The sequence below is a fragment of the Salipaludibacillus aurantiacus genome (genome assembly GCF_900111295.1).
In the GTDB taxonomy this organism is placed as follows: Bacteria; Bacillota; Bacilli; order Bacillales; family Salisediminibacteriaceae; genus Salipaludibacillus; species Salipaludibacillus aurantiacus.
Genome location: NZ_FOGT01000013.1, coordinates 1 through 57,671 on the forward strand (window position 1 = coordinate 1; position 57,671 = coordinate 57,671).

The 57,671-nt window shown below is 41.4% G+C and carries 53 protein-coding genes and 1 tRNA gene (1 of these 54 running past the window's edge); 17 read left to right on the plus strand and 37 right to left on the minus strand.

The genetic code is table 11. The features are described from left to right. Positions 1 to 129: 129 nt before the first annotated feature. Positions 130 to 2,028 carry a selenocysteine-specific translation elongation factor gene (selB, locus tag BMW59_RS14800; RefSeq protein ID WP_093053889.1) on the minus strand — a complete coding sequence of 633 codons (1,899 nt, stop codon included), beginning with the start codon at positions 2,026 to 2,028 and terminating at the stop codon, positions 130 to 132. A gap of 239 nt (positions 2,029 to 2,267) precedes the next feature. On the opposite strand from selB, the gene BMW59_RS21815 reads away from it, so the two are divergent. Further along, positions 2,268 to 2,364: transfer RNA gene (locus tag BMW59_RS21815), tRNA-Sec, on the plus strand. Positions 2,365 to 2,670: 306 nt separating this feature from the next. After that, positions 2,671 to 3,126, plus strand: coding sequence for a DUF305 domain-containing protein (locus BMW59_RS14805; protein ID WP_093053892.1), 456 nt, complete (start codon positions 2,671 to 2,673; stop codon positions 3,124 to 3,126). 503 nt (positions 3,127 to 3,629) lie between these two features. Here the strand turns inward: BMW59_RS14805 and BMW59_RS14810 are convergent. Next, the gene (locus tag BMW59_RS14810) at positions 3,630 to 4,109 is read right to left on the minus strand and encodes a hypothetical protein (RefSeq protein WP_093053895.1); all 480 of its coding nucleotides are present in this window, start codon (positions 4,107 to 4,109) and stop codon (positions 3,630 to 3,632) included. 480 nt (positions 4,110 to 4,589) lie between these two features. Here BMW59_RS14810 and BMW59_RS14815 point away from each other — a divergent pair, with 480 nt between their 5' ends. Next, complete coding sequence (locus BMW59_RS14815) at positions 4,590 to 5,552, plus strand: hypothetical protein (protein ID WP_093053898.1); 963 nt, start codon at positions 4,590 to 4,592, stop codon at positions 5,550 to 5,552. 48 nt (positions 5,553 to 5,600) lie between these two features. On the opposite strand, the gene BMW59_RS14820 is transcribed toward BMW59_RS14815, so the two are convergent. The 4 genes from BMW59_RS14820 to BMW59_RS14835 all read right to left on the minus strand — a co-directional run bounded on the left by BMW59_RS14820 (position 5,601) and on the right by BMW59_RS14835 (position 9,223). Further along, positions 5,601 to 5,873 (minus strand): AbrB/MazE/SpoVT family DNA-binding domain-containing protein, encoded by a 273-nt coding sequence (locus BMW59_RS14820; protein WP_177174362.1) that lies wholly within the window; start codon positions 5,871 to 5,873, stop codon positions 5,601 to 5,603. A gap of 79 nt (positions 5,874 to 5,952) precedes the next feature. Beyond that, positions 5,953 to 6,846 (minus strand): collagenase, encoded by an 894-nt coding sequence (locus tag BMW59_RS14825; RefSeq protein ID WP_093053903.1) that lies wholly within the window; start codon positions 6,844 to 6,846, stop codon positions 5,953 to 5,955. A 146-nt stretch (positions 6,847 to 6,992) separates the two neighbouring features. Next, positions 6,993 to 7,583, minus strand: coding sequence for a DUF6143 family protein (locus BMW59_RS14830; RefSeq protein ID WP_245733130.1), 591 nt, complete (start codon positions 7,581 to 7,583; stop codon positions 6,993 to 6,995). 167 nt (positions 7,584 to 7,750) lie between these two features. Continuing rightward, positions 7,751 to 9,223 (minus strand): alkaline phosphatase, encoded by a 1,473-nt coding sequence (locus BMW59_RS14835; RefSeq protein WP_245733131.1) that lies wholly within the window; start codon positions 9,221 to 9,223, stop codon positions 7,751 to 7,753. A gap of 410 nt (positions 9,224 to 9,633) precedes the next feature. Between BMW59_RS14835 and BMW59_RS14840 the strand changes: the two genes are divergently transcribed. Beyond that, positions 9,634 to 11,295, plus strand: coding sequence for an SLC13 family permease (locus BMW59_RS14840; protein WP_093053906.1), 1,662 nt, complete (start codon positions 9,634 to 9,636; stop codon positions 11,293 to 11,295). Between the two features lie 88 nt (positions 11,296 to 11,383). On the opposite strand, the gene BMW59_RS14845 is transcribed toward BMW59_RS14840, so the two are convergent. The 6 genes from BMW59_RS14845 to BMW59_RS14870 form a co-directional block, all read right to left on the minus strand. After that, a complete protein-coding gene (locus BMW59_RS14845; protein WP_093053908.1) occupies positions 11,384 to 11,998 on the minus strand; it encodes a guanylate kinase in 615 nt (204 codons plus the stop codon). A 363-nt stretch (positions 11,999 to 12,361) separates the two neighbouring features. Next, positions 12,362 to 13,594 carry an ROK family transcriptional regulator gene (locus BMW59_RS14850; RefSeq protein ID WP_245733132.1) on the minus strand — a complete coding sequence of 411 codons (1,233 nt, stop codon included), beginning with the start codon at positions 13,592 to 13,594 and terminating at the stop codon, positions 12,362 to 12,364. A gap of 88 nt (positions 13,595 to 13,682) precedes the next feature. Continuing rightward, positions 13,683 to 14,345, minus strand: a complete 663-nt coding sequence (locus BMW59_RS14855) for a DUF624 domain-containing protein (protein WP_093053914.1) — start codon at positions 14,343 to 14,345, stop codon at positions 13,683 to 13,685. 9 nt (positions 14,346 to 14,354) lie between these two features. Next, positions 14,355 to 15,188 carry a carbohydrate ABC transporter permease gene (locus tag BMW59_RS14860; protein WP_093053917.1) on the minus strand — a complete coding sequence of 278 codons (834 nt, stop codon included), beginning with the start codon at positions 15,186 to 15,188 and terminating at the stop codon, positions 14,355 to 14,357. A gap of 12 nt (positions 15,189 to 15,200) precedes the next feature. Beyond that, a complete protein-coding gene (locus BMW59_RS14865) occupies positions 15,201 to 16,127 on the minus strand; it encodes a carbohydrate ABC transporter permease (protein WP_093053920.1) in 927 nt (308 codons plus the stop codon). A 117-nt stretch (positions 16,128 to 16,244) separates the two neighbouring features. Further along, positions 16,245 to 17,582, minus strand: coding sequence for an ABC transporter substrate-binding protein (locus BMW59_RS14870; protein ID WP_093053923.1), 1,338 nt, complete (start codon positions 17,580 to 17,582; stop codon positions 16,245 to 16,247). A 317-nt stretch (positions 17,583 to 17,899) separates the two neighbouring features. On the opposite strand from BMW59_RS14870, the gene BMW59_RS14875 reads away from it, so the two are divergent. Genes BMW59_RS14875 through BMW59_RS14885 form a run of 3 tightly spaced genes read left to right on the plus strand, consistent with a single transcriptional unit; the run spans position 17,900 to position 22,097 of the window. Then, positions 17,900 to 18,952, plus strand: coding sequence for a family 43 glycosylhydrolase (locus BMW59_RS14875; RefSeq protein ID WP_093053926.1), 1,053 nt, complete (start codon positions 17,900 to 17,902; stop codon positions 18,950 to 18,952). Positions 18,953 to 18,969: 17 nt separating this feature from the next. Next, the gene (locus tag BMW59_RS14880) at positions 18,970 to 20,745 is read left to right on the plus strand and encodes a glycoside hydrolase family 2 protein (RefSeq protein WP_093053928.1); all 1,776 of its coding nucleotides are present in this window, start codon (positions 18,970 to 18,972) and stop codon (positions 20,743 to 20,745) included. Beyond that, complete coding sequence (locus tag BMW59_RS14885) at positions 20,742 to 22,097, plus strand: glycoside hydrolase family 43 protein (protein WP_093053930.1); 1,356 nt, start codon at positions 20,742 to 20,744, stop codon at positions 22,095 to 22,097. Before BMW59_RS14880 ends, BMW59_RS14885 begins: the two co-directional genes overlap by 4 nt. 139 nt (positions 22,098 to 22,236) lie before the next feature. On the opposite strand, the gene BMW59_RS14890 is transcribed toward BMW59_RS14885, so the two are convergent. The 6 genes from BMW59_RS14890 to BMW59_RS21820 all read right to left on the minus strand — a co-directional run bounded on the left by BMW59_RS14890 (position 22,237) and on the right by BMW59_RS21820 (position 27,950). Further along, positions 22,237 to 24,054 carry a glycerophosphoryl diester phosphodiesterase membrane domain-containing protein gene (locus tag BMW59_RS14890; protein ID WP_342740281.1) on the minus strand — a complete coding sequence of 606 codons (1,818 nt, stop codon included), beginning with the start codon at positions 24,052 to 24,054 and terminating at the stop codon, positions 22,237 to 22,239. Positions 24,055 to 24,300: 246 nt separating this feature from the next. Continuing rightward, on the minus strand, positions 24,301 to 25,866 hold the full coding sequence (locus BMW59_RS14895) for a PcsB-like coiled-coil domain-containing protein (RefSeq protein WP_093053934.1): 1,566 nt from the start codon (positions 25,864 to 25,866) through the stop codon (positions 24,301 to 24,303). Positions 25,867 to 26,304: 438 nt separating this feature from the next. Further along, positions 26,305 to 26,463 (minus strand): Fur-regulated basic protein FbpA, encoded by a 159-nt coding sequence (locus tag BMW59_RS14900; protein ID WP_093053936.1) that lies wholly within the window; start codon positions 26,461 to 26,463, stop codon positions 26,305 to 26,307. 60 nt (positions 26,464 to 26,523) lie between these two features. Then, positions 26,524 to 26,937: a hypothetical protein gene (locus BMW59_RS14905; RefSeq protein ID WP_093053938.1), complete on the minus strand. Its 414-nt coding sequence runs from the start codon at positions 26,935 to 26,937 to the stop codon at positions 26,524 to 26,526. Positions 26,938 to 26,997: 60 nt separating this feature from the next. Continuing rightward, positions 26,998 to 27,279: a DUF2325 domain-containing protein gene (locus BMW59_RS14910; RefSeq protein WP_093053940.1), complete on the minus strand. Its 282-nt coding sequence runs from the start codon at positions 27,277 to 27,279 to the stop codon at positions 26,998 to 27,000. 506 nt (positions 27,280 to 27,785) lie between these two features. After that, positions 27,786 to 27,950: a hypothetical protein gene (locus BMW59_RS21820; protein WP_177174363.1), complete on the minus strand. Its 165-nt coding sequence runs from the start codon at positions 27,948 to 27,950 to the stop codon at positions 27,786 to 27,788. 209 nt (positions 27,951 to 28,159) lie between these two features. Here BMW59_RS21820 and pdxK point away from each other — a divergent pair, with 209 nt between their 5' ends. Next, the gene (gene pdxK / locus BMW59_RS14915; protein ID WP_093053942.1) at positions 28,160 to 28,972 is read left to right on the plus strand and encodes a pyridoxine/pyridoxal/pyridoxamine kinase; all 813 of its coding nucleotides are present in this window, start codon (positions 28,160 to 28,162) and stop codon (positions 28,970 to 28,972) included. A 341-nt stretch (positions 28,973 to 29,313) separates the two neighbouring features. Here the strand turns inward: pdxK and BMW59_RS14920 are convergent, their stop codons facing one another. The 7 genes from BMW59_RS14920 to BMW59_RS14950 form a co-directional block, all read right to left on the minus strand. Continuing rightward, positions 29,314 to 30,141: a carbohydrate ABC transporter permease gene (locus tag BMW59_RS14920; protein WP_093053944.1), complete on the minus strand. Its 828-nt coding sequence runs from the start codon at positions 30,139 to 30,141 to the stop codon at positions 29,314 to 29,316. A 21-nt stretch (positions 30,142 to 30,162) separates the two neighbouring features. Next, positions 30,163 to 31,062, minus strand: a complete 900-nt coding sequence (locus BMW59_RS14925; RefSeq protein WP_093053946.1) for a carbohydrate ABC transporter permease — start codon at positions 31,060 to 31,062, stop codon at positions 30,163 to 30,165. 85 nt (positions 31,063 to 31,147) lie between these two features. Further along, positions 31,148 to 32,422 carry an ABC transporter substrate-binding protein gene (locus BMW59_RS14930; RefSeq protein ID WP_093053948.1) on the minus strand — a complete coding sequence of 425 codons (1,275 nt, stop codon included), beginning with the start codon at positions 32,420 to 32,422 and terminating at the stop codon, positions 31,148 to 31,150. Between the two features lie 57 nt (positions 32,423 to 32,479). Beyond that, positions 32,480 to 34,570 carry an amylo-alpha-1,6-glucosidase gene (locus BMW59_RS14935; RefSeq protein ID WP_093053950.1) on the minus strand — a complete coding sequence of 697 codons (2,091 nt, stop codon included), beginning with the start codon at positions 34,568 to 34,570 and terminating at the stop codon, positions 32,480 to 32,482. Between the two features lie 117 nt (positions 34,571 to 34,687). Beyond that, the gene (locus tag BMW59_RS14940) at positions 34,688 to 35,704 is read right to left on the minus strand and encodes a LacI family DNA-binding transcriptional regulator (RefSeq protein ID WP_093053952.1); all 1,017 of its coding nucleotides are present in this window, start codon (positions 35,702 to 35,704) and stop codon (positions 34,688 to 34,690) included. A gap of 135 nt (positions 35,705 to 35,839) precedes the next feature. Beyond that, positions 35,840 to 36,313, minus strand: a complete 474-nt coding sequence (locus tag BMW59_RS14945; RefSeq protein ID WP_093053954.1) for a hypothetical protein — start codon at positions 36,311 to 36,313, stop codon at positions 35,840 to 35,842. A 262-nt stretch (positions 36,314 to 36,575) separates the two neighbouring features. Then, a complete protein-coding gene (locus BMW59_RS14950) occupies positions 36,576 to 37,286 on the minus strand; it encodes a phosphatase PAP2 family protein (RefSeq protein ID WP_093053956.1) in 711 nt (236 codons plus the stop codon). Positions 37,287 to 37,729: 443 nt separating this feature from the next. Between BMW59_RS14950 and BMW59_RS14955 the strand changes: the two genes are divergently transcribed. Next, positions 37,730 to 38,440: a DUF421 domain-containing protein gene (locus BMW59_RS14955; RefSeq protein WP_093053958.1), complete on the plus strand. Its 711-nt coding sequence runs from the start codon at positions 37,730 to 37,732 to the stop codon at positions 38,438 to 38,440. 204 nt (positions 38,441 to 38,644) lie between these two features. After that, positions 38,645 to 39,007 carry a cyclic-phosphate processing receiver domain-containing protein gene (locus BMW59_RS14960; protein ID WP_093053960.1) on the plus strand — a complete coding sequence of 121 codons (363 nt, stop codon included), beginning with the start codon at positions 38,645 to 38,647 and terminating at the stop codon, positions 39,005 to 39,007. Between the two features lie 290 nt (positions 39,008 to 39,297). Here BMW59_RS14960 and BMW59_RS21825 read toward each other — a convergent pair whose 3' ends face one another. Continuing rightward, complete coding sequence (locus tag BMW59_RS21825; protein WP_177174364.1) at positions 39,298 to 39,462, minus strand: hypothetical protein; 165 nt, start codon at positions 39,460 to 39,462, stop codon at positions 39,298 to 39,300. Between the two features lie 328 nt (positions 39,463 to 39,790). Next, positions 39,791 to 40,264: a DUF302 domain-containing protein gene (locus BMW59_RS14965; RefSeq protein ID WP_093053962.1), complete on the minus strand. Its 474-nt coding sequence runs from the start codon at positions 40,262 to 40,264 to the stop codon at positions 39,791 to 39,793. 200 nt (positions 40,265 to 40,464) lie between these two features. Between BMW59_RS14965 and BMW59_RS14970 the strand changes: the two genes are divergently transcribed. Continuing rightward, positions 40,465 to 40,695: an SHOCT domain-containing protein gene (locus BMW59_RS14970; RefSeq protein ID WP_093053964.1), complete on the plus strand. Its 231-nt coding sequence runs from the start codon at positions 40,465 to 40,467 to the stop codon at positions 40,693 to 40,695. A 130-nt stretch (positions 40,696 to 40,825) separates the two neighbouring features. On the opposite strand, the gene BMW59_RS14975 is transcribed toward BMW59_RS14970, so the two are convergent. From BMW59_RS14975 to BMW59_RS15000, 6 genes are all read right to left on the minus strand, one after another. Next, on the minus strand, positions 40,826 to 41,995 hold the full coding sequence (locus BMW59_RS14975) for a TraB/GumN family protein (RefSeq protein ID WP_093053966.1): 1,170 nt from the start codon (positions 41,993 to 41,995) through the stop codon (positions 40,826 to 40,828). A 524-nt stretch (positions 41,996 to 42,519) separates the two neighbouring features. Then, complete coding sequence (locus BMW59_RS14980; protein ID WP_245733134.1) at positions 42,520 to 43,767, minus strand: MFS transporter; 1,248 nt, start codon at positions 43,765 to 43,767, stop codon at positions 42,520 to 42,522. A gap of 213 nt (positions 43,768 to 43,980) precedes the next feature. Further along, complete coding sequence (locus BMW59_RS14985) at positions 43,981 to 44,349, minus strand: VOC family protein (RefSeq protein ID WP_093054081.1); 369 nt, start codon at positions 44,347 to 44,349, stop codon at positions 43,981 to 43,983. Between the two features lie 256 nt (positions 44,350 to 44,605). Beyond that, positions 44,606 to 44,980, minus strand: a complete 375-nt coding sequence (locus tag BMW59_RS14990) for a DUF1667 domain-containing protein (protein WP_093053968.1) — start codon at positions 44,978 to 44,980, stop codon at positions 44,606 to 44,608. After that, entirely contained in the window at positions 44,977 to 46,248 is a 1,272-nt protein-coding gene (locus tag BMW59_RS14995; protein ID WP_093053970.1) for an NAD(P)/FAD-dependent oxidoreductase, read from the minus strand. Before BMW59_RS14995 ends, BMW59_RS14990 begins: the two co-directional genes overlap by 4 nt. Before the next feature lie 23 nt (positions 46,249 to 46,271). Further along, positions 46,272 to 47,774 (minus strand): NAD(P)/FAD-dependent oxidoreductase, encoded by a 1,503-nt coding sequence (locus tag BMW59_RS15000; protein WP_245733136.1) that lies wholly within the window; start codon positions 47,772 to 47,774, stop codon positions 46,272 to 46,274. Positions 47,775 to 48,431: 657 nt separating this feature from the next. Here BMW59_RS15000 and BMW59_RS15005 point away from each other — a divergent pair. The 6 genes from BMW59_RS15005 (at position 48,432) to BMW59_RS15030 (ending at position 54,245) form a co-directional block, all read left to right on the plus strand. Continuing rightward, positions 48,432 to 49,160: a GntR family transcriptional regulator gene (locus BMW59_RS15005; protein ID WP_177174365.1), complete on the plus strand. Its 729-nt coding sequence runs from the start codon at positions 48,432 to 48,434 to the stop codon at positions 49,158 to 49,160. Between the two features lie 14 nt (positions 49,161 to 49,174). Then, positions 49,175 to 49,660 carry a TRAP transporter small permease gene (locus BMW59_RS15010; RefSeq protein WP_177174366.1) on the plus strand — a complete coding sequence of 162 codons (486 nt, stop codon included), beginning with the start codon at positions 49,175 to 49,177 and terminating at the stop codon, positions 49,658 to 49,660. A gap of 16 nt (positions 49,661 to 49,676) precedes the next feature. Then, the gene (locus BMW59_RS15015) at positions 49,677 to 50,951 is read left to right on the plus strand and encodes a TRAP transporter large permease (RefSeq protein WP_245733137.1); all 1,275 of its coding nucleotides are present in this window, start codon (positions 49,677 to 49,679) and stop codon (positions 50,949 to 50,951) included. Positions 50,952 to 50,972: 21 nt separating this feature from the next. Further along, on the plus strand, positions 50,973 to 51,764 hold the full coding sequence (locus BMW59_RS15020; protein WP_093053978.1) for a creatininase family protein: 792 nt from the start codon (positions 50,973 to 50,975) through the stop codon (positions 51,762 to 51,764). Between the two features lie 83 nt (positions 51,765 to 51,847). Further along, positions 51,848 to 52,945, plus strand: a complete 1,098-nt coding sequence (locus BMW59_RS15025) for a TRAP transporter substrate-binding protein (protein ID WP_093053980.1) — start codon at positions 51,848 to 51,850, stop codon at positions 52,943 to 52,945. 121 nt (positions 52,946 to 53,066) lie between these two features. Beyond that, positions 53,067 to 54,245, plus strand: a complete 1,179-nt coding sequence (locus BMW59_RS15030; protein ID WP_093053982.1) for a M20 metallopeptidase family protein — start codon at positions 53,067 to 53,069, stop codon at positions 54,243 to 54,245. Between the two features lie 86 nt (positions 54,246 to 54,331). Here BMW59_RS15030 and BMW59_RS15035 read toward each other — a convergent pair whose 3' ends face one another. The 4 genes from BMW59_RS15035 to BMW59_RS15050 all read right to left on the minus strand — a co-directional run. Beyond that, the gene (locus BMW59_RS15035; protein WP_093053984.1) at positions 54,332 to 54,901 is read right to left on the minus strand and encodes a helix-turn-helix domain-containing protein; all 570 of its coding nucleotides are present in this window, start codon (positions 54,899 to 54,901) and stop codon (positions 54,332 to 54,334) included. Between the two features lie 220 nt (positions 54,902 to 55,121). Continuing rightward, on the minus strand, positions 55,122 to 55,250 hold the full coding sequence (gene sda, locus BMW59_RS15040) for a sporulation histidine kinase inhibitor Sda (RefSeq protein ID WP_218141994.1): 129 nt from the start codon (positions 55,248 to 55,250) through the stop codon (positions 55,122 to 55,124). A 354-nt stretch (positions 55,251 to 55,604) separates the two neighbouring features. Beyond that, a complete protein-coding gene (locus tag BMW59_RS15045) occupies positions 55,605 to 57,395 on the minus strand; it encodes an SLC13 family permease (RefSeq protein ID WP_093053988.1) in 1,791 nt (596 codons plus the stop codon). Between the two features lie 227 nt (positions 57,396 to 57,622). Continuing rightward, a protein-coding gene (locus BMW59_RS15050; RefSeq protein ID WP_093053990.1) for a D-2-hydroxyacid dehydrogenase crosses the window boundary here: on the minus strand, positions 57,623 to 57,671 show its end. Its footprint extends 893 nt past the window's final position; the window shows 49 of its 942 coding nt (coding positions 894-942); the start codon falls outside the window, past its right edge — the gene reads right to left on this strand; it ends in the stop codon at positions 57,623 to 57,625.

The following is a 57,671-nucleotide window of genomic DNA, read 5'->3' on the forward strand; positions in this document are numbered from 1 at the left end:
TCGCCCCGGACACCCTTGCCATTCGCTAACGGTTCCCATTGCCAAGCCCGTAGTGGACTTCCACCACCTAGCTGTCAGACATGCCGGGCACACTAGGAAGAAAAAGACGGTAAAAACCGTCCTTTTCTTTTATTCAGCAGGCTTTTTTACCCACACACGCTCTGAATCTTCCCGTTTAGTAAAGCCGCTCTCATCTATGCGCTCCATTAACGGAACAAGATATTTTCTAGTAAGTCCAAAAATATGTTTGGCTTCCTGTAGAGTAAACCTTTCTCCAGTGTTGTGATAAAGGCTTATAAGTCCTTTATTGAAGGCATCAGAGGAAAGGAGATGTTTATCGTCCAGAGACATAACATTTCCTGTTCTAAGAAGAAAATGTGTCTGTTCCCGTGCCCAATCTTCCGGAAGCCCCGCTTTTTCAAAAAGAACAGCTGAAGGTTCCACTTCTAGACCCTGACTCATCAAGCTGTCTTCAACTTGCTGCATCCTCTTGGCCCACTGTTTTGGATAACCCGGCTTAAAATCAGCCGAAGCCAGTAAGGCGCCTGTTTTTACAAATACGCCTTGAGAAATAGCCTCGTCAATTATTTTTCCAGCCGCTTCGTTTCCATATGAGGAAAAGTCCTGTTTAATCTGCGCTAATTCTTTACCGTCCCTGAGGGGGTAGTCGGTGTGGTAAGCTTTAAGTTCCTCTTCGATCATATCGATCAGTTCCTGTGCAGTCGCTTCGAGAACAAGCGTCCTGCCAAACACTTTAAGGCTCCCTTCTTTGGCTAAAGCTGCTGTGACTTCATCCAATTCTTCTTTATCCATAGACAGGTCGTTTAGTGCCTCTTTTTCTGCCAGGCTTTTTTTCTCTTTCAAAAGGTCAATCAGCCTTTCTTCAGGTGTCCCTTTGCTTTTCCTGCTCAGCATCTCAATTGTCTCTTCGCCAAATTTATACTTCTCTGCCTGTGGGTCGATGACCGTTCCGCCGCCAATCGTTTCAACCGGGGACGGCCGCCTTAAAATAAACCTGTCGCCCCTGCGTGTAACTACAGGCTGATCAAGCCTGAGCTGGCAAAGGACGCCTTTACCTTCTGTCAACTCGTTCCGATCAAAAAACACAATTTTCCCGTAGACTTCTGCCGTGCCGAGATGGCATTTTATGTAGCCTCGCTGCTTCAGAGGGAATTTAAGGTTATCTACCGTATTCAAAGAAATATCAATTGTCCGGGTGGTGCTGTAATACTGGGTTGACACCAGCACATCCCCGCGGCTGACTTCCTGCTTCGAGACACCGCCCAGGTTAACCGCAACCCGCTGGCCGGCCCGTCCAGTTTTTTTAGGCTGGTGATGTACCTGGAGCTGTCTCGCCCGGACTTTTCGCTGCTGAGGCAGCAGTTCCAGCGTATCTCCTTCGCTCACTTCCCCTTCATAAACTGTCCCCCGTACGACGGTTCCCTGGCCGTGTACTGTAAATACCTGGTCAATCGGCAGCCTGAAAGCACCGCGTGCATCGCGCACAGGTATACCGGCAAGACGCTCCTTAATTTTTTCACGCAGCTCAGGAATTCCTTTCTTCGATACGCTGTCCACAAATAAAAGTTCGGATCCTTCAAAAAAAGTGCCTTCCACTTGGCCGCCAATATCTTCTTCAATCAGTTCAATCATATCTTCTTCGATCTGATCCATTTTGGTCACAACGATCAGTCCGTGGTGTATGCCTAAAAGATTGAGAATATCCAAATGTTCAACAGTCTGAGGCATGACTCCTTCATCCGCCGCTACGACTAGAATAACAAGGTCGATCCCTGCCACTCCGGCAATCATCTGGCGGATAAATTTTTCGTGCCCGGGTACGTCAATAACGGACACATGATAATCATCGCCAAGAGAAAGAGGGGCATACCCCAGTTCTATGGAGATTGCCCTTTCCTTCTCTTCTTTTAAACGGTCCGTATCTATGTTTGTTAAGGCTTTAGTTAATGTCGTTTTACCGTGATCAATATGCCCGGCCATCCCTATTGTGTAAAAACGTTCTGACATGTCGTCTCCTCCAGTCTTCCAGCTCAAAATATATCTTGGTTTATTTTAACACATGAGCTGTATCCTTTCCCCTTTTAGCCTTGAAAGAGGAGGAAAGTAAATAGGGATTGCATACGGGTAAGGATATTCATGGAGCAGTTTGGAAAGGTACCCGGAAACTTTCAATAGTTTTGTATAGCAAGTGCTTCATTCTCATGCTATAATGTTATTTGTCGTCAAAATAAAAGACATTTTATTACGGGGCCGGATGTGTAGCTGGTGCTTGCCGAGGTCTTCAAAACCTTCAGGGAGGCGCGTGACGTCTCCGGTGGGTTCGATTCCCACACGGTCCCGCCAATTAGTGTAATTTTACAAATAATACCTCAACGTTTTTTAATTGTAATAACTATAAACCTTGTAAAGCTATTCAAGCAGACCGCTGGGGTATTTTAGTACATATCTGCCTTCTACAATCCCTATGTAGAAGGTTTTTTAAAGTGTTTTAATTATCTGCTAACCGGATAAACCTGAAGCTGCACGCTATATGCTATTTAGTTTACTTTACATATTCACCTTCCTGAAGCCTACAATCGTTGTTAAGATGATTACTAAAAAAATAAACGGGGTATGGTTTTTTAAAACTACTTTTAGGAGGAATATTTGATGAAAATGTACGGAAGGTTTGCAGGGATGATTGTGACATCAACCTTAGTTATGTATTTATTCATGTATTTAAATACTTATGAGTTTGGCCATGTAGCTTTTAGTGAAACGAGGCTCTATATGGCATTGTTAATGGGGGCTACAATGGCTGTTATAATGCTGGGATTTATGACACACATGTTAACTAATCGAAAGTTGAACATTGGAATAATTGCAGGAAGTTTAGTTATATTTATCTTTGCACTCTTTCTGGTCCGCAGCCAAACCACCGTTGATCAGACATCTTATATGAAAGCCATGATTCCCCATCATTCTATCGCTATTTTAACCAGTGAACGTGCTAATATATCTGATCCTCGAGTTCAAGAACTTGCAGATGAGATAATAAAAGCACAACGGGAAGAAATCGATGAAATGAAGGAATTAATAGAAGAACTTGAAAATGAAGAAGAATAACCCGCATAGCCCACAGCAAAACAATATTATTGAAATTGGGTCTGACCTTTTAAAACTCCCTCTGGTCAGGCCCTTTTATAGGCTTTCTTGCCATAATTATTTGAATCTCCCTACAAAAAAGTCATACACTTATAGGTATGACTTTTTTCAACAATTTACAATTATTAAAATTCACTTTATTAGTTACTGCTTTGTTTAGTGTTAGCAGAATGAACGGATTACATCTTCCTTCTGAGTAATTAAGATAACTTCCTTTGTGACCGTTTATATTTATACATGTTTATAAGAACGAGTTGAGAACGAACAGCCGCAATTTCTAAAGTTTTTTCGAAGTCACCTGATTTACGGACTAAACCCCAGAGCTGACATACTGCGATTAACAATATATAAAACACGATTTAAGAAACCGACTTGACCGTCTGCAGTCCCTTCTGCTTCTGAACAGAGTTCGTTAAAAGGGACCGTAGGCGACGAGCCGTGACTGAATCAGGAATAAACTGATCTCAACTTTTCCCAGTAGTGTTATTTAAAAACTCCAGCCTTTTATTTGCTGCATTGATGAGGATGGAATTGTTCATTTTTTCTCCTGCAGACACAATGTTATGGAGCAGTTTTTCCAGCCCGCTCATCCCTGCTTTTTTAACAGCCAGCATGTCACATTTGATTTCGGAGAGTATATCCAGCTCATTTCCTTTACCTGCAGGATAAGTTAAATGCCCTATTTCATGCCATATGATTGCTTCTTTAATTTTTTCATCTGATAAAAACGATTTAAAATCATACACAAGAATACAACCGGCATAATTTCTGTCATTTGATTCTGTAAAAAGAGTCAGGATCCTTGTATCCAGGTTGTTTATCGCAAAGAAAAAATCAATTCCTTTTCCATGGTAGTTTGTCAGCTGTTGTTTATCTTCCAATACCAGTAGAGGTTTTTCCAATTCATATTTATCAGATGAAAGGATACTTCCCACACACTCCATGGTTCTCCCCCTTTTACTTTTTATTAACAAGTATGTAGGAGAAGCCTTCTTTTATACCGGTTTCACATAATTTGTATAAATGAAATAGGGACCCGGCGTTAGCCAGGTCCTATATTTGTTTTTTAATAAAAAATATATGCTTCCTCACAAATTTTCTCGCTTAGAAAGACAATAAATTTCTTCGTTATCTATATTTTGTATGGAATAACCATATGTTAATTAATCTGATTAATAATGATTAGAGGAAGAACTTTTTCCATGTAAGGCACAAAAAAGTTATAACAATTAGAGCTTGATAGAATATACCTATTTGGCTTTTTTTGTAGTCTTTTAACTCGGTCAATTGTTACAAAACCGTGACTATTACCTATTTAAAATAGGAAAATAATTGAAATATATCTTTACAAAGTAATAACTATGTTATAACTTAATAGTTGTGTTATCTATTTCCAAAATTTAATAAAAGGGAGAGAATTTTACATGGGACTAATTAGTGGGAAAGTAGCAGCAGCAGGTTTAGCCGGAGCATTATTAACTGGAGTTGTGTTCACAGGAGGACCAACAATCGACAAAACGAAAGATCTTCTTGATGATTTAAGAGATAAAGTAGTTCAATTCAATGCTAATGAAACAACTTTGAAACAAGAACTTCAAAACTTGCATACAGATTCAAACAACAGAATTGCAAAGGCTAACGAAATTATTGCTGATAAGCAAAATGAAATTAATTCACTTAAAGCAAATAAACAATACTTAGAAAGCGTTGTTAAATATCTTGAGCAACGTGTAGACGATCTTGTGATTGAAGTTAAAGAACTTAAGGACGAGCTTGGAGAAGCAAACGACACCATTGAAGCTAAAGAAGCTGAAATTGTAAAACTCACTGAAGAACTTGAAACAACTCAAGACCAGCTTACAGAAACTGAAGCAGACCTTGAAAAGCTTGAAAAAGAGTACGCTGAGTTAGAAGCAGAGAATAACGACAATAAGGACGAAGTACAGCGTGCCAACGATGAAGTTCAAAAAGCAAATGAAAAAGTAGAAGAGTTAGCTGATAAAGCAGCTGAAGTAGAGGAAGCGACTGAAGGCAAAGATCCTATGACTGATGGAGAAATCGAAGAGATTAACACGTCTTTAGATGAAGTTAATGAAGGTCAGTACACAGTTGAAAACTTGAACTTGACTTATATTCAGCTTACAGAGGAGTTTATTGCAGAACATCCTGAACTGGATATCCAGGAAGGTGAGCGTGTGTGGCGAATTACAAACAACAACGACTTTGACGTTGCTGTAACGTATTCATTCGCTGGTTCTTCTGACAGTGAAACAGTACTTGCCGGCACTGGACAAACTTTCTTTAAGACTGACAAAGGCGGCACATTAACAATCTCTTGGGAAAATGAAAAGGGAGACATTAAGAACAATACTAAAGCAGGCGCATAAACTAAAATAGAGCTGGTAAGGTACCTTCCTACCCCCCGGCTCCATATACTAAATGCCACGTTCCTTTAGTTTTCTATCTACAGCATTCTCGATCACTTGCTCAAGGTGGCTGAACGAGGGTGCTGTATTTTTATTTCTGATTGTGATGACATTTAAATTTTTATCAAATTCCACTTCCACCCTGTCACTGCTTTCAACACCCAGTTCTTTTAAATAAGGAGAAGGAATGATAATACCTTGTGAGTTGCCTATTTTAGTAATTTTTCTTTCTATGTTAATCACCGCCTCATCAATGATGCTTTTTTCGACAAACTCATCCAATAATAGACAAATAAATTATACCATTATTTTCATTATTTATCCTACGGCAAGGATTAAAAATATAAAGAAGGCCTAGAAACTATTCAACTGATTGAATGTTCTCTGATAAAAACTCTTCTATATCCTCCGATTTCAGACCTGACGCAGTATAGAGACCTGTCTCAAAGTCTTCTGCTTCTTTTGTTTCTTTTAATATGTGCAGAAAGACATCTTCCTGGTTCGTTTCAGCAATATACTTTACCGCAAGATAGCTTTGGCCGTATACATCCGTATTTTCTTTGCTTTCTGCTTCTTCCCAGCCTGCTTTATCAGTTAAGTAACTGAAAGGAACAATGGTCATATCTGATTCTACAAACTTATCATTTCCTGCATAGTCGCTCAGTCCTTCTTCAAACCAAACAGGTATCTCTTTCTGATCTATTCCCATATCTTCTATCTTCTGCCTGAACGCATAATGAGTATATTCATGTATGATAGTTGATTGAAATTCAAACAGATAATTTTTCTCTCCGTCAAGAACCGCCTTCTTATTTTTCGGCAAAATGGCCAGCAGCTTCTCACTGTCTATATAATAACCATCAGTATTGGCTTCACCAGTCAGATTGTAGAATTCTTCCTCGTTTTCGAAAAGAACAGTCTCTACAGGCCTCTCCTTATACTCTCCTAAAAGGTCGTTGTTTTTTTCTATCGCACGTTTAATCGTTTTTTTAATTAACGGCATTAATTCTTCAGATTTTTCCGGAAAATAAAAAGTAATATGGTTAAAAGTTGCTTTCTTTCTACCCTGTTTCAGTTTTTTTTCCTGCTCACTGTCTTGATCTTCTTCTGAAGAAATCAACGTTTCCACATAATTTCTTTCGCCTTTTATGCCTTCATCCAGTAAAGGCTGCAAAGTATAAAACCCGGCTGTTGAAAAAACAACCAGGGAAAAAAATATAATAGTAATGGCTTTTATCTGAAATACTTGTTTCATAGGCACTCCTTAATTACCCTCAAATTTTGCAGTTAATATTGAGAAGGAATCTTTTTATAAATTATTACCCTTTTTTTTTAATCAATAACTTTCTTTACCAGATTGGCCGCCATCCTAAAATTCATATTAATCTATTTTTTTAAAGCTTAACTATATTTTGTCCGTTTTACTGGTTCTTCCCACCAGCCGAATGCCACTCTGCCGGAAGCAGCAATGTTTGGCGCTTCAGGAGCTGAAACATTCACAAGGAAAGATCCGCCTTCCTTAAAAATAAATTTGCCATTTTCAACATCTACCAGGGTGGCCTCAGGCTGAGCCCTCCTGACAAATGCTTTAATTCCTCCAATAGGTTCGCCTTCCACATCGGTAGCGAACTGGAGTTTTATTTTAGGTTTAGGGAGCGGACGGAAAGCGGTATTAGCCGGGGTCACCAAGTCGGATTGGATTGGTTTACCCCGAGGCTTTGAATTAAACCAAAATTGGGCACGGAAAGGGACTTCAGCTACATCTGTCACAGTCCAAACATTGACATGTAAATTGACCCTGGAATTAGGAGGATTATATAATCTTGCCCAAGTACTTTTCCCAAGCCCAAAAGTCAGCTCGTCAGCATAACCGACAAAATAACGTCCTCTTTCTGACTGATACAATTCTATAGGGATATTAACCGCTTCAATACGCTGATCTGGCTTTTGTCTTTTTTTCCTTGCAGATACCGGCTTTTTAATATCTTTCAAATGAACACCTTCTTTTTAAATTTTTTTAAGCTCCTTTATTAATTACGGTTGAGCTAAACTTGGAAAACATATAGGCGTTTTTTATGTTATTCACGGAATATAGAATGGTGAACGCGGGTAAAGAAAAAGACCCCCTCTTTTTAGAGGCGGTCCTTGTTTTAAAAGTATTAGTCATTTGTCTGATCAGGAATTTCACCAGGCTTGAAATCCAGTTCGCTTACTTCAGCCAGGATTTGAGTGATATCCGTGTTATCAAGTGTCCCATTAAATCTTTCAGCTCCGAGACCTTCTGCGAAAACCGGCACCATATTTCCTGTGTGTCCGCCTGTGCTGCTTGCGGCACGAATTTCTCTGCTCATGACACCCGCACCATACTGGTCAGCAATGAATGAACCGATTTCCCAGCCTTGCTCATGAGGAAATCTTAATTCTCCTTCTTCATCATAAATATACTCATTAAACGCATCGATGTTTTCATCCGACATTTCAAAGTTGGCATATTTCTGAACCACGCTTCTGACTGACTCAGGAGTATAAATGCCCTTATCTTCGTCAAATTCAAATTGTGAAACCATATATTCCGGAGAGGCTGACACATTTCGAAGGGCTTCTTTGTCCATCACTTCTGAAGCAGCCATTCCCATTGTTTCATGGTCGGCCAGCACAACGACAAGCGTATCATCACGCTCTCCTGCCCATTCCATCACGTCTCCTACAGTTTCATCAAACTCTATGGTTTCCTGCCAAACACTTGTGAAATCAGCAGCATGAGCAGCGTGGTCAATCCGGGCCCCTTCAATCATTAAGAAGAAACCGTCATCATCCTGCGAAAGCATGTCTAACGCCACCTCAGACATTTCATTCAGAGAAGGCTCATTAGAGTCATATAAATCGTAATCCACTTTATAGTTCATAAATGAATCATGAAATAAACCTAATAGTTTTTCAGAGTTTTCTACATCAAGTAATTCATCGCGGTCAGTCACAATATCATAGCCTAACTCCTCAAATTCCTCAATCAGGTTATTCCCATCCTGACGCTCCGGCAGGAAGTAATCCGTTCCGCCGCCGAGCATTAAATCATACTCGTTTTCAAGCATCTGGCGTGCAATCTCTTCCTGACCTGATCGGCTCTCCACGTTCGCTGTAAAAGCTGCCGGCGTGGCGTCTGTTACAGTATTGTTTGAAATGACTCCGACCTTTCTGTCATGAGCCTGAAATAATTTAAGTATGCTATCGAGTTCATTACCATCCGGGTCAACACCTAACATGCCATTATCTGTTTTTACTGAAGTTGCTATTCCTGTACCCGCTGCTGCAGAATCTGTTACCCAATTATTACTGGAATAAGTCCTCATAAATGCGGCATGTTCAAGTTTCTCCATATGTAAAATACCTTCTTTTCCGTGCTCAAGCAAACGTGCGATCTCAATCTGACCTACTCCCATACCGTCTCCAATCATCATAATAACGTTTTTTGGAGCTGTTTGTGTTCCTTCGCTATTTTCTGACTGGTCAGTGTTTCCGCCATTATTATCCGGGCTGGCATCCACCTCATCGCTCTCGTTATTGCATGCCATTAAAACCGAGGCTGTTATAGCAAGAACTCCAGCAGACCTCATTAATTTAGAAAATTTCATTTAATCCCTCCTAAGGTAATTGTAAGACATCTGACGTCATATGTTAACGCTTTCAATTTACCATAGATCAGCTTTTTTAACAACAGAAATAAGCTTAAAAACCCCTTCAATTTCCTAGTACTATTAAAGCCATTTTTAGAGGGAAATAGACCTAGTGATTGACTGGCAAAACTATTAATACCTCTGCTCTCCCCTTCTAATTTCACCGGAGAAACCTTGCCCTTCCTGCCTTTAGCATCAGTTTCAGACAATTAATAAAAATAAGAATCCGACAGCATTCCGCAGGATGAGCCTGCTGGAACTTCTCATATGCCCCCTATCGTTTCTGGGAGCGGTTTCACAAACGGAAATCTGGTGGTACAATCTGGTCGAAAAGACAACTTTATACTTGAGGAAGGGGCTAGTTTTAAATGAGTACTATGAAACGTCTATGGAACAAATCGTGGGAAAGCCACTACCGCGTCAAAGATCTGCTGAGATTTGTAAGCGGCAGGTCAGGAGGTGAACCTCCTTCTGAATACAAAGGCCGCATGGAAAAAGCCTCCGGAAAAATGACAGGTACTTACCGTGAACCTTCGCCGGATGGAAGAGATTTTTCACTGAAACAAATTGTCGGCTTGTTTCTAGGTCCTCTTTTGTTTTTCATCATTCTATTATTCTTTCAGCCTGAAGGACTTCCGCTTGAGGCACGCGGCGTTCTTGCTGCCACGACCTGGATTGCCACATGGTGGATTACAGAGGCTATTCCAATTCCGGTTACGTCACTTTTACCTATTATTTTATTTCCACTGGTCACTAATCTTGGGGTAGGGGAAGTTACTCCAAACTACGGTGACAACATCGTCTTTCTTTTCCTTGGAGGATTTATTATTGCTCTGGCGCTCGAGAGATGGAACTTACATAAGCGGATCGCTTTGACAATCATTAATGCGGTCGGCACCAGCACAAAGCGACTCATGCTAGGGTTCATGCTTGCAACCGCCTTCCTTTCTATGTGGATTTCTAACACAGCAACTGCAATGATGATGGTGCCTATTGGAACAGCTATCATTTATCAGTTCTCCCACCTGATCGATGACAGGAAAGTGAAAAATGCGAAACAACAAGAAGACCAGTTTGCAAAAGGCCTTATGATTGCGATTGCCTTCTCTGCATCCATCGGCGGACTTGGCACAATTATAGGCACACCGCCAAACACGATCCTCGCCGGACAGCTTAGGGAAATCTTTGACGTTGACTTGTCGTTTGCCAATTGGATGCTGTTTGGTGTTCCTTTAGCCGCCGTTCTTTTAATCATTGCCTGGCTTTATCTAATTACCTTTGCTTTTCCTATAAAAATGAAGGAAATTCCCGGCGGACATAAGGTCGTACAAAATGAACGTAAGGCGTTAGGACCTATGAGCCCCGATGAAAAAGTAGTTTTGACAGTTTTTACATTAACTGCGCTTGCGTGGATCAGCCGCTCATTCGTCCTTCAGGAGTATGTCCATCCGAACATCGATGATACGCTCATAGCGATTACAGGTGCACTTGTTCTCTTTTTAATCCCTTCTTTTAAATACCAGGGGGTTAAGCTGATGAACTGGCATACCGCTAAAGACGTGCCATGGGGGATCCTCATCTTATTCGGCGGAGGGCTCGCCATAGCCGGGGCTTTTGGTGAGACCGGCCTTGATGTGTGGATCGGTGAACAGCTCACCGTTCTGATCGGAGTCCAGTTTATTGTTATTGTCCTCGCCGTATCCATTTTTGTGGTCTTTCTCACAGAAATCACCTCAAATACGGCATCAGCGACAATGCTAATGCCGATTATGGCCTCGCTCGCTTATGCGATAGACGTCCATCCATTCGCCATGATGGTGCCAGCTGCTGTGGCAGCATCGTGCGCATTTATGCTCCCTGTTGCTACCCCGCCAAATGCCGTTGTGTTTGGTTCAGGGTATTTGAAAATGGGGGACATGATTAAAGCCGGTTTCTGGATGAATATTATTGCAGTAGCCGCACTTGTAACCTTTGTAACGCTTCTTCTGCCGATTGTTTTCGGCATTGATTTGACTACATTTCCAGGTTAAATGATACAGCCTGCCCCAAATAAAAGGGGCAGGCTGTTTATTGGTTGTTTTTTAAAATGTAATCTAGTTAAACTGCAACCACTATCAATTAAATTTTTTCCGGCTCAGACGATGCTTTCTTTTCTGCAAGTTTCTTTTCAAAATAATTCTCTATTGTCTGGGTGACTTCGAATGCCGTATGGTCAAGTTTATAGTTTTCAAAAACATGTTCGCAGTGAACTCTGTAGGCCATATCCTCGTCATAATGAGCTAAATGCCGCTCAATGATTGCCGGAGTATCGCCTCTCTCCTTTTGTCTGTTTATGACAGTATTACGGTCAGCATAGACGAAAAAGCGAATAACTTTATCGCCGTAAAGCTTTTTCAGGATATCTGCCCCCTCCGGATTCACAACGAGGTAGATACAGCCTTTTTTCTCGAATGTCTCTCTGATATCTTTTTCTTTAATACCGTAAAAATGTCCGTCAACTTCTACACTTTCGAGAAACTCACCGTTATTTATTGAGGCTTGAAATTCTCCCGGTGAAATGTAATGATAGTCTTCCCCGCCCGTTTCGTACGGTCTGCGGTTTCTCGTCGTATAGGAAATGACCCCTTTCATCTGCAAGGTATTTTCTCCTACAAGTTTTGAAACAGTTTTCCGTCCAGACCCGTCAGGTCCTGTAAAAACAAAAATAAGCTCTTTTTCTTTCAGATTATACATTTTATCTCCTCCCCAAATTAAAATACGCCACTTGTTTAAATAGTTCTAGCTGAATCAGCGGCTAAGTACAGCTTATTCAGTCGACCAGGCTTCACGTAATATCTTCTAATAACCTGAAGATCCTCCCCCTCATTTAAAGCCGGTTCCTCTTACTATTCAATAAATATAACCTGCATTCCTTCTTTTTAAGTTTTACACCTTCTGCCAGCCAGCATAAAGAAATCGCTTTCAAAAGATCAATTACCACTCCATTATAGAAGAATACGATAAGATAATAGAGTTTATGAATAAATATTTAAATAAAAAGAAAGGACCAGCTCAAAGATATTGAGCTAGCCCAAGTGTCATTTATTGAATAGTCGCTTATCCATTTATTTTTAAAAACTTTCCTGTATCAAATAGTTGATTAATAACAAGCGTAAAAGCTCCTGTAACCATTCCTTTTTTTCCTAAGGACGAAACAGCAAGTTCAGTCGTGTCCTGCACCGACCTTACGCTGCATTTTCTCATCATTTCTTCAAGCGGGCTGAGGAGAGGCTCTCCTGTCCTGAACAATTTCCCTTCAAGAACGACTTTAGAAGGGGTCAGCATGTTTACGACATTACCAATCGCTATTCCTAAATACCTGCCAGCGTCTTCAATCACTTCCAGGGTAAGAGGGTCTTTTCGTTTAGAGGCCTCATAAATCATATCCATAGTAAGATCTCCATTTTCCTCCACCCACTCTTGTAAAACAGAACGCTTCCCGAGCCTTAATCTTTTTTGTACTTGTTCCATTATGGCAAATTCGGAAGCATAAGCTTCAAGACAGCCATAATTGCCGCAATGGCAGCGCGGCCCGTTTACATCTACTATCGTATGCCCGATTTCTCCTGCACTATGAGCCGGGCCATGATATAACTTGTTATCTATAACAATCCCTGACCCGATTCCAAGTCCTATACTGACACAAAGAAAATGCGAGACCCCTTTACCCTTGCCAAACCAGCTTTCAGCCAGTGTTAGTGTGCGAACATCGTTCTCAACAAGAACAGGGACAGAAAATTCATCTTCTAAGTAACGTTTCAGCGGAATATTTTCTAAATTTAAGTGAGGTGAAAATATAGCAATTCCTTTTTCTGAATCGACAAGTCCATGCATCCCTACTCCTATTCCAATCACAGAGTCTAAAGGAGTGCTGTTTACTTTCAAAACCTCATATACTGAAGAAGCAAGCGATTCCAAAAACATGTCCATTGGAGGAGGAGATTTCATCCGTATTTCTTTTTCTGCAATAATGGTGCCATCAAGAGTAGCCATAACTGTCCGGATCACTTCTGCAGCTGCATATATACCAACCGCATAAAAAGCTGTCGAGTTAACCGAGAGCATCAGCGGTTTCCGGCCGCCTTGAATTTTCCCGACGCCCCGTTCTTCAACTATGAGTTTCTCTTCCAATAATTCCTGGACGAGCGTTCCGACAGTAGGAGGCGTCAGTTTTGTCCGTTTAGCTATTTCAGCCCGGGAAATTGAACCTTCCAAACGGATAATATTTAAGATAGTTGATCTGTTCATTGATTTCATGCCTTCAAAACTGCCGGTTTTTGGCACATACATCATTGGAAAAAACCTCAATTCTTTTTATAGAAGTAGTTAGTCAAAATATAACATAATTTCTTATTAAATACCTTTGATTTAACAGGCTTTATGTTTTCCATGGACGTAATGTCCCGCTCCAGGACACCTCACTGGAGAATGAATATTTCTCAGGTTCATACTGGTGAAGCAAATGGAGTACTGAATTTTGAATCATAACAGTAAGAATGCCTGCCCAGATGGTAAGAGCAATTGTAAAGAGTGAACACACTAATGTTACTGCGACTATATATAAGCTCATATTAATCGTAAACCCAAAGTTTTCACTCACGAGTTTAAAGGATCTCAGCAAAACGATTTTTAACGAACTTTGCCCCTGCTCAATATATACCGGAAATGCATACAAATAAATTAAATGCCACATGAACAGAAGGTAGATTAATACCATCCCCGCTAGCATAGGTAGAAACAATTCACTCCTAATCAGAGTGATCGAGTAGATAACCCCCGGGAAGGTAATAAGTATATAAACGAGTTGCAATTTAATGCCTGTTCGCCAGTTATCTTTGAAAGCCTGCCAGAAATCCGCTGGACGAACCATTTTATTTTCACGTTTTTGTTTGAAGACAGTAAACATAGCTGCTGTTGCAGGTCCTGCTGTTATTATTGGCAGCAGGCACATCCACCAACAGATGGTTGTCCACACCAAAAAACCTAAATGATGGTAACTGTCGAATAGGCTGCGATGAAACACCTTCATGGCCTCTCTCATGGAAATCACCTACCCTTTAATCCCTGTTAAGGCTATACCTTTTACAATAAACTTCTGAGCAAAAACAAATAAAATTATTACCGGAATAGCAGATAACACAGTGGCTGCCATAAGCTTTGCAAACTGTATATTAAACTGCCCCTGCATGATCGCAAGCCCGACAGGCAATGTTCTCATATCCGCACTAGTCGTAACAATGAGCGGCCATAAATAGTCGTTCCAGTTAGCCATAAACGTGAATAGGGCTAAAACGATAAGGGATGGTTTCGCGAGAGGTAATATAATTTTCCAATAAATATAGAAAGCAGACGCCCCGTCAATGCGGGCTGCCTCTTCCAATTCAGCCGGTATGCCGATGAAAAACTGGCGAAGCAGGAAAATACCAAACACACTTGCAAGTCCCGGAAAAATAAGGGCAGCATAATTATTTACCCAACCTAACGTACTGATTAGTCCGTAAAGCGGCACCAGGTTCATAACTGGCGGAATCATCATGGTCCCCATCAGCGACCAGAAGAGCACGTCTCTTCCCCGGAAACGCAGCCTTGAAAATGCGTACGCAGACATGGAATTAAATAAAAGCATGAGCAACGTATGAACCGTGGCAACAAAGAAACTGTTAAAAAACCATCTCATGACAGGCACATCCTGTCTCATAAACACGTCTGCATAATTTTCAAATGTGAGGGTTTCAGGAATCCACCGGATCGGCCACGAAATCGCCTGGCTTTCCGGCTTTAAGGATGTAGAGATCACCCATAATAATGGAAGAATCCAGAACAGTGCCATTACACATAAAAATACTAAACTTATCCTTTTCGATACTTTATCTTCATTATTCATGCTTGGCACCTCCTATTTTTCTCTTGTCATTAATTTAAATTGAATGAGACTGATTGACAGAAGAATCATTCCCAGTACTACTGACATTGCTGCACCCAGGCCGGCTCGAGGATTTCCTCCAGTAAATGCGGTGTCATAAATATATAATATTAAAACCCTTGTTTCGTAGCCGGGCCCTCCTCCAGTTGCAAGCTGAGGCTGTGCCATAACATTAAATGAAGCAAGTGTCGTCATCACAACTACAAAAGCTAATGGCCCTTTTAAACCAGGCAATGTGACATGGAAGAACTGCTGGATTTTATTTGCGCCGTCAATTTTGGCAGCTTCATAAAGATGGTCTGGAATCTCTCCAAGACCCGCAAGAAAAAGAATCATATTGGTCCCTATCGTCCACCAGATTGTCATTACAACAAGGGATATCCAAACCCAAGGTGTTCTTGTCAGCCAGGGAATAGCATCGAGACCTAACGTTCCAATATAGTAGTTAACAAGGCCGGCGTTAGTGTCCAAAAGCCATATCCAAATTAAAACAACGGTAACTACTGACAGAAGACTCGGAGCGTAAAACAGAGCCCTGAAAAAATTCTGTCCAGGAGGCCGCGCATTGATTGCTATAGCTATAAATAACGGAATTAGAATAAGCGGGGGGACGGATAATATGACAAATATAAATGTGGCCCTGAATGCAGACCAGAAATATTCAAAGAACAAACTGTCTGTATTCCAAAGTATATTTGCATAATTTTGCAGACCAACAAAGGACATATCCCCAAAGAAGTTCCAATTATGAAAGCTGATAATAAAACCGTAGATCGTCGGATATGCCAGGAAAATCAGGAAGAAAATTAAATGAGGCCCGATAAACAATAAGGGAGTCAGTTTTTCTTTCCAGTTTCTTTTGTAAACCGGAGGCTGGTCACCAGTTTTAGTAATTGCCATAAAAAGTCCTCTCCTCTGTAGCTTTAGTGTTTGAAGCTCAGAACATTAAATACTGATAATTAGTAAAAAGAAAAGGAGGACAAGAGTGATTCTGCCTCCTTCTCTTTTCATCAATAATTAATTATGAGCTGCTGCAGCGTCCTCTGCGTTAGCTTCTCCTTCACGGGCAGCACGGTCAAGAGCTTCCTCAGGGGAGAGCTGACCAAGCATAGCTTCGTCGACAGCTGGTCCTGTTGGCCCCCATGTATCACCGTAATAAGGCGAGGTTGGCGGAAAAACAAATGTCTGTTGGGAAATGTTATATTGGTGCTCCAGCTCCTGGAATTCTTCACGTTCAAGGACAGAATAGGCAGCCGGCACTTGACCTGCTCTCGCCCAATCTATACTGTTTTCAGAAACATACCGGATAAATTCCATCGCTGCTTCCTGCCGCTCCGGATCCTCTTCTTGCTGCTTTGGAAGCACAAAATTATGTGAACCGGCCCATACCCCTTCCTCGTCTCCAAATTGCGGCATTGGAGCAGAACCAAAATTAAGTCCATCCTGTTCTTCAAAACCTGTAATCATCCATATCCCATTGATATGAAAAGCGCTGTTGCCTTGGCGGAATAAGGTAACTTCTCCGTCAGCTTGGACATCAGATGGAGATACTTCATGTTCGTACACGAGATCTACCATTTTCTGCAGTGCCTCTTCCCCTTCAGGAGAATTATAAAGTGCTGTCATTCCATCATCACTTACTGTTTCTCCTCCGTGGGAAACAAGTGAAGAGAAAAAGATCATATTACTAGGCCAGTAAACCGGCATGGCTATTCCGTATGCGTCGGATGAATCCTGCACAGCCAGTGACATTTCGACCAATTCATCATAAGTTTCCGGCGGCTCGCTGTAACCTGCTTCTTCTAATAAATCGATATTATAATACAGAGCCAACGGATGAACATCTAAAGGAATAGCATAACGGCTTCCCTCATATTCACCTGCCTGCCAGACTTCTTCGATGAAATCGTCTTCTTCAAGGCCTATATCTGCTGCAAGCTCATCTAAAGGAGTAAGCGTATCATTTTGGGCATAACCGGCTATGGAATCAAGATGCATAATTGCGATATCCGGAGCTTCATTGTTAGCTACTACCGTCCTGTACTGGTCATAGAAATTGTCCCACGGCATCGTCTGGGTGCGGATAGCAATTTCTCCTTCATACTCTTCATTAAAATCAGATATGATTCGTGCAATGTCATCCCCATCAGGTCCAGTGAATCCGTTCCAGAAATCAAGTACAATATCGGCATCTCCTACGTCACCTGGCATATCCTCTTCCACTTCTTCACCGCCATTATTTCCTTCAGAGTCAGAATCTTCACCTGCTCCGCCTTGCTGTTCAGGTTCTTGGCATGCAGCCAGAATAAGAAGCGATCCAACAGTAACGGCCGACAATTGTTTAAGCTTTTTCATTTGTCATCCCCCTTAATAAATTTGATAAGAACAGTTTCGGTAAATTAACGGTTAAGTATATTAAGTTAATTTACTTATTGATCACATGATAACGCATACATTTTGAAATATCAATGATTAATTCAAAAAAATTTTTGTGTAAATTATTGCTAATTAGCACTTTTCTGCTATATGAAAAGCCAATAAAACCCTTTTGCATCAGGGTATATATAGTATTGCTCCCCTCTTATCAAAGTAAGCCTTTTCATGTTTTAAATTGTCTGCTATAATTCAGTAAATAAATTAAGTTTATTAACAAACTTGTTAGGAGGGTGAGAATGAAAAGAACAATTATAATAGCTTCCTCTGCTTTGGTTTTAGTATTAACTGCAGGCTGTTCCCTCGAGAACAACCATAATGAAGAAGCGCTCCATACTCCCGAATACGAAAATCCAGTTTTTGAACCTGTCCTGGCCGATCCGTCTGTGATCTTCAGCGAAAGTATGGGCTATTATTATGCTTATGGCACAGAAGATAACTGGGGAGACGGAATGGGGAATCGTGTGGTTCCAGTCGTCAGGTCAACAGATTTAGTTAATTGGGAATATGTTGGCGAAGCTTTCAATGAGAAACCAGACTGGAAAAGTGATGGAGACTTGTGGGCTCCTGATATCGCTTATTTCCAGGACCGCTATTATTTGTATTATTCGCAATCTGTCTGGGGGGATCCTAACCCTGCCATAGGAGTCGCGGTGGCAGATACGCCTGAGGGCCCGTTTGAAGATAAAGGAAAATTATTTGATAGTGATGAAATAGGTGTCCCCAACTCTATTGATCCGCAACTTGTCATTGATGACGGGGTTCCTTATTTATTTTGGGGAAGCTGGTATGGAATCTGGGGAATTGAACTTACAGAAGATGGGCTGGATTACACAGGCGAAAAATTTCAAATAGCGGGGACTGATTTTGAAGCTCCCTATATTATTGAACGAGACAATTACTATTACTTTTTTGGTTCAAAAGGGTCGTGCTGTGAAGGCCAATGGAGTGAATACCGGGTAGCTGTTGGAAGGTCTGAGCAATTAGAAGGGCCTTACTTAGATAAAGATGGGAATGATCTGTTAACAAGCAGCGGCTCCCTTATTCTTGAAGGCGGAGAGCACTTTGCCGGGCCGGGGCATAATGCAGTAATTACGGATGAAGCTGGTGATGACTGGATGATCTACCATGGTATTGACCGTGATAATCCTTGGATAGGAAGCGGCACTACCAGACGTCCATTAATGATAGATAAGTTAGCTTGGCAAGATGGCTGGCCGGTAATAGAAGATGGCCTTCCCGGAGAAGGAACCCAAACCGGACCAGCTACAGCAAATACAAATGAAGAGTAGATGAAAGGGGAATTTAAATGACTGACAGAACAGAATATCCAAGACCTCAATTTTACCGGGAAACCTGGTTCCACCTTAATGGCGAATGGAACTTCACATACGACGACGATAACAGAGGGGTAAAAGACCGATGGTTTGAAGACCCTCATTTCTCGAGGAAAATCCAGGTTCCTTTTACTTATCAGACTGAGAAAAGCGGGATCAACGAGACTGATTTTCACGACTTGGTCTGGTATCACAGGCAATTCGAATTTCCTCAAAACTGGGAGGGAAAACAACAGATTCTCCACTTCGGGGCAGTTGACTACAGAACCTGGGTCTGGGTTAACGGACACTATGCAGGTTTCCATGAAGGCGGACACGTTCCTTTTCATTTTGATGTATCGGCCTATACCTCACCGGGCCTAAACGAAGTGGTTGTGAGAGTGGAAGATGAAACCTTTGATTTAACACAGCCACGAGGAAAACAGTACTGGAAAGAAAGATCAGAAGGAATATTCTATACACGGACGACAGGAATATGGCAGTCAGTATGGATGGAAGCCGTTGATTCTGCTTATATCACACGCACTGCCTTCACCCCCGACGTCGATAAGGACGAAATAGAAATTGCTTATGAGACAGCCGGTACTTGCAGCGACCACCTGCTTGAAATTAAAATATCATTCGATGGAAATCTCGTTGCTTCAGATACCATCAGACTGAATAAACCTGATGGTAAAAGAAAGATCCTACTTGGTGATTTTCACGTTCATGATCAAGGGCGTCTCTGGAGCCCCGAGCACCCGAACCTTTACGACGCAGAATTTCGCATTAAAGAAGATCAGCGCACTCTGGATAAAATATCAAGCTATTTCGGAATGAGAAAAGTTAGTATAGAAAACGGAAAAGTCATGTTAAACAACAAGCCTTATTATATGAAACTCGTACTCGATCAGGGATATTTTCCAGAAAGCCTTCTCACTCCCCCATCAGAGGAAGCAATAGTTCGTGACATTACGCTAACTAAGGAAATGGGATTTAATGGAGTTCGTAAACACCAGAAAATCGAAGATCCGAGATTTTTATACTGGGCTGATAAAAAAGGGCTTCTCGTATGGGGTGAAATGGCAAACTGCTACATGTATTCGGAAGATGCAGTTGCCCGGATGACCTCTGAATGGCAAAAAGCAATTGAGCGGGACTACAGCCATCCGTGTATTGTAGCCTGGGTTCCTATTAATGAAAGCTGGGGCGTGCCAAAACTGCTCGGAGACCCTAAGCAGCAATTCCATACTTTAGCAATGTACTATTTAACAAAATCACTTGATGAAACCCGCCTTGTCCTATCTAATGACGGCTGGGAGCATACTAAATCTGATTTATGCACCATTCATGATTATGAACCCGAAAAAGAAAAACTGTTAGAGCGCTATAAAACAGTAGATAATCTATTAAACTCACAGCCTGGCGACAGATTAATTTACGTACCTGGCTATAACTATAACGGTGAACCGGTCCAAGTTACAGAATTTGGAGGTATAGCCTATCAGAAGAGCGACTGGGAAGGCTGGGGCTATTCTGGAGCTGTTAATGATAAGGACTTTGCTGAAAGGTACGAGGCTGTCATTTCGGCTATGCTGGAATCACCGCTTGTGCAAGGCTTCTGTTATACTCAGCTTACTGACGTGGAACAGGAAATTAACGGGCTTCTCACTTACGACCGTCAGCCAAAAATCCCGCTGGAAGTCATTAAAGCAATCAACGAAGGTAAAAATCATTCACGATTTTTTACTAAGGAGGAAATAAAATGACATTTACTAACCCGGTAATTTCTGCTCCGGGCGTGGATCACGGGGATCCCGCGGTTATAAAGTATTCCGGTAAATACTATTTATATCATACCGGGCCCTTTTCAATTCCAGTCTATGAATCTGTTGACCTCGTGAATTGGGAAAAAAAAGGTACAGCGTTAGAAGCTTCCGGGAGCAACACTCATTGGGCTCAAATAGATCTTTGGGCTCCGGAAGTCTTTTATGAGAATGGTGTCTTTTATATGTATGTAACCGGGGCGAGAAAAAAGTCAGACGGCACAGCAGACGATGAAAAACGCAGTATTGGTGTAGCTAAAGCTGCCCACCCGCTTGGTCCCTTTAAACTTGCAGACGCCCCCCTTACTTCAGAATGGTCGATCGATGCCCACCCATTTCTTGATGAAGACGGGGAAATGTATATGTTTTATAACGTCCGCAATGACTATACTCTTGGGCCAGGAGAAATTATCGGTACCGGTAATGTTGTAGATAAAATGGAAGATTTGGAAACGTTAGCTGGAGAACCTTCACTTGTAGTAAAGCCGGAATTTTTAAGAGAAGGAAATAAAGAAGGAACATTTTTCTGGAACGAAGGTCCGTTTGTTTTAAAAAAAGACAATACGTATTATCAGATGTACAGTGCAGGTTTTTTTGGAGATGACACTTATGGTTTATATTATGCCACCTCTGACACCATTCATGATAAACAAGGTTATAACAGTCCTGGCTGGGTTAAATATAAAAATGGGACACCAATCCTGCAGACTAATGAACAATGCCACGGACCAGGACACCACATTATTACTAAAGCGCCCGACGGCCTAACGGATATTGCCGTCTTTCATGGTTATGTTCCCGAAGAACAAGTTCAGGAACGACGTGTCTGGCTTGGATATATGGAGTGGCAAGAAAACCATTTAAAAATGGATCCTCCTTCAAAATCTGTCAGCCTCTCCCCTCCTTTTCCTACAAAGGATTTGAGAGAGATAAATGACATTGAGAAGATTAATTCATCTTTAAAAAATATGCATGCAAAAGACTTCTATTTTGAAACAACACTAAATTTAAGAGAGAGAGTTTCCGTTCAGTTGCCAGGCGTTGAGCTGATTTTAGATAGCGCGGCCCAGATATGGAAACTTGAAAGTCAAGGGAAGCAATTTACTGGCAAGTTTAAAAGAAAGGCCGATCCAGAACCTCTCCATATGCTGCAGGCAGTTCAGTTGAATGGATGTTTAAAATGGTTTTTAAACAACCTGTTGTTATGTGAAACTGAATCCGGCTTATCAGCCGGTACGATTCAAATCTCCGGACCCGAGTATTTATATGGGACTGTATTTACTAAGATGAATTAATGAAAAGTGACGGTTTGCGTTCCTACGTAAGCCGTTTTTTATCAGAGTTAATTTTTTATTAAGTACAAAAGCGAAAAACCGAACAAAAATCATAAGATTTGTTCGGCTTCTTTATGATTACTATTCTTTTGTCCCAGCATCAATTATCATTTTCCTGCTCCTGATCAAAATCTATGCCGATTATTCGTTGCACACGGGATGGATAGTCTGTAATAATGCCATCAATGTCGTATTTTAATACCTCCCTAATGTTTCTCGGAGTGTTTACTGTCCATACCCACACTTCCCGGTCCTGGCGATGAGCAACTTCAACAAATCGTTCAGTCAGCATCGTCTGTCTGATCGCATAAAAATCCACATCGAGATTATCCAGGTCTCCTGCAGCTAAATATAAGATTTGGCCGATTGTAATATCAGGGTTCAGCTGTCGAATCTCCCTTAATGGCCTGTTTTCAAAAGCCTGAACGTAAGCTGTGTCTGTCATTTCGAATTCCTCAACCAGTTCTACAATCCCTTCAGCCATCTCGCCGCTTCTGTCCAAATCGTTTATTTTTATATCTATGATTATGTTAGCGTTAGAATCCTTCATTAATTCCAATGCTTCGCGAAGAGATGGAACAGTTTCTCCAGCGAATTCGTCCGAATAAAGCGTGCCAATATCGACCTGGGTCGCTTCTTCAAATGTCATCTCTTCGACTCTGTCAGGCACTCCGGCTACCCGTTCAAACGTCTCGTCATGATTTAAAACAAGCTCGCCATCAGCGGTTAACTTCACATCTATCTCTACTGCATCGACTCCCTGATCCAGAGCCGCTTGCATACTGCTTAACGAATTTTCAGGAGCCGCATGTAAATCTCCCCGGTGGGCAGCCACTTCTACATTCCATTTTAAATAAACAATATTATCAGCCACTGTATAATTAATGAAGAATACAGAAGTGACATAGACCATAATAACTGCTGCCAGGGTGTATTTCTTTTTTGTGAAAAATCCGGCCAGTCTGTTTTCAAATAAATTTAATTTTTTTGCAGGATGAATGGATAAATCATCCCTGGCCGGCTGACCTTGATTTTTTTTAAAATTATAAAATAATCTGGTCAGAATAATGATGTTTACCGGTATAATTAAAAGTGAAAACAGCACAGCCATAAAACTTGAAAAGGCAACCAGATAATTTTCAATAATTGTACTGAGGACGCCAAGGTCAAAAATGCCAGGCAAATAGGCTAGAAAAGTCATTACCAGAAACCCTGCCAGAAATGCAAGCAGATTAAGTAAAAGAAGGTTAAAAAGAATTTTAAGTTTATTGCTTTTAGTCATTTCCCAGCTGTTTTTCATAGCTTTCCAGACCGTTTTTTTCTCAATGAAAATAAAGTAGAGTGTAAAGATCAGTCGGATGAAAAAGAAAACCACAGTCAGGAAAGTAAGAAAATAAAGGAACATGACAAAGTTTGACGTACCGTAAAATAAGCCGGTGACAAGAATAGGCCAATTGATATCGAGTAAAGCCGGGAATACGGGCGAATCAAGAAAAGGTATGATAAGTAAAAAGACAAATATCATCTGAATGATCCCGAATCCGAATAATGCGGGCAGTTTTTTTACTGCGGTCACAAAAGCATCCGAAACGGTAATGTGCTTTTTAAAATATGTCTGTTGAGCAATCATTATCATAACGCCAAATTCCACAAATAGGATAATGACTGTCAAAAAACTTATAAGCAGAACCCCTGTCATTCCGGCGGTTGTTAATCCGAGCCGGTATACTTCAGCATTAAGGAGAGAACCTGTTCCTAAAGCTTTCAGTATTCTGTTAAATATAAAAGAAATGAGCGGCAAAAATAGCACGCTTGTTATAAGCATATATATAAGCGCAAAAGAAAGATGCCGCTTGTAGGAATGACGAAAATCACTGAGTCCTCTATTTAAGATGTCGAACATATAATCACCTGTCATCTGTTAATTAAAAGTATCTACTTAATTTAATAGTTTTCGAGTGGAAAATCAATGGATTTCCTAAATCGAAAAAGTGCCGGTTATGGCTGCTTTCTCTTTCTATACCTTGGTGATAAAATTCATAAACTTTTGCGGTATCTGACGGGATTTAGCTTACTTTTTCATTTTTTGAAGGTACCGAAGCAAAAATAAAAGAACGGGTCAGAAGCCCCGTTCTTTTTTAGTAAGTCTATGAAGTTGAGTTGCTTAATTCAATACTCTTATTTGTACTGACCGTCTTCCGAATGATAGAGCATCTGAGCGGTCAGCCATAAAAATATCAATTTTGTTTCCTCTGATTGCCCCGCCGGTATCTGCTGCTAAAAATGTACCGTAGCCTTTTACTTCGACTCGGGATCCTAGAGGAATGACGCTTGGATCAACCGCTATGACTTTGGCATTGGGATTTGCTTTTAAATCAATTCCTGTCCTCGTTACGCCTGAACAGCCTGTGCACGATGCCGTATAAGCTGTAGCAGAGAAGGTTTTCCAGGTTCCTTCTTCAGAACTTGATGAATCATCAGAACTGCTGGATCCCCGGCTGCTTAATGACCCTGAGCCGGAGCTGGAAGAATTGCTGGCATTAGAGTTTCCGGAGCCGTTTGAATTTGAAGACTGTTTTTCTTCTTTTTCAGCTTTTGCTTTGGCTTCTTCCTCAGCTTTCGCCTGAGCTTCTTCTTCCGCTTGGCGGGCTTGTTTTTCGGCTTTCGCCTGAGCTTCTTCCTCGGCTTGACGAGCTTGTTTTTCAGCTTTCGCCTCTGCGTCGTCTTCAGCCTTGCGGGCGGCTTCTTTTTCGGCTTTTGCCTGAGCCTCTGATTCATCCTGTTGTGCAGCTTCTTCTTCGGCTTTTGCCTGGGCCTCTGCTTCAGCTTGGCGTGTGGCTTCTTCTTCGGCTTTTGCCTGGGCCTCTTCTTTAGCCTTGCGGGCGGCTTCTTCTTCCGCTTTTGCCTGGGCCTCTTCTTTAGCCTTGCGGGCGGCTTCTTCTTCCGCTTTACGAGCTTCTTCCTGACGACGGATTTCTTCTCTGATCCGCTCAAGAATGTCAGCTTCCTGAGCAGCAAGGTCCTGATCTTCATCTATCAACTGATCGATCAGCTTTTTCTGCTCAGCTTCATTTTCCTTAACGCTATCTCTTAACTGGCTGGTTTCTTTGCGCTGTTGATCAAGGTCAGAATGCAATTCTTCAAGCTCTGCCGCCTGGGTATCAAGCTTTATAAGTACATTTTCATGTTCACCTTGCGACTTTTCCAGCTCCCGTTGGTTAATTTCAAGCTGTTCGATAAAATCACTGTCAGCTTTAGCAATTTGAGTAATCGTAAATAACCGGCTTATAAAGTCACCAAAGTTTTCAGATCCTAAAATAACTTCAATATAAGAAGCACTTCCGCTTCCATTCTTCTGGTAAGAGCTTGCCCGGTCCTTTAATAACTCGAAACGGTGATCGATATCGCTTTGGAGCCGCTCAATATTGGTCTCCAATTCCTCAATCTTTGCCTCGTTTTCACCTATTTCTTCTTCTGTCCTAACGAGCCGCTCTTCATTTTCACCGATTACCTCATTAAGCTCCAGAAGTTGACCCGTCAGCGTTTCCAGCTCCTGTACTAAGTCAACAAGCGCGGTTTCCGCATCTGAAAGTTCAGACTGGATTTCCTCGCGTTCCTGCTGAATCTGCTCCTGTTCATTCTCAAGCGCTTCATTAGCAAAGACACCTCCGGCCAGTAACATATGGCCCATACCGGTGAACATCGCCAGTGTTATAAACTTTTTAAGCACCCCGAGCCCCCCTAAAGAGTAGTAATATTCAGTTTTAGATGCTGCATTTAATCTATGTCTATTGTCTTACACATTCCAAACAATACCAGACTCTCATGACAGGTTTGTAATAGAAATATTATATTTGTGTTTCAAACCTAGTAATTTTACAGATTTACGACATTTCCCTGAAATAAAGTAACTTCCATTTAATGGGGGGTCTGACCCCTTTGTGAATTTAGTTGTAAGTTTTTCGTCTGAGTTGGGAGTTTGTAAGTCTTTTGAAATGAGAGGAATTAAAAGGGTCCTTGGGAAGCACGCCTTATTAGAGAGTAAAGAAGGTTACACACATAAGGAGAAAACATGAAAAGGAGAAAGCAGAGGGTCATCTGAATGCATTATAAAAGGGACCCCTTAGTCTATCTTTCAAGGTCCCCTTAGAGCCGCTTATGCTATCGGTTATTCATGAAGGCTGTTGTGATACTCATGAGCCAGTTCAAATATGGTCAGCTCGTACAATTGGCGGCCGTCTGACGATTTATAGCACCCTGATTTAATAAGGTGCTGGATGATGTCTTCTTTAGAGTCACCATTATGATCTTGCTCATATTCTTTCATTCCACTTTCCTCCTTTGGAATAAAGAATTTTAGACTTCTCCCGGCTGAAGACAGCCAAAGTTAAACAAACGAAAAAAATTCTTTTTTTACTGCATATTTTTCTAATTCAGTTTTCAATATAAGATAATCAGTCAATTTTTTGGTATAGGCATTGAAACAGACCTTGTTTCTTTCGTCGAGTGCCAGATCCAGCTTGTATTTCAAGTAATTGATATGTAACTCAATATCAAGCATAGTCACCAGTTTTTTGTCATTTAAATAATTGACTAACTCTTCATGGGCAATAAAGCCGCAATTTTTCCCGTTCACCTCTACCATAAAAAACCATCCGGCACCTTTAAAAAGTTTGCAGTCATTTGTCACTTCTATGACATCTCCTGCCTTTATATGCAGAGAGGCTGATGGTGTTCCTTTTCTGCCTAAACAACGAACAGGGTGAGAAAACTTTCGCAGAGAAATATAGTAGCCGACCATATTCTTCCTCCTTCTCAAGAAAAAATACATTAGTGATTGAAAAACTCACACCTATTAGCGCTAAACTGCTTTCTCAAGTACCTTATATATGGAACACCACGATCGTTTTGCATAAAAGACAGGGATAGAGCGGCTCTTCGCTTTATCTTTTATGACCTTTGCGAGATTATGATTGACGAAATCCGTTAAAACAAGAATACAGTTGATATTTTCAGGGATTTCTTTCTTTACCATTTGCACTTTTCTCCCATTAATATGCATGATTTCGTTAAATCCCATAGTTGATAATTTATTTGGAATCTCGCCTAAGTAATCTGCTCCGACAACAAGTAATGAACGCATAAGATTCGCCTCCTGATGAGTTTAGGGTATTATGTTAGTTGAGAATGATTATCATTATCTTTAATGTTATTTTAATTGAAAATGATTCTCAATGCAACACCTATTTTCTCACTGGAAGTAACTGGGGGGTCTGACCCCTTTAATTGGTCTGTACTCATTTATGTGGCGTCAGATTAGCAAATTAGAATTTTATTTATTATTTTGGCCAGCTGCAATGGATGACGGGTCTTGTTGAAATTTCTCAATGCCCTCTCTTTTAATACACTATTTTTTGTTTTCTCAAACCAATAATTTGGAATTAATGATGAACATGTGTTTATAGGAAGCACATTGAAGCTGGGAGTAAAATAATTATGCCTCCTGGTTTTAGAACATCAGTCTTATGGTTTCTCAGGGGAGTAAATTATTTAATACTTGGCCACTACCCTTAGGTTTCAAACCTAGTGATCTCACAAATCTAATGAATTATAACTCTGTATTATGTAAAAAACACCCTGTCAGGGTGTTCAAAAAGCTAATAAAAACGAAAGAGATATAAGGACAACAGAGATATAGAAAAGAATTTCAAACCAGGGTTTCCTTGAACTGTTCATTAAATTAACCGCTCTGTATCCACATCTTGCAATAATGATTACCCAGGCAATCTGGATGAGCAAATCAGGAAATACCATCCCATCCCCCCCCTCTTATTATATTTAAATCAATATGTATAAATTTATGCGACCCCACACTAGTCCTAGTATCAAAATTATTTCCAGTAAATGGGGGGTCTGACCCCATTTCACAAATCCCCCTTACATTTGACAGGTTTCCCGTTATAATGGGTACATGTAAGACATGCCGGTTGGAACCCGGGATGGAATTTGTAAGGAGGATGGTTATGTCAATTCAGAAAGTATTAACGATTGCCGGCTCTGACAGCAGCGGCGGTGCCGGTATTCAGGCAGATTTAAAAACTTTTCAGGAACTGGGCGTATACGGGATGACAGCGCTCACGACGATAGTTACAATGGATCCTGAAAATAACTGGTCTCACGGTGTGTTCCCTCAGGAAACGGAAACCGTGCGGCAGCAATTAAAAACAATTGTCGACGGAGTCGGCGTTTCTGCGATGAAAACCGGCATGCTCGGTTCAGTAGAAATCGTGGAACTGGCGGCTGAGAAAATTGAAAAATACAACATTTCAAATGTAGTTATTGATCCTGTCATGGTATGTAAAGGAGAAGACGAGGTTCTTCACCCGGAAACAACAGAAAGTATGAAGAATCTGCTCGTTCCTAAAGCGACGGTAGTCACTCCTAATTTATTTGAAGCATGGCAGTTGAGCGGCGTTGGACCTATTAAAACGGTTAACCAAATGAAAGAAGCGGCACAACAAATCCATGAATTAGGCGCCCAATATGTTTTAATTAAAGGCGGAAGTAAGCTTGACCACGAAAAAGCGGTCGATCTTCTTTACGATGGCAATGATTTTGAACTGCTTGAATCAGACCGCATTGATACTCCTTATGTTCACGGAGCAGGCTGTACGTACTCAGCTGCAATTACCGCTGAACTAGCGAAAGGACGCAGCGTAAAAGAAGCTGTCCAGACAGCGAAAGAATTTATCACTGAGGCTATCCGCGGTTCGTTTAAGCTGAACGAATTTATCGGTCCGACCCACCATGGCGCTTACCGGAACCATTCATTATAATAGAAAACCGGCAAGACATTAAACTCTCCACCCTGTTGCGGCTCCTTGCTGCGGCAGGTTTTTTATGGCTTCCCTTCCCCCCATCGTTTCCGTCCATAAAAATAGTATCTAGCTGTTTTATGAGCGTAGCGCCCAACCTTATCATCAGGAATCCCTAAACCATCTTCCCCTCCTTCAAAAGCAAGAGGAAGGCTTTGAAATTTTCTATTTACCTTTCAAAAAATAACTTTTTTAAAATCACATAAAAAATCCCCGCTGCCTTAACTGTCAGCGGAGATTCACCCTTCTTACTATTCTTCTAATCCAAGCGGGCGATCAGCTCTTATATTTTACTAACTCCTTTATTTATCCCCTCTGAAAGACAATCCCTTTAAGAAGAACTGGTTAAAGAAAATGTAGAGAAGCAATACGGGCAGCGTAAATACCATGGAGGCCGCCATAATATAGTTCCAGTAGGTGGCGTAATCTGACTGGAAAGCGTTCAGGCCGACTGGCAGGGTATACATGGAAGCGTCCGTCATAATAATGAGCGGAGCCATGAAGTTGTTCCAGAACGCCATAAAGACAAATATAGCCTGGGCGCCTAAAGCCGGTTTTGCCATCGGCATAACAATTCGGAAGAATGTACCGATCCTGCCAAGGCCGTCAATCGCCGCCGCCTCTTCCACTTCTTTTGGAAAGTTCACAAAAAACTGTCTCATCATAAAGATAAACGTGGCGTTAATCATGCCAGGTACAATCAATCCCTGATAACTGTTAAGCCACCCCAGTTCTCTTAAAATTAAAAAGTTAGGTATCATCGTGACTTGCATAGGGATCATGAGAACGGCCAGTACAATGATAAACCAGACTGTCCGTCCTGGGAAACTGATCCGGGCCAGGGCGTACCCGGCCATAGAGTTGAAAACCAGGTTAAGAGCCGTACCGATGACTGCTACTATGACACTGTTTAACAGCCAGCGGGGAAATAACCCCTGCTCTGTAAATATCGTAATATAATTATCAACCGTAAATGTTTCAGGAATAAAGTTCAGCCCGCCTGATAAAATTTCATTCAGCGGTTTAAATGAAGCTGATAATGCCCATATGAATGGAATTACTGTGATAACTGCATAAATGGTTAAAAATATAAAAAGAAATGCTTTTCCTACATTTATTTTTTTCCTCATCCCATGCTCCTCCTTTCAATGTTAGTAAACTTGTTCATCTTTTTGAAGTTTACGCTGTATTAAGGTGGCCGTCAGAATAATCAGGGCTAATGCAACAGCTAATGCAGCCGCATATCCCATTTGATTATTAGAGAAGGCATATTGATAGATAAGGAGAACGACTGTTAATGTCGAGTTGTTTGGTCCTCCGGAGCCGCCCGAGAACATATATGACTGGTCAAACAGTTGGAAAGTTCCAATGATCCCCATAATTACTGCAAAGGCTGTAACCGGCCGAAGCAAAGGCACAGTCACATGCCAGAATTTCTGAATACCGCTCGCGCCATCCAGTTCTGCTGCTTCATAGAGCGAGTCAGGAATATCCTGTAATGCTGCAAGGTATATGACCATAAAGAAAGGAGCGGTCGCCCAGATATTCATAATCATTATTGAAATAAGCGCCACACTTGGATCGTTTACCCAGTTATAAGTCGGGAGACCGACACCGCTTAACAGCGTATTAATCAGGCCATCCGGACGGTACATCCACATAAAGATCATAACCAAAACAGCAGACGAGGTTAAGGTAGGTAAAAAGTATATGACTCTGAACCACTTCTCTCCCTTCATTCCTGCATTTAATGATGAAGCAAGAACCAAGGCAAGGATCGTCTGGACGGGTACAACTATTCCGACGTAAAAGGCTGTATTTTTTAATGCAATTAAAGCCCGTTCATCATTTGCCATCCGCGTAAAATTATCAAACCAGACAAAATCAAAACTGACGTCACCCAGCAAATTCACTCTGTTAAAAGCAAGAAATAAAGCAAAAAGAATCGGTCCGATCAGAAAAACGACAATAGTAAGTATGGCAGGGGACATAAATAGATATCCTTGACCTGTTTCTCTTAACTGGCTTTTAGAAAGCTTCCATTTAGCCATGTTGTATAACCCCTTTCTTATCCGTTAAAGAAATATGTAAGGGAGTGTCCCAAAAGGTTTATTCTTTTGGGACAGCCCGCAGTGATTAATTATCTATTTCGTTATTTGCGACGCGTTCAGCTTCTTCCATTGCTTCTTCCAGTTCCTGATCGCCCAGGAAGGCACTTACAAACTGGTTTTCAAAGTTTGAATTAATAATCGGCAAGTTCGTGTCATCTGCCCAGACTGTCGCATAGCTTGTTCCTTCAATAAAAGGCTCATAAATCGCTTCATCTGTGTATTCAAGACTTTCTGCAACTGATTGACGTGAAGGAAGCGCTAATCCGCTTGAAGTCCAGATTTCCATTCCTTCTTTTCCGGTTAAGAACTCAATGAGCTGCCATGCTTCTTCTTTTTGTTCGGATGCCTCGTTCATAGAATAAGACACTGTGTAAGCCATAGTTCCTTTGTTATCATTAATGGTCGGCACTTCAACCACTCCGTAATTTACATCCGGGAAAGCATCTTCCATAAATTCAATCATCCAGTTCCCTTCAATAATCATTGAAGCTCTTTCGGTGCCAAACATGTCTCCTCCCCACTCAGCACCCACATCTGCCGGAGACGCAGCAATTTCTTTTTCATTTTTCATATCGACAATCGGCTGCAGGGCGTCAATCACATTCGGGTCCGTGAAGTTAGCCTGGTTATCAACGGTTACTTCCCCGCCTTGTGACTCTGCAATAAAATACAGTCTGGCTAAATCCGTAACAATTCCAAGGCCGTACCGGTTATCTACAGTTAACGTCTTAGCCATTTCTTCCATCTCTTCCCACGTTTCCGGAGGAGTGTCTATGCCTGCTTCTTCAAAATGATCTTTATTATAAAATAAAGCTAACGTCGACGTGTCTTTTGGAAGCCCCCATAACTGGCCATCTCTCCTGAAAGCCTCTATCAGCGGCTCTTCAAAGTCATCTACATCAAATTCTTCGGTGACATAACTGTCAAGCGGTTCTAAAACACCCGCTTCTATTAATCTCGGGGCTTCAAACGCATCTAAAAAGAAGACATCTGCCGCTTCCCCGCCGATTAATCTCGTCTGTAAAACGTCCATATACTGGTCTGCGATAGTATCCATTTGCACATTAATGTGTGGGTATTCTTCTTCAAACGCTTCGATTGTTTCTTCGAGATAGCGCTGTTCAGTAGGAGACGACTGCCAGCCTGTTAACCTCACAGTCACCTCTTCCTCTCCGTCTCCATCTCCGTTTACTCCACCGTCCACAGCATTATTTCCGTCATCTCCGCAGGCTGTTAACACCGCTCCTGCCAAAAATACTGAAGTTAACCCTATCGATTTTAACCACATTGCTCTTTTCATATTTTGAAACCCCTTTCATTTTTTATTGGCAAGGGCAGAATCTGCCCTTTACAACCCTTACCTGCTAACAACTTTAAAGCCCGTCGTATTTTCGATAATGTCTATCTCATGGGTGTCATCAGCTTTCTTAACGAGGAGACTTAAGACCCCGTTACCTATTTTCATATTTTCTACTTTTAAATCATTCACTCCGTCGGGTAAATATGGATTAATCCTTACTGTTTGTTTCATAGCATCAGGGAACAAACCTAACATTGATTGGACAAACAGCAGCGGGGTTCCGGCTGCCCATGCCTGCGGCGAACAGGCAACAGGATATTTTACGGCTTTCCCGTTTGCTTCATATCCGCAGAACAGTTCAGGTAACCGGTCGTACTCAAAAGAGTCTGCCGAACGGATTAAGCCTTCCATCGCTTTAGCTGCCTGCTTCCGGTTATTCGTTTTGCTCATTCCTAAAATAATGTAGCTGTTATCATGCGGCCAGACTGTGCCGTTGTGGTAACTCATCGGGTTATATCCTGCTTCTCCGGTGCCCATCGTACGGATGCCGTAGCCGGTATACATTTTATCTGATACAAGCATGTCACTAACGGACTTCGCTTTTGCTTCATCAAGCATGCCGGAAAATAACACATGTCCCGGGTTAGACGTCACCGTACCAACCTGATTTTTCTCTTTGTCTAAAGCAAGGGCGTAAAACTGCTGGTCCTCCATCCAGAATGAGGTCTCAAACCGTTCTTTTAAATCAGCTGCCTCACGCAATAATTTATCTGCTTTTTCATTAAAGCCTAACTGTTTATAGATGTCAGCCATACTTTCCTTTGCGTGGTACACATACCCTTGGACTTCCGATAATGCAATCGGTGTTTCGGCATAATCTCCGTTCCGGTGAACAATTGAATCGCCGGAATCTTTCCATCCCTGGTTAGCAATTCCTTTTGACGACTCCTGGTGATATTCAACAAACCCGTCACCGTCCCGGTCTCCATAGTGGTCAATCCAATTCAATGCTTCTCCGGCATTTACTTCTAACTCGTGGAAAAGCTCAAAATCTCCTGTCCATTTGATATACTCGCTTAACAATACTAAAAATAAAGGAGTGGCATCGATGGTTCCGTAATAAGGTGTGAACGGAATCTGGCCGGTGTTTGCCAGTTCTCCAAATCTGATTTCGTGCATAATCTTACCCGGCTCTTCGTCTCTCCAGCTGTCTTTCTTCGTCCCTTGCTGACTGGCCATTGTACGTAACGTTCCTTTGGCCACCTCCGGGTTGAATGGGAGCATCTGGAGCGCTGCAATCAGGCTGTCCCGTCCGAATGGCACTCCGAACCATGGCAACCCGGCTACCGGAAACTTTCCATGTCCCAGGTCAGTCAGTAAAACTCTCAAATCAGACAGGCCCCGGTCAATTAATCTCTGGAGCTGAGAATGGTTTGTCGACACCTTGGCAGATGATTCCTCCCACTCTTTATACGAATCTTTTAATCTTTGAAAGGCTTCTTTATAATCCAGTTGTTCCGGAGTGTCACCGTCTACTTCGGGGACCATAGTCAGCGACACTGTTTTTTCTTCGCCGTGATCTAATGTAAAAGAGAAATGGACATCGCCCTTCTCGGTGATCCGGTCAGGCACCGCGTCCCATTTGACATCAAGTTTACGTGTCACCTCATCGGCACCTAAATACTGAATGGCTAATCCAGTATCGTTTATAACCGTTTCGAGCTTCTTGCCTACTTTTCCGCTCTGGAAACCCCTTACGAGGAACATATCTTTAAAATCCGCATCTAAGTGAAGGCTGATTTCAAAACTCGTTTGTTTCGGGTTGTAATTCTTTACTCTCAGAGATTCATAAAGTGCGCCTCCATATATAAACCTCTTTCTTTTCAATTCCACCGATTCGCGCCACAGCTTGACATCTCCCTCTTCTTCCATGTGCGGGTTAGTCAGAAGCATCTCAGCATAATAAGTTTTATCCGCTTCAGATGACAAAAGAATGGGATCTTCACCGTTTATTTTCAAATCAAATTTACTTAAAAACCGCGTGTCTTTCGTATACAAACCCGGACCGTAAGGATGGTCTTCAGGAATATTGCCATTTTCATCAGTTAATAAGAACAAATCGTTCTCTTTTATTACTCTGTAATCCATTTCAAAACCTCCAACTGGGACAATTTATAGATCTTTTCATATCATCCGAAACGTTTTGGGGAATATGTAAAAAATACGCCCGAAACGTTTCGGGATAAAGGATAAGAAACGTACTCCTTATTTTGGAGGAGCAGTTGTTTCCCTTAAAAGCAGTTGGTTATCAAGCACTGCTTTCTTATGAGGTGATTTTTTTCCGGTTAACATGGAAGTTAACAGTTTGGCTGCTTCATAGCCCATTTGGTACTTATCCTGCCCGATTGTTGTTAAAGGCGGGCTCGTATATTGGGACAAAACGATATCATCAAACCCAACAATGGATAAATCCTCAGGAATATTAAGTTCCAAACGCCGTGCAGCTCTCATGACGCCAAGTGCCATTAAATCACTGGCACAAAAAACAGCAGTCACTTGTCTGTTTGTTTTAAGAAAATTATAAGCAGCACTTTCGGCTTTTGATTCGAGAAACCCGCCGTTCAGCACATAATCTTCTTTTACAGGAAGCTCAGCCTCCTGCAGTTCTTTCATATAGCCTTTCAGCCTTTTTTGGCTGACTTCTGCTTTATCATGGCCGTTAACCATGGCAATATGCCTGTGGCCAAGGTTGATTAAATGTTTAACAGCCATTTGAGCTCCAAACACGTTATCAGTAGTTACAAACCCGACATTATCTCCCTCAAGTTCAACGTCTACAAAAACACAAGGGATATTACTGTCAATAACTTCTTTAATGTAAGGATCATCTTTCTTGATCCCCTGCATAATAACTCCTTCTACCTGTCTTTCCCGGCAGAGCTGCGTATAGCTCTTCTGTTTCTGTTTGACAGTATTAGTACTGAATAAAATCAAATCATAACCTACGTCTGAAGCTGCATCATTAATTCCGCACATCACTTCATACGTAAACATGTCCTTTGCACCTGACCGATTTAATTCGGAAACTAGAAGACCGATCGTCCGGGACTTATTCATGACCAGGCTTCTCGCTACAGCGTTAGGGCTGTAATTCAGCTTTTTCGCTGTCTCTTCAATATGTTTCCTTGTCTTTTCGTTGACATCCCCATAACCATTTAGAGCGCGCGAGACGGTTGTGACAGAAACTCCTGCGGCTTTAGCAATGTCTTTAATAGTCGCCATGGTCCACCTCCCAAAACGTTTCGGATCATTTGACACCTTTACTATACCTCATTATGAAAAGGGTTGCAAGACCGGTTTTAAAATAATTTGATTTCTGTAAATTCCTTTAGCGCTTTTACCAGTCTTATTAAGCTTTTAAAAATCCAGATTCATTTGCTCCACTTCCGCCTCAATATCATAATGATCCGCATATATTTTATCTGCGATGAGATTTAGCAGACGGCCTGTTTGATTTAAATGGGCAGCTTCTTTGGCGGTTAAGTCCCCGGCGTCTTTTTCATCAAGCCTGTTTCTAAGATTAGAGAAAAAAATATCCAATTTTCTAAACTGATTCTGATTTTCTCTACCTGCCCGATTCTCTAACACTTCCATTAACTTAAGTTCATCAATTAACCGGACATGGGCTCTCAGGCTGTTTAATGACCCGCCTTCATTCATACGAGTCATGGAACCTGCTGCAAAACCTACGACTTGTCCTATCTCCTGGTTGCTTTGCCCTTCGTCCGCCTCATCATCTGTCATATTTGTATATATGCTCGCCGCCAAAAAGATCGTAAAAATGATTAAAGCGCCAATTATTCCGTATCTTTTAATCAATTTTGGACTCATTTATAAACTCCCTATTATCAATCATGCTAGTATTATAAGCTTGTTTCATCAATGGGCTTTTTCAAAGCAAAAAAATCAGAGATACTTAACTTTTTCATAGATAAATTAGTAAGTTGTCCAGACTTGCCACATAGAACGTCCAAAAAATGGACAGTGAACGATACGACTTAAATCATTTGTTTACTCATAAATGATGCTCCTACTAGCTTCCAGTCTTTGATCACCTGTATCTTTCCTCTATCTTACAGTTTCGAACACCCGTTTAACAGTTTAGACTTTTACAGGCAGATTGTCTCCGTCTTTTTTGCCTTAATGTCATTTCGAGTGCTGTGACACAGACCATTAACCAGACAAACCCTAACGCAAGCCCGGCTAAAATATCTGAAAAGTAGTGAACGTTTACAAACAAACGGCTCAGAGCAATTAGGCTTATCAAAAGACTAAGAAAAATGTTGATGAACCATTTCATTTTTCTGTCAATTTCACTGACACTCACCAGATAAATTAGAAAGCCATAAAAAGTAATAGCTCCGGATGCGTGGCCGCTGGGAAAGCTGTATCCTGTACCATCAAATGATGCTATTACTTCGGGCCGCTCTCTTGCAAAGAATAATTTGGCCCCTGTCGTCAGCACACTGACGCCTATCATAGCAATTATAAAATAAAACACTGTCCACCTGCTGAGTTTTGAAAAAAAGAATATATAAATGACGACCAAAATTGACGCTGTGCCGAGCCACCATATGGAACCGGCTTCAGTCAAATATCCCATCGTTAGTAGTAACTCTGGTGAACTAAAAGGCGCAATAATATTGCTGAACGCTGAATCGAGAGCTATATTTTCTTCTGCTGAAATTTTTCCTGCCAACGAAAGAAAGACATAAAAAGCGAGACCAGTACTGAAAAAGCCAGCAGTAATAAGAATAAGTGAGGCCTTAGATGGTCTTCCCGCTTCTGTTCCTCTAAAAAGCAAAAAAATCCCTCCTTATTCAATTCTCAGAACCAAAGATATGACTTATCCAACTACACAAACTTATGAAAGTGGTGGTTTGGATTCTTCTGTATAAAATGAATAGAGTCCATTTTCTCTTCCCGTTAAGGCAGGGTTTTACGCGTATGATTCCTCTTTCAGGGAAAGAATTATTTGACCATTTAATTGGGCTCTGCTTTTTATTAAAATATACCCAATATTAAGTAGTTCCACAGTCTTTTCATCGATTACAGCAGGTTTTTTATATTATTTTGTTAAGTTACTCAATAAAAACTATTGATTTTTTTGATAAATGAAATTACTGGATAAATATAAGTGAAAATACATAGCCTACATTTTAACTGTAAAAAGAGTGATGATATGCCGGAGATAGGATAGTCTTCGCTATTTAAATCAATCTAAACTATTTCAGCAGGTGACTATACATGACAGAGATGCAAGAGATTATTTTACGGACAGGGCTTGCTTATGCTGCCTTTTTAGTAGTGGCACGGTTCCTTGGTACACAAACGTTATCGCAAATGACGCTTCATGATTTTATTGCGGCTGTGACACTGGGCGGAATTACGGCAAATTTAGCATTTAATACTAAAATCAGTTCCATTAATATTCTCATTTCATTAGTTCTTTTTGGGATAATTGCCTTATTAATTACTTTGGCTTCTCTTAAAAGCAGGAAAGCGCGGTACTGGCTGTCAGGCCATCCCACAGTACTTATTCAGGATGGGACTATAATGGATAATAATATGAACAAAGCAAAATATACGCTCGATTCTTTAAATCAGGCGATGAGAGAAAAAGATGTGTTCAATATAGATGAAGTTGAGTATGCGGTTTTGGAGCCTGACGGGCACTTATCACTTTTAAAAAAACCACCTTTCCGCCCTGTCACTAAACAGGATTTAAATATTCCCGCCAATAGCAAAGAGTTTTTCCCTGTGGAATTAATTATGGACGGAAAAATAATTCATAAAAATATTAAAGAAAATAATCTGTCATACAGCTGGTTAACTGAGGAAATAAATAAACACGAGTGCACTGTGGAAGATGTTTTTTATGCAATCAGGGGAACAAACGGGCAGTTATTTTTCGATTTTTATAAAGACAGAATAAACTCCCCGGTTGATAAAGAATAAATTTAACCTTCAAACTATTGCCGTGGACGAATTTATAAACATTTACACTTCCTTCTGAGGAGGCTCGTTTTATTTTCTATAAAGGCTATGATCTTTGACGAAACTATTATTTTGCTCTCCCCCCTACCATTTAAACCCATTTATATGTTACACTGGGAATTAAGTGGCAATCACCTCTTGACTCAAAGGAAGGAGGAACTGAATATGGATAAAATAAGCGTTTTTCTTGATGATTACCGTGAAGCTCCTGAAGGTTTTATTCTTGTCGAGACAATCGACCAATGTAAGGAATTACTTCTGAATTATGATATCAATCATCTCTCTTTAGACCATGATTTAGTAAGCAAAACGAGGAACGGCCTTGTGCTAGTGCAGATGATGGTGAAAGAAAATCTTTACGCTGACAGAATTACAATCCATTCTGCTAATGCTACAGGCGGAAAAGCTATGTATGAATCGTTAAAACAGGCAAAAAATAACTTCACTATGCCCCGGTCTGTAACTTTATCATTACGCCCTCTCCCACTCCGAAATTACTCTCATCGAGCGCTCCAACACTATCAGTAATAATAGATGCTCCTTAAACCTTCTCTTATAACTCCTAAATGAATAAATTAAAAACGTCCCCTGACTTTGCCTTCATTAAATTAATGCAAATACAGGGGACTTTATTTTGGTTAAATATGCTCTAACTTAGCTATATACTCTTGGCACACGGTTAATTAATATCGCTTTGGAGTGTCTTAATACAGCTGTCATCTCCCTTAATAGGAGTTATATTGGTGACCAGGCGTTTGCTCCAAAAAGAGGGTCTTAAAGGTATATTAGATTAACAAGACAACCATTGCAGTTAAATTCTATTCATATACATCGTCAGCATGGTCATATCTGAGTTCTTCAGAATTTATTTGGTCTTTGTGGTCCTTTTTAGGTGCCTTTTTAATATCAGCCATATCTGTTCGGTTTAAATCTTCATTAATTGCCGGCGCGTCTTCACGTTTAAATTTTTTATCATCAGACATAGGAATCCTCCTGTTAATATTTGTTTCTTCTATTCTGCCCACGGTGATACCTTACAATGTAACTGAGCAGAAAATAAAATTATGAAGCTGCAAGGAAGAAAGAGGCGGCGGAAATCACTAAAAAAGACCTTGAGAGGTGCTTACCAATCACCTTTCAAGGTCTTATTAGTTTTTAATAAATTTAGGGATTTTGGATTTTGTGGCAGACCAATGTTTACCAGCACTTCCCTCAGCACTTCATGCATCTTTTTCACATTGCCGGACTACAGGCACGCCCTCTTTTTTCTCCTTACGACTATATCCCTTCCTACAAGAGTCCTTTATAGGTTTATTTTATAATTTTCTCAATAATTTCTTCTGTTTCTTCTGCTGCTTTTTGCATGACCTCATTAATGACTCCTCCGAATGGACGGGCCATTAACGTTGAATTCATTCGTGTAACGTAGGTGTTACCATCGCTTTTTTCATAAATTGAAATACGGCAAGGCATTAACGGTGAAACAATACGTTCATCATCTAACTTTAAAATTTCTGCAGAATATTTTGAAGAACAAAGTTCAAATATTTTAATTGAAATGACGTCATGCCCATGGCCTTCCAGAATCTCCTGCATGTCATGGCTGCCAGCTATACTCCAGCCCGCTTCTCTCACTTCCTCTTCAAACACTTCCACTGTTTCATCAAAGCTGTATTTACTCTCATCTTCTACCATCATAAGTTCCGGGGCTGCTTGATAAATAAATATGAATGCTATTAATAAACCGGCAACGGCCCCGATAACTCCTATTAAAAGTTTACTCATAAATGTAACCTCCCAGTATTTTATAATACCCTATTGGGTATTATAATTATATACCCAATAGGGTATATTGTCAACTAGGGACTTGGAGGCAGTCAGGAAATTAAGGGCAGAAATTATAAAATTGAGTTAGAAGCAATCATGTAAGTCCTCCACAAGGTTATGTTTAAACAGATACACCCTGCGGTGAGGAGGAAATAGATATGATGAACGGTGAACCAGGTGGAGGATTTTTCGGGTTTGGCTTCTTTACTCTTCTTTTAATAATAGCTGTCATAGCTCTTATCATATGGATGGTCATTCCTAAAAAGTCTACGGGAACATTTAACAATTCGGGTGAGAATTCATTAGAAATATTAAAAAAAAGACTTGCTAAAGGAGAAATATCTGAAGAGGAGTATGAACGTCTAAAAAGAAAACTTGAGTATGATTAATAAGGAATAGATACCCCGCAGGCTAAAACTTTCATTTTGAGATGATCATCCAGTTCAGCTAATAGTCAGTGCCCTATAAAAAGAGCAGCCAAATAAATTGGCTGCTCTTTTTAACAAATAATGTTAAGATTTAAGTTAAATTTTGTATGAACAGGCGGATGACGTCTGCTCCTCCGATCATTGATCCTATCGTGCTTCCAATATTACTCAACATAACAACGAGTAAAATACGAGTCACTTTATTATCTTTAAAACCTTTCAAGGTATAAACATCTTCTGACAGACTTTCGAAATCTCCAACACTCGGACGCCGGTAATACGCCTGGGCGATACCTGCGAACCAGCCAGCAGCGAGAACGGGGCTGAGCGAACTTAAAGGAGAAACAACAAAAGCGGTAGCAATTGCAGCGGGATGCCCAAAAGCAAGCAGGGCGCCGAGTGCTGCAAACGAGCCGTTCCAAAGGAGCCAGGCGATAATTTGCTGCATGCCTGCTGCCGGGTTCATATACAATGTAAAAGCAATGATGCTGATAATTACAACAGGAATCGCCCAGGCAAGTATTTTAGGAACTTTGGATTTAGGGGGCCTCTCGCACAGTGCTTCCAGATCATGCTCATTATTAAGTTCTTTTTTTATGCCGGGTACGTGGGCAGCCCCGAGTACAGCCACCACTTTGTCGCCAGGCGCGTTTTTAATTTTTTGTGAGAGATACTGATCCCGTTCATCTATTAAAGGAACCTTTAACTTAGGAAAGGTGTTTGTAAACTCTTTAAGCGCTGAGTTCAGCATATCCTCGGTTTTCATCTGTTCGAGTTCTTCTTCACTGATTTCCTCGTTGTTAATAATGCTTCCAATGACAGCAGTAATCAGCTTCATTTTTCCCCATAAACCAATTCCCTGCCAGATGCGCGCAAAGGTGATCTGAATATTCCGGTCAGCAAGAACGATTTCAGCTCCGTGTTCATTGGCCGATTCAATCCCCTGAATCATTTCCTGGCCAGGCTTAATGCCGAGCTGTTTGGCCGCCCTTTTTTGAAAGGAGGATATAAGCAGGTTCATTAAAAGAGCTGTCGCTTTCTTATCTTTAATGACTTTAAATATATCCATGTTCTTCCATTGGTTGTCATCCATAATGGCCTTATATCTTTGCTCGTCCAGTTCCACACAGACTGAGTCTGGCTTTTCGGCTGCAATAACTTCTTTAACCTGCTCCGCGCTGTGTCTGGAAACATGAGCCGTCCCAATAAGAATTAGTTCTTTGCTGTTAATATTCAATCTTGTAATGTTTTGTTCTGACATATAATTACCTCTGTTAACTTAATATTTTCTTCCAATTGAGCCGTTATTTAAAATATCTATCTTTGGAAAAATAGGTGTGCTGATAGAACAGCGGCTGAAAATGCTATTTCCACTCTTCCTGTATATAACTGATAGGTTTATTTAATGAAAAAGTGATCGATTTCACAAGAAATCCAGATCAGTTATTTACGGTGCCATACCGTTACTGCTTCAGGCAGTGCGGTATGACTGGCTCTAACCAAATGAGGTTTTTTAAGCTTTGCAAATCATTTGTCTCTTTAATTCGTCCGCACCCTTTACTATGTAATTTGCTGAGTTTATTAAATACGAAATCAGCCCACCCTTTCTATTCTACCATGAAAGTGCCCTTCTGTTTATTCGTACGGTTATATATTTTTATGACTTCCGTTGTCACTGTAACAAGGTTGAGCTGTATAGGGCAACGTTTTCTGCTTATGAAAAAGTTGCACACGGCCAAAATAGGGTCTGACCCCAATTTGGCCGTGTGCAACAATTTTGGGAGGTTAGATACTTTCCCCTGCGGCTTTTTTCTTATCTTCGTTTAAGTTTTCACGGTTCTTTTTATTAATAAATGGGATGACTTTAAAATTAACAATCATGACGTTAATCATTAAAAGGATGGCCGAAGCGATGAATAAGCTCCGAATGCCTGCAATGGAAGCAAGCCAACCTCCTCCTATAGGTCCGATCATTGTACCGAGATACATAAAACTGTTCGAAAAACCGTACGTTCTGCTTTCCATCCCTTTTGGAGCTAAATGACGGAGAAGTGAGTTGATTGAAGGCAACAATCCGCCTAAACACAGTCCGAGCAAAAAGCGGAATATCAGAAGTGTCCAGTAACTTTGGACAAATGCCTGGGGAAAACTGATAAGCGCAGCCCCCAGAAGGGCAAAGACCAATACGTACTGATGGCCTTTCCGGTCACTGAGCCGCCCTAACAGCGGGCTTGCCGACATATTCGCAAACCCCATAACTGACATAGCCAGCCCTGCGTAAAAGGCCAGGTTTTGAGAAGTTGTCAGCTCCTGTACGAATAATGATAATAGAGGGTTAATCCCAATTAGTGCACATTGGACAATAAAAAAGACAATATACAAAGATAAAATCGGCGAAGTAGAAGCGATTTTTTTGAAATCCTGCAGTGTATTTGTTTTTACTGTTTCAGTTTTTCTTTCAAATTTTTCTTTAACTAAAAACAAGACACCTAAAGCAGCAATAAGTATGGTCACTCCTGTTACGTAAAAAATCATGCGGAATCCCATTAAATCGGCCATTACTCCTCCAAATAGCGGTCCGCATATTCCTCCTGCTACTGCGCCGGCCTGAAGCATTCCGAGCGAGTAGCCCATTTGTTTTTTCGGTGTACTCATCGATATTAACGCAATGGCGGCGGGAATAAATCCAGAGATCATCCCGTTTAGAAGTCTTAGAAGTAATAATGACCAGGGGCCTGTAGCGAAGCCTGTAAGCGTCAAAACGACTGCCATGCCGAAGCCGGATCTCAGGAGCATCGATTTACGTCCGTACTTATCAGCGAGCTTACCCCATAAAGGGGCAAATAAAAACGCGGTTAAGAAATTCGCGCCAAATATCAGTCCTGACCAGCGGCTGACGGCTTGCGAATCCGTCACTCCCAGCTCCTGCAGATAGAGAGGCAAAAACGGAATAATCATCGTCATCGCTGCCATCACAAAGAACTGACATACCATTAGAATATACAAATTTCGTTTCCAGTTTGTTTGATCCACTTCAATTCACGTCCTTCTCGTTACCCCCATTATATATTTCGCAAACCGAAGTTTTCAAGGGCATACGGAATAAACTGGGGGTCAGACCCCCCAGTTACTGGAAAAAAGCGAGCGCCTTAAATTTAAAGGCACTCGCTAATTAATTATCTATTATAGAGAATGGTTCCACATGCAGGATCAGTTTACTCGGGTGAACGTGCCTCTAACACATGCTCAGCTGAGAAGTTCTTTTATCATTTCTACCCTGTTTCCAAATGGATCTCTGAATTCAAAACGTTCATAGCCTGGGATAGGGACGGATTCAATAATTTTAATGTTTTGCTTTTCTAATACTTTTTTCCAGTAGGTAATGTTCTCAACCTGATAAGCCAGATGTGCTTTAGTGGATAATCTGTCAAAACCGTCTTCAGTTCCTACATGCACTTCCTGATTGCCAACTCGTAGCCAAAACCCTCCGCGGCCTTTAAGAATTTCAGGTTTCTCTAATTCAGGGAGTCCTAAAACCTTGCAGTAAAAACGTCTGCCTTCCTCTTCGCTCCCCTTTGGCAGCGTGATTTGAGCGTGATGTAATCCTGTGATCATAACCTTTTCTCCCTTCGAATAAATCTTTAATAATCCTTCCTTCATATTACCATACATTTATTTCCTGTTATTTTATGTCTTTTTAAAAAAAGGTGGTTAAATAATCACATTTAAAGGTTTTGGTTCACCAGGCAAAACAGTTTTCACTTATGGATGCTAGCCTGTCCCGCCCAGCAAGTGCAGGCTCCAAATACAGGTTTAAGCAACTGACAAAACCTGGGGGGACAGACCCCCCAGGTTGACCCCCCCCAGGTTTTTACACTTTATCAAGGCTTCTTGTGGCAATAATATCTATGCCGAGTCCCTGGAAATCTTCCACGACTTTTTCGCCGCAAAGGACGGGAGCTTGGAGTTGCACAGTATTCAGTACTTTCATGCACTCAAAGATACTGTCTTTCGGAACAGGTTCGGACGTTTTTACAGGCACCCTCGGCAGATGAGCCCCTTCGACCTTTACCGTTGTGGTGACCATCCTTGTCGGGTTTGTCATTTCTTCAATCCCGTATTTTTCGCCCCGCTTACATGTATTTCCGCGGACGATAAAAGACACAGCGCCATCCTCCGAAACCTCTATTACTTCTAAATGGCAGCCGATTGGACATGTGATACAGGTCAATTCTGTCATATTCATTGGGCAACTACCTCCTCTACTGTCACATTTACCGTCAGTGTGCCGTCCTGAATTTTTTCAAGGTCTTTCGCTTTTAACTTGACCGATTCCATCTCCGCAGGCGCAAGGTGCCTTTTTTTAACAGATTTAATTGTCTCTCCGTTATTTTTAATCACAATACGCGCATTCTCATACACGTTATCGACACGGAACATAAGCGTCAGCTTACCGTCTATATTATCCTTCTGTATATGATGCGGAACGATATAACGGACCCCGTCTTCCGCTTCCGTCCGGATCGGCTCGTCACTTGCTGACAACTCTCCTTTTACATACTTGGCAGCATGCTTTCCTGCCCGGCAGCTTTCTTCAGTGACCCAGTCTACCAGATCGTGAACATGGACTACATTACCACAAGCGAATATCCCGGGGACCGATGTTTCCATTGATTCGTTAACAACAGGTCCTCCTGTCAGCGGATTAATCTCGACACTTGCTTTTTTGGAAAGCTCGTTTTCAGGGATCAGGCCGACTGAAAGAAGGAGTGTGTCACACGCGATTACCTGTTCTGTTCCTGGAATCGGCCGCTTATCTTCATCTACCTTTGCAATGACCACTTCTTCGACCCGGTCCTCGCCTCTTACTTCTGTGACTGTATGACTTAACCGCAGCGGGATATCATAATCGTTCAGGCACTGGACAATATTCCTTGCAAGTCCTCCTGAGTAAGGCATAAGCTCAACCACAGCATGAACATTTGCTCCTTCAAGAGTCATCCTTCTGGCCATCACTAACCCGATATCACCGGATCCCACGATCACCACATCTTTTCCCACCATATACCCTTCCATATTGACAAACCGCTGCGCCGTCCCCGCAGTATACACACCTGAAGCCCGGGTACCCGGAATATTTATGGCGCCTCTCGTTCTCTCCAGGCAGCCCATGGCCAGGACTACGGCTTTAGCTTTGATCTGAAAAAAACCGTCCAGTGTATTTACCGCACTGATTAATTTATCTTCTGTCACGTCGAGCACCATCGTGTCCAGTTTATATTCAATTGAGAGATTCTTTAATTTTCTGATAAACCGCTCGGCATACTCCGGCCCTGTCAACTCCTCTTTAAACGTGTGAAGCCCGAAGCCGTTGTGTATGCATTGCTGAAGAATACCGCCCAGTTCTCTGTCTCTTTCCAGAACCAAAATAGACTCTACTCCGTTTTCCCTTGCTTCAATAGCTGCAGCTAAACCGGCCGGTCCTCCACCGATCACAACAAGATCGTAATTCATTCGACTTCCCCTCCTGAAATGTATTATACAAATTCTTTAGCTGGTGCTTTCGTTTCCCCTGTTAACAGATAAGATTCTTTTTTGTCTTTTACAATAGAAGTAATATCCACGTTCATTTCCCTGGCCAGAATCTCCATCACACGGGGAGCGCAAAATCCTCCCTGGCATCTCCCGGCACCCGCTCTCACTCTCCGTTTCACTCCGTCTATTGTTTCCGCCCCTGCGTTACGGTGAATCATATCGACAATATCTCCCTCTGTGATATTTTCACACCTGCAAATAATCCGTCCGTAGCGCGGATCGTAATTAATAAGCCTGGCTTTCTCTTCCGCCGGCGCTTCAATAAAACGGTTAACAGGTCTCCGGCTCGGTATAAAATCCATGTCTTCAACCAAAAGCCCGTGATTCTCTTTAACCATTTGAACGACTTTTTCCGCAATGGCGGGGGCTGCCGTTAAACCTGGTGAATCAATAGCCGCTACATTAATAAATCGAGGACTACCTGCGGGCTCATCTATAATGAAATCATTATCAGGAGTTTTTGCTCTTAACCCTGTAAAGGAAGTAATCACTTTATGGAAAGGGAAATCCGGTAGCACCTTCATTCCTTTTTCTCTTAACTCCTGCATGCCTTTCCTCGTCGTTTTCACATTATTCCGTTCTTTCGGCCCATCAGATGTCGGCCCGATCAGGAAGTTTCCTTCCACTGTCGGCAGGGCGACAACTCCTTTTCCTTTATCTGAAGGCGGCTGGAAAACAATCGTGTTTAAATAGTCGCCTGTAGATCGGTCAAATAAATTGTATTCTCCAGCAAACGGGAGAATTTCAAAATACGGCTCGTTGACGAGATTGTTTATTTTGTCAGCATACAACCCGGCGCAATTAATTACGTAGCGGCTTTCAATCACGTTTTCGCCGGCGGTCAGCCTGTATCCGTGTGGTGTTTTTTCTATGGCTGTCACTGGGCTGTTAAGAAGAATTTCGACACCGTTATCTGCCGCGTTCTCGGCTAAGGCAATCGCTAATTCGAAAGAGCCGACGATGCCTGCCGTAGGGGCATAAAGGGCCGCGATGGCCTCCTGTGAAAGGTTGGGCTCCCGATTAAGGACTTCTTCGCGCGAAAGGATCTCCAAGCCTTGAACACCATTTGCTTCTCCCTGCCTTTTTAAAAATTTAAGATGGGCAAGGTCCTGTTCGTTAAAGGCAGTAACGAAAGAGCCGATTTTCTTAAAAGGCACATCCAGCTCTTTACAAAGCTGTTCGTACAGGGCATTCCCCCTCACATTCGTTTCCGCCTTGAGTGTCCCGGGTTTGCAGTCAAACCCGGCATGAACGATTGCACTGTTTGCTTTCGTTGTTCCATTTGACACATCATTTTCCTTATCCACCAAAACTGTCTTTAATTCATACTTTGCAAACTCCCGGGCAATTGATGTTCCAACAATTCCGGCTCCGATAATGGTTACATCATACATAAATCCATTCTCCTCTCCATTTCCTGAATAGACACTGGTAATGACAATCATTTAACGCTGGCAGCAAAAACTTTAATAAGGTCGCCTGACAGTTAGTCAGCGTGTGACCCTCCTTTTTAAGAGATACAAAAAAATCGCACGAAACAAGCCTAAGGGGTTCTTAGACGCGTTCATGCGATTCTCCTAATCTCTGCATTAATTTATTAAGTTACATTAATCATATCATGAAAAATAGGCTGTCCGACCATTCCGCATGCCGATTTCATAAAAGCGACACAATTTGCACACCAATTGCAGCCTCCTTGATTAAAAACTGTTTCAGTTAATTTAATTGACATCATTTCTTTTGTAATGACAAAGTTATTTTTTGTTATAAAATACTAAAATATAGAAAAACTGCATCAAGTAAATTAGTTCCAGTTTTCTTAAATTTATTATCCAGCCATATAATTACTCTTCATCTGTCCCTCTCCTACCTTCAATCACCCGATTGTCTCTAATAGCTTCTCCTTAAAGGGTCATCCCAATTTCCTCCTTGTAAACTCAACTTACTTTAAAAATAATTCTACAAAAATAAGCCAAAAAACTAAGTTTTAAAAATTGTCAGAATATATTGACTTATGTCGAATAGAGCCGTATTATACACCTTATCACCACTTTGTAATGACAAAGTAAAAGTTAGTAATTATATTAGTTAGGATGATGATTATGAACAAGCCGCTTCACATGACTATATTTGAAGATATTTATACAAAAATAAAGTCCAATTACTACCGCAAAGGGAGCCTTCTCCCGACTGAATCTGAATTACAAGAGATTTACGGGGTGAGCCGATCTCCAGTGAGAGAGGCATTAGGGAAACTTAAAACTGAAGGATTTATTGTAAGAAAACCCGGCATTGGAAGTATTGTAGCTGATACGTCCGTCTCTGCTCCCTGGACGCCTATGGGCGGCTTCAGCGCTAATTTTAATGAAAAAACAGCAGACGTCGATTGTAAAACAGTGACTGTTTCGAAAGTTTTGGCTGAAGACTATATTACCAAGAAATTTAACGCAGAAAGCTCCACCCCCCTAGTAAACGTGACTCGTGTCAGGCGGGAAAACAAGATACCAATTTTTTTACTTTTTCACTATTATCTTGAGGCAGATATGAAACAGATTAAAGAAGCAGGCGACATCTTTTATATGAGGCAATTTGCCTCAGAGATCTTAGGTATTAATTTTGAGTATGTCAGCGAAGAAATTAAAGCCGTACAGGCAAACAGTGAAGTGAGTTATCTTTTAGATGTTGATGAAGGATACCCTTTACTGCAAGTCCAGCGGACCTCCTTTGATGCTGATTATAAGCCTGTAGAATTTGTAGAGTATTATGTGAAAACGGAAAATTGGCCATACAAGATTACCTTTAATAAAAATAATCTTAATAACATGCCTTGAGAGGAGGGATAAAATTGAAGAAACACCGGGATGCAGCTTTTTTCTTACGCTATTTATGCAGTTTTTTTCTTCTCGCTATTGTTCTTATTACATTAGCCCAGGTATTTTCCAGATTTGTTTTAAACAGCCCGTTCATTTGGGCAGATGAGCTTTCGAGATTTTTACTCGTCTGGATGGTATTTATAGGTGTAGGAGCCGTGTCTTTTGATGATCGACACTTGGCTGTCAATCTGTTTCAGGAAATGATGTCTCCGAAAGTAAAGTTAATCTCTGACATTATTATGAGGGGAATCATTATTATTTTTCTCATCGTGGTTGCCTATACGTCCATCGATATTGTGGTAGCAGCTCACAACTCATCAACTGGAGCTTTGAGTATCCCCTTCTCTTTTTGGAGAGTTGCTGCACCAGTAGGAGCTGTGCTGATGATCGTTTTCACCATCATCCGTACAATTAATGATATTAAAGATTACAGAACTGCTGAAACTGAGCACTCTTAAAAGGAGGTGAATTGTTTTGATATTTATAGGTGTATTAATCATGATCGTCCTGATTATTTCAGGTCTTCCTGTAGCTTTTGCTTTAGGCATCGCTTCAGTCGTTTACCTCCTGCTCGCCGGTGTAGACCTTTCAATGGTGGCGCAAAGTATGGTCCGGGGGGTGGACTCGTTCACTTTACTCGCCGTTCCTTTCTTTCTCTTACTGGGTGAGCTTATGAACTCGGGAGGGATAACTCATAAAATAATTAATATTGCCAGAGTTGTAGTCGGGCATTTAAAGGGCGGGCTTGCCCAAGTAAATATTTTTGCAAGTATATTATTTTCCGGTATTTCTGGTTCAGCTACCGCAGACACTGTCGCTCTCGGTTCAGTCTTGATCCCTTCAATGGAACGGGAAGGTTACGACAAAAGGTTTGCGGCAGCAATTACAGCTGCGTCTTCCATCGTAGGACCGATTGTTCCTCCGAGTATCACCTTGATAATTTTCGGGATTGTTACGCAGCAGCCGATTGGTCCTTTGTTAATAGCAGGGATTATCCCGGGAATGTTACTTGGTGTCTCACTGATGGTTTATACCTACTTTGTAGCCACCAAAAGAAATTATCCTAAATATGAACGGGCGACTTTTAAGGAAGCAAGAAGCGCATTTTCTTCAGGATTTCTGGCCCTTCTTCTGCCGATTATTATTGTGGCCGGTATTGTCAGTGGCGTATTTACACCTACCGAGTCTGCCGCAATAGCCGTGTTGTACGCTATTATCATTACATTTTTCTATTATAAAAATGTAAACTTAAAATCATTTATCGGCATTTTAAGAAAAACAAGCTTTGACTCCGCCAATATTTTGTTCACTCTGGCTGCAGCAACTGTATTTGCCTGGGTAGTCACACGGTCAAGAATTTCAGCAACGATAGGGGACTTTATACTTGGAGTTTCAACGAATCCCTTCTTCATTTTAGGTTTATCAGTTGTGTTTTTACTCATAATTGGCCTTTTCATGCTTCCTTCTGAAGGAATTATTGTTTTTGCACCTATTCTTACTCCCATCGTCATGCAAGTTGGGGTAGATCCGATTCACTTCGGCGTCTTAATGGTCCTGACACTAACAATTGGGGGCGCGTCTCCTCCCGTTGGTATTTTACTCTACATCGTGGCAGATATTGCTAAACTGAAATATACGACGCTCGTCAAAGAGATGCTTCCGATGTACGTCCCGCTAGTCCTTACAGCCTTCCTGGTTGCCTTTGTTCCAGCCTTATCGTTAGTTGTAGTAAATTTATTTTTCAGATAATTAATTTAAGGAGATGTGCCAATGACTCAAATTAAGCATGCAATACACCACATGACATGGAGAGAGGCTGAAGAAGCCTATAAAAAAAATCCGGTTGTTATACTTCCCATGGGTTCCATGGAAGAACATGGGCCTCATTCATTAACAGGTGACTTTCTTGCAGCTGGTGAAATATCAAAAAGAGTGGCAGAACAAACGGGAGCTCTTTATCTTCCAACCGTCCCTTTTGGTAATTCAGACTATTTCAGAAGTTACCCCGGGACCATTTCTCTCTCGCAAGAAACGGTGATCAGTTTATTAGAAGATATTTTCAGAAGTTTAATAGAACATGGCATAACAAAAATAGTAGTCTTTAACGGCCATGCCGGAAACGGACCTGCTGTAGACCAGGTCGCCCGGAAAGTAAAACGTGAAAATAAAATAATGATCGCTTCGATTGATTTATGGACAGGTATCGGTCCGGAAAAAAAGAAAGAATTATACGGTGAGAACGACCCGTCCGGCCATGGAGGTGAACCACTCACCTCGATTATGAGTTTCTTATACCCCGAAGATATGAGAATGGATCTTTTAAAAGACTGGAAAGAAGAAAAAACGTGGCGACAATTCGATATAAAGAATTTCAAACAAGTAAAAATAAATGATGGCGCAGCTAACTTGTACTTTAATATGGAAGATGTCTCAAAAGAAGGAGTGGTAGGAAATCCTAAAGAGGCTTCTAAAGAACGTGGAGAAGAGATCGTGGAACACTTGACATCGTTTGGCTCAGTAGTCGTGTCTAAAGTGGCGGAATCAGACATGACATTGGATTAGTACTTGGTTAATTTACAGAATATTCCGTCTACTTGTGTGGTATTTCATGTTTTAACACTATTATCTCAGGAGGGAAACAAATTATGAAAAAAAGAAACTTAGCTCTCTTAACAAGCGGATTGGTCCTTGGATTAACAGCCTGCGGTATTGAACAAGACGATAACAATGGCGGCACCAATGCTGCAGAAAACAACGGTAACAACAATACGAATAATGCGGCTGAAAATGATAGTAATGATAACTCTAATAATAACGTCCTTGACATTGATGAAACGTTCGAAGTCACTTACAGTACGTGGGCAAGTGAAGGTGAACCTGCCTATCAGGGGATGGAACACTTTAAAGAAATGATAGAAGAAAGATCGGGCGGCAACATTACAATAGAGATTTATCCAGCCAACCAGCTGGGCTCAACCATTGAACAAATGGAGCAAGTGAGTACAGGAACCATTGAAATGATGTCGAGCGGAGATCCCGGGCTCGACGAGATCGAATATTTATCACTCCCTTTCCTTATGGCATCAAACGATCATTGGATGGAAGTATTAGAGTCTGACACCGGACAGGAATTCAATCAGAAACTGATCGATGACCAAGGCTTAAGAACGATTGGCATCCTGCCTAGAGGACCAAGAGTAATCTCTTCAAACGTTAAAATTGAAACGCCTGAAGATATGAGTGGTTTGTCTATCCGAGCTCCTGCAGTGGATTACTATGTTGCTACTTTTGAAGCACTGGGAGCGAGCCCGAATCCTATGGATTTCGGGGAAGTATATAACGGGCTTCAGACAGGTATTGTAGAAGGCCAGGAAAACCCGCTTGAGACAATTTATTCTGCCGGCTTCCACGAAGTTCAGGATTACATTATTAATTCCAATCATATGTATAAGCCTGCGTTTGTAACCATTAATAACGAATTTTTCGAAAGCATGCCTGAAGAATACCAGGATCTCTTCCTTGAAGCTGCCGAAGAAGGAGAACAGGTCGCTACTGACAAACTTCTGGAAAATGAAGCAGATATGATTCAAGAAATGGAAGACAGCGGTGTGGAATTTGTAGACCCTGATATTGAGGCGTTTAAAGAAGCTACTCAAAGTGTCCGGGACGAGATGGGCACAGAGGTATGGGGAGAAGAGACTTATCAGGAAATTGTAGAAATCGGCCAATCTGATTTAAACTAGGTTCTTTTTGTAAGGGGCTGCTCCTTTTAATCCGGGAGAGCCTCTTCCCTATTATTCCTAAACAACTAGTACATCCGCTGCTTTGCCACCCGCAATTTATTTATAACCTGGAGGAACTCTAATGGATATTCATTCTCTAACTTCAGAAATTATAGAAGAAATCATTCAAATCAGGCGGCATCTTCACCGCTTTCCTGAACTAAGTATGGAAGAATTTGAAACCACTCAATTAATTATGGATACATTGAAAGGCACTAATATTCAACTTGAAAAAATGGAAGGCGGAACAGGTGTCATTGGTGTCTTAAGAGGTAAAAGTAATGGTCCCACTCTCGGCCTGAGAGCTGATATCGACGCACTTCCCATTTATGAGAAGACAGGGCTTGAATTTAAATCAGAAAAAGAAGGTATTATGCATGCTTGCGGACATGATATACACACGTCAGTCATGCTTGGGACGGCCCTCGTCATGAACAGGTTTCAAGATCAGTTGAAAGGCAATATTAAATTTATTTTCCAGCCAGCAGAAGAAATTATGGAAGGTGCGCGTTTTGTAATAAATCAAGGTATACTCGACCAAGAACCCAAAGTTGATAAAATTGTTTGTTTACACACGTGGCCTTTAATAGAAGCGGGAACTATTGGTGTACGGCATGGCCCTATTATGGCAGCAGCGGATAAGTTTTCTATTGAGATAGACGGCTCAGGCGGTCATGCTGCCCACCCTCATATAGCAACCGATCCGATTCCTGTCGCTGCCCAAATTATAATGGGTCTGCAAACGATTATCTCCAGGCAGATTTCGCCACTTGATTCAGCTGTATTAACAATAGGCCAGATTCACGGGGGCAACGCTGATAATATTATAGCTAACAAGGTAACCATTTCAGGTTCAATCCGTACGTTAGAACCTGAAGTGCGCAATAGTATTCTGAAAGATGTCACGGAAACGAGCGAGTACATCGCTAAAGCTTCCAAAACCTCAGCTGCAGTTAATTTTGAACCTGGCTGTCCGCCTGTTATTAACGATGATGAACTCGTTGACGCGCTTACTGCTGCAGTTGAAAGTGAGATGGGAAAAGAGAGTCTGGTTTATTTAGAGCAACCTTCTTTGGGCGGCGAAGATTTTGCTTTCTATTTACAGGAGATTGAAGGCATGCTTTTTAGAGTGGGGACTAAAGATGAGTCAAATGAACAAACAACCCGATCTCTTCATAACCCTGGTATTATTTTTGATGAAAAAGCAGTTAAAGCAGGTATTAAAGCGATGAGTGCGTTATCGCTGGAATATCTGAAGTAACAATAACTTCAAGTTGTAAATGCCATATATAAGAAGGCCTGCCTTTTTCTCTTAGGATAAAGGCAGGCCGCTATTTTTTGAGTATACTAAACCATCGTATCCTTATCTAAGGCTTTTTTGCCTGTAAGTATATGGGTGACATCGGTTGATACGGTAGTGCCGCCTGTCAGGCTGCCGTTCTCAACTAGTGGAGCGCCGAAAACATCATAGATTAAAGGGCCATCAGACACAGGAAATGTAATTGTTTTACGAATAGGCTCTTGTTTCTCCAGTACTTCTTTTTTCAGGTTCATTAATTGAAGCGTTCCTTCGTTGTTAGTAACCTCAATATCCGTTTTTCCCATGATTGTATCGTTATTAAAATCTAAATGAGAATTGAAACTCCACGTATACTTTAAATTTAAATCAAAATGAGCAACAATAATAGGGCTGTCAGCCAGAGCCACACGGAAAAGGCCATCGAGCTGGCTGGAGAAAAAAGCGGCCGGATTAAAGGAAAGAACTTCAGCCACCTTTCTTGCAACAGGGATACTCGGGTCCCTGATCCCTTTTTCAATCTGCGCGTAAAAGCCCCTGTCTATAAAAGATAGTGTAGCTACCTGCTGCTGAGTTAAATTCTTGTCTTTTCTTAAATTAATCAGCCATTTCCTTTTCATCTCGCACCCCTAATTATTAAATCTATAGTTTTTATAATATTACAAAAAATAAAAAAATTGAACTATTTAATTTCACGCCAAAAAGCTTCACATTTTTTACCTGTGAAGCCTTTTGTGTCTCCGTAATAAAATTCCTCCAGAACGTAGACATTATTATCAAGCTATGTTGGTAAAAAATCCTACAGAGATGTCGTGTTGTTAAAGATAAGGATTTTAAATGTTAAGGATAAAAAGAATTGTCCCATAAGTTTCTTTTAACCAGTTCATCGATCAGAAGTTGAATAAAGTCGCTGTCTAAATTAAATTCCACAGCCTTCTGGTAAATTTCTTTAAGTAGTTCATCCGACATATTATTCAAACTACTCACCTCTCAATGAACTATACAAGTTCTTCTTTCACGGCTCTCTGTGTTTATCAGAGCTTAGTTTGATTGCAAATCATATTGCTTATTGCTTCTATTGTACTACATAGAAATCGACAAATAATGTGGCAAACAGCCACATTATAGTTTCTCAGCAGTACCGAAGCAATAGATGGAAGTTTTGGAAATAAGCAGTAAGTAGTTGATCTGGAAGTAGAAAGGGAGGACTCGACCGTCTTACAAATTTAGACAAAGAATGTCACAATTATACCACCCCTTATCCCCCGCCTTATACCCCTCCTAAAAACAGTCTGCCGGACCTGTCCCGGCAGACTGTTTTAATTATACAAAGAATAAATAAATCATTGTGACTGAAACAACGAGGAAGATGACACTCATTAAACTCCCTGCTTTCAAGTAATCGGCGTTTCTGTAACCTCCAGGCCCCATGATGAAGGCATTTACCTGGTGCGTCGGAAGCACGAATGAATTAGAGGCTGACACCGCTACCAGCAACGCCAGGCCGGTAGGATCAATTCCCAATGAATTCCCCATCATGATGACGAGCGGAACAAGCAGAACGGTTGCGGCTACATTTGACATAAACAGGGAAAAGAACATGGAAATAATTGCAATAACAAAAAGAATTCCTAATGTCCCCCATCCGCCCACGAGGGTAATGATTCCGGAAGCTGTATACTCGGCAGCCCCGCTGTTTTCAAAAGCAGTACCCATTGGGATTAACCCTGCGAGAAGGAAAACCGTCTTCCAATCAATGGCCGGATAGATTTCTTCTTTCGGAATTACTCCGAGCAGGATCATAAGCATCGCACCTGTAAAGAAACTGAGTGAGAGCTGGAAGCCTGCAAGAACAAGGCCGATTGCGACAGCAATCGCTAACAATGCGTATTTCTTTTTATCGGTCTTTGGTTCCGGTTCAGGCGGCTGGACTTCTGTCAGCACGGCAAAGTCATGGGAGGTTTTTAGTCTTAGGATATCTTCCCAGCGGCCAAAGACAATCATCTGCATCCCTGCTTCAAAAGGGACTTCAGAAAGATTAAGCTTTTCGCCGTCGCGGGTGATAAATGCTACAGGTTCCAATTTATAATTTTTACGGAATCCAATATCCGCAAGCTTTTTTCCTACCATCCGTGATTTTGGCGGAATGACAATTTCTGCAAAACCGGCCCGGTCTTCGTTTTCCAGATTGGCGAAAACCTTCAGGTTATCTTTTACTGTGAGCTGATGATTATCAGCAAAAGCAGTGACATTGTCTTGGCTGCCAAGTACGGCGATCGTCTGGTTTTCCTGCAGGCGGGTTTTTCTCCAAGGACTGTAAAGATGGCTGCCAGCTTCACTGAGGGCAAGTATATTAATACCGTACGTCGTCCATATTTCCAGTTCCTCTATTGACTTTCCAGCTAACGAGCTGTTGGCCGGGATAGTCATTTCATAAATATCGGCAGGCAAATTATATGTTTTTCTGATTTCCTCGGTGCGGCTGGGTTTCGTTTCTCCTTTAGCTGCAGGCAGAACCCAGCGGCCAAACAGATAAAAGTACAGAATTCCAGCACCAAGGAGTGCTAAACCTATTGGTGTCACTGCAAAGAGATTAAATGGATCATTCCCCGACTCCATTAGCAAGTCGTTTAATATGATGAGAGGACCAGAGGCGACCATAGTTAATGTGCCGCCAAGAATAGCGGCGAACCCCATGGGCATAATGATCTTCGATACAGGAATATTCGCATTTCTTCCGATTTTTCTAAGAGCAGGCAAAAAAAGTGCCGCGGCACCTATATTCTGCATAAAAGAAGATATAATACCGACAGTCGCCGAGGTGCTCACCATAACGTTCTTCTCTTTTTTCCCGACTCTTTTAGTAATAAATTCAGCGACCACGGCCATAATCCCCGAACGGTCAACGCCATACCCTATCAGCATTACCGCCATTACAGAGATAACGGCATTAGAAGAGAAGCCGGCAAATGCTTCAGAAGCCGTGATAACGCCGGTCCAAGGGAGAATAACCATTACCAGGACAGCTACAAGGTCTGTACGGAGTTTCTCAGTGACAAACAGTGTGACAGCTAATAGTAAGACGGCGTATGTGATCATTATTTCCAGTGTCATAAGTGCGCTCCTTTCAAAACGTTTAACTGGCATTTTTATAGTAAACAATTAACACTATATACCCTATATGGTATATTAAATTTGTCGAAAAATCAACATATCCACCTGACAAACTACTGGAAAAAAATAAAGATGCCTGGATGGCATCTTTATCCCGGTTATTAGGTTAAAAAAGTTTTCCGCAGACTGGCAAGCTCCTGACTTGCAATTTTTTCAGCGCGTTTAAGTTAAAATCCCCGGTTTAAATCCACGGCATTACCGACAGCTTCCCCGTTC

Coding starts and splice junctions, on each gene's coding strand:
- BMW59_RS21825 (WP_177174364.1), bottom strand. CDS start 39,462: ATGTCTGATGATAAAAAATTTAAACGTGAAGACGCGCCGGCAATTAAT.
- BMW59_RS14875 (WP_093053926.1), top strand. CDS start 17,900: ATGAAAAGAACAATTATAATAGCTTCCTCTGCTTTGGTTTTAGTATTA.
- BMW59_RS14900 (WP_093053936.1), bottom strand. CDS start 26,463: ATGAAAGAATATGAGCAAGATCATAATGGTGACTCTAAAGAAGACATC.
- BMW59_RS14870 (WP_093053923.1), bottom strand. CDS start 17,582: ATGAAAAAGCTTAAACAATTGTCGGCCGTTACTGTTGGATCGCTTCTT.
- pdxK (WP_093053942.1), top strand. CDS start 28,160: ATGTCAATTCAGAAAGTATTAACGATTGCCGGCTCTGACAGCAGCGGC.
- BMW59_RS14990 (WP_093053968.1), bottom strand. CDS start 44,980: ATGAATATGACAGAATTGACCTGTATCACATGTCCAATCGGCTGCCAT.
- BMW59_RS14885 (WP_093053930.1), top strand. CDS start 20,742: ATGACATTTACTAACCCGGTAATTTCTGCTCCGGGCGTGGATCACGGG.
- BMW59_RS14835 (WP_245733131.1), bottom strand. CDS start 9,223: ATGAAATTTTCTAAATTAATGAGGTCTGCTGGAGTTCTTGCTATAACA.
- BMW59_RS14985 (WP_093054081.1), bottom strand. CDS start 44,349: ATGATCACAGGATTACATCACGCTCAAATCACGCTGCCAAAGGGGAGC.
- BMW59_RS15000 (WP_245733136.1), bottom strand. CDS start 47,774: ATGATTGTCATTACCAGTGTCTATTCAGGAAATGGAGAGGAGAATGGA.
- BMW59_RS14845 (WP_093053908.1), bottom strand. CDS start 11,998: ATGTATAATCTGAAAGAAAAAGAGCTTATTTTTGTTTTTACAGGACCT.
- BMW59_RS14815 (WP_093053898.1), top strand. CDS start 4,590: ATGGGACTAATTAGTGGGAAAGTAGCAGCAGCAGGTTTAGCCGGAGCA.
- BMW59_RS14920 (WP_093053944.1), bottom strand. CDS start 30,141: ATGAGGAAAAAAATAAATGTAGGAAAAGCATTTCTTTTTATATTTTTA.
- BMW59_RS15030 (WP_093053982.1), top strand. CDS start 53,067: ATGGATATTCATTCTCTAACTTCAGAAATTATAGAAGAAATCATTCAA.
- BMW59_RS14945 (WP_093053954.1), bottom strand. CDS start 36,313: ATGAGTCCAAAATTGATTAAAAGATACGGAATAATTGGCGCTTTAATC.
- selB (WP_093053889.1), bottom strand. CDS start 2,028: ATGTCAGAACGTTTTTACACAATAGGGATGGCCGGGCATATTGATCAC.
- BMW59_RS14890 (WP_342740281.1), bottom strand. CDS start 24,054: ATGACAGGTGATTATATGTTCGACATCTTAAATAGAGGACTCAGTGAT.
- BMW59_RS14850 (WP_245733132.1), bottom strand. CDS start 13,594: ATGTATGTGCCAAAAACCGGCAGTTTTGAAGGCATGAAATCAATGAAC.
- BMW59_RS21820 (WP_177174363.1), bottom strand. CDS start 27,950: ATGGTATTTCCTGATTTGCTCATCCAGATTGCCTGGGTAATCATTATT.
- BMW59_RS14910 (WP_093053940.1), bottom strand. CDS start 27,279: ATGCGTTCATTACTTGTTGTCGGAGCAGATTACTTAGGCGAGATTCCA.
- BMW59_RS14805 (WP_093053892.1), top strand. CDS start 2,671: ATGAAAATGTACGGAAGGTTTGCAGGGATGATTGTGACATCAACCTTA.
- BMW59_RS14930 (WP_093053948.1), bottom strand. CDS start 32,422: ATGAAAAGAGCAATGTGGTTAAAATCGATAGGGTTAACTTCAGTATTT.
- BMW59_RS14905 (WP_093053938.1), bottom strand. CDS start 26,937: ATGGTCGGCTACTATATTTCTCTGCGAAAGTTTTCTCACCCTGTTCGT.
- BMW59_RS14995 (WP_093053970.1), bottom strand. CDS start 46,248: ATGAATTACGATCTTGTTGTGATCGGTGGAGGACCGGCCGGTTTAGCT.
- BMW59_RS14925 (WP_093053946.1), bottom strand. CDS start 31,062: ATGGCTAAATGGAAGCTTTCTAAAAGCCAGTTAAGAGAAACAGGTCAA.
- BMW59_RS14935 (WP_093053950.1), bottom strand. CDS start 34,570: ATGGATTACAGAGTAATAAAAGAGAACGATTTGTTCTTATTAACTGAT.
- BMW59_RS14860 (WP_093053917.1), bottom strand. CDS start 15,188: ATGAATAATGAAGATAAAGTATCGAAAAGGATAAGTTTAGTATTTTTA.
- BMW59_RS14855 (WP_093053914.1), bottom strand. CDS start 14,345: ATGAGAGAGGCCATGAAGGTGTTTCATCGCAGCCTATTCGACAGTTAC.
- BMW59_RS14955 (WP_093053958.1), top strand. CDS start 37,730: ATGACAGAGATGCAAGAGATTATTTTACGGACAGGGCTTGCTTATGCT.
- BMW59_RS15045 (WP_093053988.1), bottom strand. CDS start 57,395: ATGACACTGGAAATAATGATCACATACGCCGTCTTACTATTAGCTGTC.
- BMW59_RS15020 (WP_093053978.1), top strand. CDS start 50,973: ATGACTCAAATTAAGCATGCAATACACCACATGACATGGAGAGAGGCT.
- BMW59_RS14825 (WP_093053903.1), bottom strand. CDS start 6,846: ATGAAACAAGTATTTCAGATAAAAGCCATTACTATTATATTTTTTTCC.
- BMW59_RS14840 (WP_093053906.1), top strand. CDS start 9,634: ATGAGTACTATGAAACGTCTATGGAACAAATCGTGGGAAAGCCACTAC.
- BMW59_RS14865 (WP_093053920.1), bottom strand. CDS start 16,127: ATGGCAATTACTAAAACTGGTGACCAGCCTCCGGTTTACAAAAGAAAC.
- BMW59_RS14970 (WP_093053964.1), top strand. CDS start 40,465: ATGATGAACGGTGAACCAGGTGGAGGATTTTTCGGGTTTGGCTTCTTT.
- BMW59_RS14960 (WP_093053960.1), top strand. CDS start 38,645: ATGGATAAAATAAGCGTTTTTCTTGATGATTACCGTGAAGCTCCTGAA.
- BMW59_RS15035 (WP_093053984.1), bottom strand. CDS start 54,901: ATGAAAAGGAAATGGCTGATTAATTTAAGAAAAGACAAGAATTTAACT.
- sda (WP_218141994.1), bottom strand. CDS start 55,250: ATGTCGGATGAACTACTTAAAGAAATTTACCAGAAGGCTGTGGAATTT.
- BMW59_RS14810 (WP_093053895.1), bottom strand. CDS start 4,109: ATGGAGTGTGTGGGAAGTATCCTTTCATCTGATAAATATGAATTGGAA.
- BMW59_RS14965 (WP_093053962.1), bottom strand. CDS start 40,264: ATGAGTAAACTTTTAATAGGAGTTATCGGGGCCGTTGCCGGTTTATTA.
- BMW59_RS14975 (WP_093053966.1), bottom strand. CDS start 41,995: ATGTCAGAACAAAACATTACAAGATTGAATATTAACAGCAAAGAACTA.
- BMW59_RS14940 (WP_093053952.1), bottom strand. CDS start 35,704: ATGGCGACTATTAAAGACATTGCTAAAGCCGCAGGAGTTTCTGTCACA.
- BMW59_RS15005 (WP_177174365.1), top strand. CDS start 48,432: ATGAACAAGCCGCTTCACATGACTATATTTGAAGATATTTATACAAAA.
- BMW59_RS15025 (WP_093053980.1), top strand. CDS start 51,848: ATGAAAAAAAGAAACTTAGCTCTCTTAACAAGCGGATTGGTCCTTGGA.
- BMW59_RS14880 (WP_093053928.1), top strand. CDS start 18,970: ATGACTGACAGAACAGAATATCCAAGACCTCAATTTTACCGGGAAACC.